Below are 57,671 nucleotides of genomic sequence, written 5' to 3' on the forward strand. Positions count from 1 at the left end.
CATGTGTCCGGCGGTCTCCAGGAAGAACCTCCTGGCCTCGACGAAGCGGGCACCGCTCAACGCCTGCGCCGAGGACTCGCTCAGGGCATGGCGGCGGTAGCTGAAGCAGACTTCGTCCGCAACGGCCAACCGCTCCCCCGCGGCCACGAGTTCGAGCACCAGGGCCAGGTCCTGGATGACCGCGAGGTCCGCCCGGAACGCCCGGCCGGACAGCGCGTCGGTACGCCAGCAGATCGACGGGAAGTAGAGCCAGTTGCCCCGCAGCAGGCTCACCGCCAGTTCCTCGCCGCCCAGCGGCCGGTGCCCCGAGCGGAGCGGCGCGTGGATCCGCCGCTTCACCGCGTCGGCCAGCGACGCGGCCGGGCGGCCGTCACTTCCGATCACCCGGACCCCCGGCTGCACCATGGCCGCTCCGGGAACGGCCCGAAGGGCCTGTTCGACCACCCGCAGATAGCCGGGGTGCATCAGGTCGTCGCAGCCCATCAGCACCACGTACTCGGCGTCCGCCAGCTGGAGGCAGCGGTTGAAGTTGCCCGAGACGCCCAGGTTGCGGGGATTGCGGAAGTACCGCACCCGGGCGTCGCCCAGGCCGGCGAACCACTCGCCGACCCCGGGCTCGGCACCGTCGTCCACCACCGTCAGCCGCCAGCCGCCGGTGTCCAGCGCCAGCACGCTGCGGACGGCGGCCTGCAGCAGCACGGTGTCCCCGTAGTGGGGCACCAGGATGTCGAAGCGCGGCGCCGCGGTGACCACGCTCAGCGGGCCGCCGGCGACGGCGCGGGGTGAAGTGCCGGACGGTCCGGCATCCGCCGGATCATCGCGAGCAGCAGCACGAAGCCGGCCCGCCCCAGGTAGACCATCGCCTTCACCGGCGACGCGCTCGGGGTGCCGGTGGTGCGCTCGCGCATGGCCACCGGGACCTGCCGCACGGTGAAACCGCAGCGGACGGCCCCGACCATGCTCTCGACGGTGTCCCCGAGGTACTCCACCGGGTACCAGTGGGCGAAGAACGCGATCAGGTGCTTGTTGCAGGCCCGGAATCCCGAGGTGGTGTCGGTGAGCCGGGTGCGGGCCACCCGGGAGAGCACCAGGGACAGCAGGCGCATGGCCCACTTGCGCGGACCGCGGACCGAGTACTCGCCGGCGCCGGCGAACCGTGCGCCGATCGCGAGGTCGCAGGTCTCCAGCGCCTTCAGCAGGTCGGGCACGTAGGAGGGGTCGTGCTGGCCGTCCGCGTCCACCTGGACGGCGATGTCGTAGTCGTGCTCGTAGGCGTAGCGGTAGCCGAGCCGCATCGCGCCGCCGACCCCGAGGTTGTAGGGCAGCCGCACCACGCTGGCGCCCGCCGCGGCGGCGACCCTGGCCGTGTCGTCCAGCGAGCCGTCGTCCACCACCAGGGCGTCGACGCCGGGGAGCTTGGTCTGGATCTCCTTGAGGACCATCGGCAGGCCCTCGGACTCGTTCCAGGCCGGCAGGATGATCAGGACGCGCTGCTCCGGGTTCATGCCTGGACCTCGTGCTCTTCCTTGTAGTCCGCCGCGGTGCCGGGGTTGGTCGGGCGCAGGGAATCGAGCAGGACGGAGTGTTCGATGACCTTGCTGCGCACCAGGGCGACCTCTTCGGACAGTATCCGGGTCTCCGCCTCCAGCCGACTGGCCTCCCAGCTCAGGTGCAGGCAGACGAGCAGCAGCAGGATGATGCCCGCGAAGAGCACCAGGCTCACGCCGTTGGCCACACCGAGCCGGTGGGCCACACCGTCGAGCAGGCTGGGGAAGAAACCGAGCGCGGCGACGACGACACCGATCGTCAGCCAGATGACCGCGTACTTCTCCCGGAGCTGTTGACGGCGCAGCAGTTCCAGGATGCATCCCAGCACCACCACGGCGGTGATGGAGGTGAGCACGGAGAGTTGCACGGGAGTCGCGCCTTTCGAATGGGCTTCGCTAGAGGGATTCGGTGGCCCGAGGCATCGCCGGCGGGCCGAGTTCCTGTGCGTCGGCCGGCGCTCCCGGACGCGGCGTCCGCCTGGACTCGCGCCAGATGAGCCCGAGCAGCAGCAGCGCTGTGCCGAGCGACCCCACGAAGTATGACACCTCGACCCTTGTGGCAACCGGGCCGGGGATGCAGCTCACCCCCACCAGGACCGCGGTGCCGAACGCCCAGCCCGCCAGCTGCAGCACATGGCGCCCCATGGCCACCAGCGCCTGTCCCAGGACCATGGCGAGCATGTAGAACATGGTCCCCACGGAGAACCAGAAGAGGTCCATGGAGCCGAGCACCGGCGGCGCTCCCATGAAGGTCTCCAGCAGCCAGGGGCCGATGACCACCGCGGGAACCGCGCCGAGCACGCCGAGCCCGCCGACCACCGCGCAGGTCTGCACCAGCATCTTCCGGAAGCCAGGGCCGTCCCCCGAGGTGGCGGCGGTGGAGAGGCCGGTCATCAGGGTCGGCTGGAGCGAGCCGAAGACGAACAGCGGGACCCGGCAGACCACCCCGGCGTTCAGGATCGCCACCTGGAGGTCGGTGTCCAGCGGCGCCAGCAGTCCGGTGGTGAGCACGGCCGCGTTCACCACGACCTGGGCCAGCAGCGAGGAGGAGATCAGCAGCCCGGTGTTCTGGAACAGCTCCGACCAGCGCATCTGCGGCCCCGGACGGCAGCCCCTGAGCATGGCCGGCAAGGTGCACAGCACCGCGCCGAGCGGCGCCGCCACCAGCACCAGGGCGTACGCCAGGGCCGAGTGCACACCCGCCGCCAGCAGGCCGAGGGCCAGCAGGATCCGCAGTCCGCCGTCGATGCCGAGCGAGACGCCGTAGGCGTTGAAGCGCCCGAGGCCGGCCAGCACGCCCCGGCTGGCGAAGGCCAGCCCCATCCCCGCCATGGCCGCGGCGAAGGCCCACAGCAACTGGCTCTGCCCGTGCAGGAAGAGCCGGGCGACCGGGCCGGAGAACACGGCGATGGCGAGGGAGAAGAAGGCGATGATCCCGAAGGTGACCGCGGCGGCCCTGCGCACCACCGGCAGGACTCCGTCGCCCCGTACCGCGCGGGCCGCGACGACCCGGGTCAGCTCCTGCTCGACCGGGAAGAACAGGCCGAGGGTGAGCATCATGATCAGCGACCAGAGGGCGGCCACGGCGGCCCGGGAGTCGCCGGTCAGGGCGTGGTTCGCGGCGGCGATCTGGATGTACGAGGCCGCGCCGAGGACCAGGGTCCCGCCGATGACCAGATGGGTGCCCGGCGGGACGACGCTCAGGACGCGGGCGATCTTCTTGTTCATTGCCGTTCGTCTCTTATCGCTGGCCGGCCGGTTGCAGCTGCTGGAAGGCGGGGCGCCGGAGCGCCTCCTCCAGGCCGGACCGCCAGTCGGGAAGCGGCTCAAGGCCGGCCCTGGCCCAGCCGTCGTGTCCCAGCACACCGTAGCGGGGCCGGTGGGCCGGTCGGATGTAGGCCGTGGAGGTGGTCGGCCGGATCCGCTCGGGGTCCAGGCCGGAGAGCCCGAACACGGCCCGGGCGAGCCCGAACCAGGTGGTGGCCCCGGCCGCGGTGCCGTGGTAGATCCCCGCGGGCGCCCGGCCGTCGAGCGCGGCGAGGCCCAGCGCGGCCAGCTGCCCGGCCAGCTGGTACGACCAGGTCGGCTGTCCGCGCTGGTCCTGGACCACGTCGATGGTCGGCCGCTGGGCGGCCAGCTTGAGCATGGTGGCCACGAAGTTGCGGCCGTGCTCCCCGTAGAGCCAGGCCGTACGGACCACGTAGCCCTGTTCGGGCAGCAGGTCGATGACCGCCCGCTCGCCCAGCAGCTTGGTACGGCCGTAGGCGTTCAGCGGACCGGTGCGCGCGTGCTCCGGGTACGGCATGGTCGCGGAGCCGTCGAACACGTAGTCGCTGGAGACATGGAGCAGTACGGTTCCCCCGGCCGCACAGGCAGCCGCGAGGTTGGCCACGCCGTCGGCGTTGACCGCCCTGGCCGTGGCCTCCTGGGTCTCGGCGCCGTCCACGTCGGTCCAGCCCGCGGCGTTGACGACGATGTCGTGGTCCGCGACGGCCGCGGTGACCGCCTCGGGATCGGTGATGTCCAGGTCATTCCGGGACGCCGCGGTGACCCGGGCACCCGGTACCGCAGCGAGTACGGCCAGCATGTCCTGGCCGAGCATCCCCCCCGCGCCGGCGACCAACCAGCTGCTGTGCTCGGACCGGCTCACGGTTCCAGTGCTGCCTTCCGCTTGAGCGGCTCCCACCAGGCGCGGTTGTCGCGGTACCAGGCGATGGTGGCTGCCAGGCCGTCCTCGAACCGGACCTGCGGCGCGTAGCCGAGTTCTTCGCTGATCTTGCCGATGTCGATCGAGTAGCGCAGGTCGTGCCCCTTGCGGTCGGCGACCGGCACGACCATGTCCCAGTCGGCTCCGGCCGCGTCCAGCAGCAGGCCGGTGAGCTCCTTGTTGGTGACCTCGGTGCCGCCGCCGATGTTGTAGACCTCGCCGGCCCGGCCCTTGTTCAGCACCAGTTGGATGCCCCGGCAGTGGTCCGAGACATGCAGCCAGTCCCGGATGTTGCCGCCGTCGCCGTAGAGCGGGACCTGCTTGCCGTCCAGCAGGTTGGTGGTGAACAGCGGGACGACCTTCTCCGGGAACTGGTAGTGCCCGTAGTTGTTGGAGCAACGGGTCACCACCACGTCCATGCCGTGGGTCCGGTGGTAGGCCAGCGCCAGCAGGTCCGAGGCGGCCTTGGAGGCCGAGTACGGGGAGTTGGGCTGCAGCGGCCACTCCTCGGTCCAGGAGCCCTCGCTGATCGAGCCGTACACCTCGTCGGTGGAGACATGGACGAAGCGGCCGACCCCGTGCTTGCGGGCGGAGTCGAGCAGCACCTGGGTGCCGAGCACATTGGTGGTCACGAAGGGGCCGGCGCCGGCGATCGAACGGTCGACGTGGGACTCGGCCGCGAAGTGCACCACCGCGTCGTGGCCCGGCATCACCTGGTCGACGATGTCGGCGTCGCAGATGTCGCCGCGGACGAAGCTGTAACCGGCGTGGCCCGCCACGGGCGCGAGGTTCTCCTCGACGCCGGAGTAGGTGAGCTTGTCGAGGACAGTGATCCGGGCGGAGTCGTCAGCGCCGAACAACTGGCGTACGAACTCCGAACCGATGAAGCCGGCGCCGCCGGTCACGAGAATACGCATAGTAGGGGCATCATACGGGCCCGTGCGCTCCCCTGCGGGGGGACCGGTCAGCCCGCAGCCCATAAGCTTCCCCCATGCGTGGAATCCTCTTGGCCGGCGGCACCGGCTCCCGACTCTGGCCCCTCACCCGGGCCGTGTCCAAGCAGCTCATGCCCGTCTTCGACAAACCGATGATCTACTACCCGCTGACCACCCTGATGATGGCGGGGGTCAGGGAGATCCTGATCATCACCACCCCGCAGGACCAGGACCAGTTCCAGCGGCTGCTCGGCGACGGGTCCCAGTGGGGCCTGCGTCTGGAGTACACGGTCCAGGAGCGCCCCGAGGGCATCGCCCAGGCGTTCGTCCTCGGCGCCGACTTCATCGGTGACGAGTCGGTGGCCCTGGTCCTCGGCGACAACATCTTCCACGGCAGCGGTCTCGGTATCCGGCTCTCCACCCACGGCCCGCTGGTCGGCGGGCGCATCTTCGCGTACCCGGTGGCCGACCCCACCGCGCTCGGCGTCGTCGAGTTCGACAGCGAGGGCACGGTGATCTCCATTGAGGAGAAGCCGGAGAAGCCGAAGTCCCGCTACGCCGTCCCCGGGCTCTACTTCTACGACAACCGCGTGGTCGCGATAGCGCGCGAGCTCAAGCCGAGCGCGCGCGGCGAGCTGGAGATCACCGCCGTCAATGAGACCTACCTCCGGCAGGGTGAACTCCATGTGACCGTGCTGGACCGCGGCACCGCCTGGCTGGACACCGGCACCTTCGACTCCCTGGTCCAGGCCTCGGAGTACGTCAGGGTGGTCGAGCAGCGGCAGGGCCTCAAGGTGGGATGCGTCGAGGAGGTGGCCTGGCGGATGGGCCTGGTCGACACCGAGCAGCTGCTCGAACTGGCCCAGCCGCTGCTGAAGAGCGGCTACGGGCAGTACCTGGTGGATTTGGTGAACGAGGAGAGGAACAAGGTGTGAAGATCAGCCCGCTGAGCATCGAGGGCGCCTGGGAGATCACCCCCCAGCAGCACGGCGACCCCCGGGGCATGTTCATGGAGTGGTACCGGTTCGACCTGCTGGCCGAGGCGGTCGGGCATCCGCTCCGGCTCGCCCAGGCGAACATGTCGGTCTCGGCGAAGGACGTGGTCCGCGGGATCCACTTCGCCGACGTCCCCGAGGGCCAGGCCAAGTACGTGACCTGTGTCCGCGGCTCGGTGCTCGACGTGATCGTGGACCTGCGGGTCGGCTCCCCGACCTTCGGGCGCTGGGAGGGCGTCGTGCTGGACGCGACCGAGCGCCGCGCCGTCTACATCTCCGAGGGCCTGGGGCACGGCTTCTGCGCGCTGGAGGACGATGCCACCCTGTCGTACCTCTGCTCGACGACCTACAACCCCACCGGCGAGCACACCGTGCATCCGCTGGACCCGGACCTGGGCATCGAGTGGCCCGCCGGTGCCCCGCAGCTGTCCGCCCGTGACACCGAGGCCCCTTCGCTGGCGGAGGCCGTCGCCTCAGGACTGCTGCCGGACTACGCGGTCTGCACGGCCTACACCGGGGGCCTCGGCCGCTCCTGAGGAAGGACCGGCCGGGGCCCGTGCGATTCAGGCGCCCTGGCCGACCGCCACATTGCTCGGCGGGTCCGCCGCCGGAAGCCCGCCCTGGGTTTCGTCCCGGGTTCCGTTCCGGGCCTCGGCCCGGCGGCGCGACCGCCCCGGCGTCCAGCCGGGCCGGTTCGGGCTCCAGTCCTTCAGCCGCATCGCCTGCTTCTCGACCAGGTGCCAGGACAGGAAGGCCACGGCCGCCGTCAGGGCCAGCGAGACGCCGAAGTAGCGCGGCGCCCCCCAGTGGCTGGCGCCGTACATGCACAGCACCTGCTCCACCACGAATCCGTAGATGTAGATGCCGTAGGAGTAGTCGTTCTTCCGCCCCACCCAGTGCACCTGCTTGGGCAGCCGCAGCCCCAGCCAGATCAGCATGTAGGCGAAGGCCGGGTAGCCGACCACGGTGAACATGCCCCAGCGGAACGTCGCCAGCACCACCAGCGCGGACAGCACCCCCAGCACGTCGTTCACCGGGATCTTGTCGCGGAACAGCTGGAAGCAGCCGCCGAGCAGGAAGGCGAAGGTCAGGTAGATGATGTAGTGGCTGCTCGCCTGGCCGAGGATCGGCACCCGGAGGTAGACCGCGGGCTCGTTCGAGGGGCCGCGGAGGGTGGAGGCGTGCCAGGTGTTGGCCCACATGCTGGCGTACAGCCCCAGGGTGGCCAGCAGCACCGTCCTCGGAGCGCGCTTGAGCGCGCCGCCCGCCGCGAAGATGCCCACGATGACGTAGCAGAGCAGTTCGTACTTCAGTGACCACAGCGCCCCGTCGAAGGCGGCGTTGTGCAGCAGGCCGCGCTGGACCCCGGTCCGCATCACCCCGGAGATGTCGTAGCCGGAGGCGATGGCGGTGGTGGCCATCCCCTTGATGTAGGCGAAGGGGCCGTCCGGGTGGTGGTGCCAGTAGCCGCTGGTGGTGCCGTGCAGGTGCATGAACAGGAGCGGGCCGACCACCAGCGCCGTGACCAGCACGCAGACCCACAGCCCGGGGAGGATCCGCAGGGCCCGGTGCCAGGAGTAGCGGCCGATGCCCAGGCGCCGGCCGCTGGAAGTGATCATGAAGCCGGAGAGCACGAAGAAACCGACCACGGCCATCTTGCCGACATCCGTCTGGTGGCCGCTGATCCCCCAGAGCGGGTCCTCGGAGTTGTAGCCCAGCGGGTAGACGTGCGCGTAGACCACAGAGGTCGCCAGCACCAGCCTGAGCAGCCCGAACGCATTGGCCCTGCCGGACAGCAGCGCCCCCACTGTTCCCCGGGACCTCAGCCAGGCCCGGCGCGGGTTACTCTCAGCAGTAGCTGTGGACATCGTGGGTTTCGTCCTCGTGTCTCGCTGCGGGGTATCGTGTCGCCGCCGTCACCGCAGGCGGTGGCGGACAGCCTAGCCGCCCCCCGGAGGCAGCGCGGCATCGAGTCGGACCGGCCGACGCGTGCCGCTGTTCGACTGCCCCTAGCATAGGGCGGGAATCTCCCTCTCCAGCTATTGAGGAATCCGTTGACAAGCGCACCTGGTACGCCCGTCACCGAGGGCGGCAACCGTCGGGCTCCAGGCACCGGCCCCGCCACGGACACCGGTACCGCGCCCCCTGCGGGCTCACCGGTCCGAAAGCTGCTCGGGGCGGTCTGGCTCTGGCCGGCCCTGGTGGCAGCGGCGCTGACGCTCTACAACCTCGGCGGCCCGGTGATGTGGCACGACGAGTTGGCCACCATCAGCGTGGTCAACCGATCGACCGGTCAGATCCTGGCCACGCTGCACAACGTGGACGCGGTGCACGGCGCCTACTACCTCTCCCTGCACTTCTGGGTCTCCCTGGTCGGGGACTCCCCCTTCGCCATCCGCTTCCCCTCGGCGATGGCGATGGTGGCCGCCACCGTCTGCACCGCCGTGGTCGGTAAGAAGCTGTTCGGAGACCGGTCGGGAATCGCGGCCGGGCTGGTCTTCGCCCTGCTCCCCACCGTCGCCAGGTACGGGCAGGAGACCCGCTCCTACGCCCTGGTCGTGATGAGCTCCGCGCTGGCCCTGCTGCTGCTGGTGCGGGCGCTGGAGCGCCCCGGGCCGCTCCGCTGGGTGGTCTACACGCTCTCGGTGGGGCTGGTGGGCTACTTCAACCTGGTGGCACTCACCTTCCTGGCCGGGCACGCGCTGCTGGTGCTGGTGCGGTTCAGGGAGACCAGGGCCCGGCGGCTGCTGGTCGGCTTCACCGCCTCCGCCGTCGGCGCCGTCGTGCTGGTGTACCCGGTCCTGCACCTGGGCGGGGAGCAGTCGAAACGCCAGATCGGCTGGGTCCCCAAGCCCACCGTCCACGGCCTGGCCACCATCTGGCCGCAGATATTCGGCTCGCTGCTGCTGGTGCTGCTGCTCCTGCTGCTGGCCCTGCCCGCGCTGCTGCGCAAGCCGCGCGGCGAGGTCCTCGCCGTGGTCGGCATGGTCTTCATCCCCTGGCTGCTGGTCTGGGGGGTCTCGCACGGCAGCAGCTCGTACTACCTGTCCAAGTACCTGTTCTTCCTGCTGCCCCCCTCCGCACTGCTGGTCGGGGCCGGCCTCGGCAGCCTGCGCACCCGGTACCTGGTACCGCTGACCCTGGCGGTGGCCGCGGTGGCCGCCCCGGCCCAGCGCGACATGCACGCGCCGCTGTCCCACGCCGAGTACACCTATCCCGACCCGCTGTGGTTCACCCCGCTGGACTACCGCGCCGCCGCCGGCATCGTGGCCGCCGGCTACCGGCCGGGCGACGGCATGGTCTACGGGCAGAAGTACTCGGTGTGGTGGGAGGAGAGCGTGGGGATCCCCTACTACCTGCCCTCCGACGTCCAGCCGCCGACCCTGTTCGTCGGCGAGACCGCGACCCGGCGCAACGACCTCTGGTTCACCTTCTGCAAGGACCCGGCGGCCTGCCTGGGCGACCACCCGAGGCTCTGGCTGGTGGCGGTGGGCGACGTCAAGGACGCCTTCTCCTCGGTGCCCGCCAACCAGTCGGCCGTGCTGCGCCCGCACTACACCGTGCAGGAGCGCAGGACCGTCTCCGGGATCACGGTCTTCCTACTCGTCCGCAAGGCCTGAACGGGAGGGGCGGTCCGCCCGGACGACGGACCGCCCTCAGTCCCGCCGCTGACCCGCCTGCTCAGCCCTGCTCGCTCGCAACGGCCTGCCACAGGCCCTTCACCGCGGCGGACAGCGGCTCCAGCGGCTCCCAGCCCAGGGTCCGCCGGGCCAACCCGGCGTCCAGGCACTGCCAGTCCGTCTCAGGACCCGCGCCGACCGGGCCCGGGTCCTCGGTGACGACCGTGGGCACCCCGCTGACCTCGATCAGCAGTTCCACCATGGTGCGGGCGGAGACGCCCTCGCCCCGGCCGACATTGACCACCGGAGCGGGTGCGGCGGCGCGGATCGCGGCCGAGACGGCGAGCACCGCGTCGGCCAGCCCGAGGAAGTCCCGCCGGGCGGTGAGCGGGGCGAGCGTGAGCTCCGCCGGAACGCCGGCCGCCGACGCCTCGGCCAGCTTGCGGGCCATCACACCCAGCAGGCTGTGGCCCGGCTGCCCGGCCCCCACCACATTGCCCACCCGCAGCACCACCGCGTCCAGTTCGCCCGCGGACACGGCCTCCGCGATCAACCGGGTGGACTCCAACTTGAGCTCGCCGTAGACCATCTGCGGGCGGGGCTCGAAGTCCTCGGACTGGACCGTTCCGACCGGGGCCAGGCCGTACTCGTGCACCGAGCCCAACTGGACCAGCCTGACCGGTCCCTGAAGCAGCGTCAGCGCCTCCATGATCCGGCGGACCATACCCACGTTGGCGTCGACCATCTGCTCGTCGGTCAGCCCCCACATGCCGCCGGCCGCGTTGACGACCGTGTCGACCCCGTCGGCGCGCAGGATCTCGGCGAGCTCGGCCGGGGTACCGGTACCGAGGTCGAAGCGGCGGAACGAGCCCGCGGGCAGGACGGCCGGCTCGTTCCTGGCGAAGGCGAAGACCTCGTCGCCGGCGCCGCTGAGGGCCTCGCAGAGGGCCCGTCCGATGAAGCCGGTCCCGCCCAGCACCGCGATCCGACGGCGTTCCTGGTCAATCATGCGCTCAACTCCTGCACTTGCACGCTCGTGGCGTTGGTCCTAGATACGTCGGGCCGGGCCCGCGGCGTACCTGAACAGGGTACGGGCACCGTCGCGCCGACCCGCCCGCAGCGCACCCGGTACCAGGGTCATCGCATGGATGCGGGAGGAGAGGTGCAGCCTGGACGCCTTGGCCGCCCGGGTCCAGCCCATCTCCTCCATCCGCTGCGCCTCGTCCAGGAAGTAGCGGCGCGACTCGGTGAAACGGCTGCCGGAGAACGCGGTGGCGGAGGAGATGCTGACGGCATGACGGCGGTACTGGAAGCACAGGGTGTCGTCGACGATCATCTGCTCGCCGTCCCGCAGCAGGTCGATGACCAGGGCGAGGTCCTGGATGATCTCCAGGCCGGGCCTGAAGCCCATCTTCCGCACCGCTTCGGTGCGCCAGCAGATCGAGGGGAAGTACAGCCAGTTGCCGCGCAGCAGGCTGACCGCCAACTGCTCCCCGCCCATGAGCTTCCGGCCGCTGAACCGAGGGGCGTACAGCCGACGCTTGGACTCGTCGGCCAGGGTGGTGCTGGGCTTGCCCTGGCCGTCGATCACCTGGACGCCGGGCTGCACCATCGCGCTGCCGGGGAACTCCGCCAGCGCCGCGCGCACCGCGGCGACATAACCGGGCAGCATGATGTCGTCCGTGCCCATCATGACGAAGTGCTCGGCGTCCACCAGGCCGAGGCACTTGTCGTAGTTTCCGGTGACGCCCAGGTTCTGCTCGTTGCGCTGGTAGGTCACCCGCTCGTCGCCGAGGGCGGCGAACCACTCGGGCACGCCCGGCTCCTTGCCGTCGTCGACCACCTGCAGGCGCCAGTCCGGATCGGTCTGCGCCTGGATGCTGCGAACGGCAGCCTGCATCAGGGCGACATCGCCGTAGTACGGCAACATGATGTCAATGGTCGTCATGCCGGGGTATCCAGTCGGAGAGGGTGACAACTACGGGGCGTGGCCCAGGCAGTTTAGCCGTTGGGCCGCGGGCTTCATGAGGCGGCGTGGGGCGCCTCCGGCAACAGCGAAGGGGCCCAGCCGCATCCCTGGGATGTGGCTGGGCCCCTCACGCTGTGCTGCTACCGCAGCCAGGTCAGAGCATCAATTACTTGATGATCTTGGTGACCTGGCCAGCGCCGACGGTCCGGCCACCCTCACGGATGGCGAACTTCAGGCCCTCCTCCATGGCGATCGGCTGGATCAGCGCGACCGTCATGGCGGTGTTGTCGCCGGGCATGACCATCTCGGTGCCCTCGGGGAGGGTCACGACGCCGGTCACGTCCGTGGTGCGGAAGTAGAACTGCGGACGGTAGTTGTTGAAGAAGGGGGTGTGACGACCACCCTCGTCCTTCGACAGGATGTACGACTGGGCCTCGAAGTCGGTGTGCGGCGTGACCGTACCCGGCTTGATGATGACCTGGCCGCGCTCGACGTCCTCGCGCTTGATGCCACGGAGCAGCAGGCCGACGTTCTCGCCCGCCTGGCCCTCGTCGAGCAGCTTGCGGAACATCTCGATGCCGGTGACCGTGGTGGTGGTCTTCTGCTCCTTGATGCCGATGATGTCAACGGTCTCGTTGACCTTCAGCACGCCACGCTCGATACGACCGGTGACGACGGTGCCACGACCGGTGATCGTGAAGACGTCCTCGATCGGCATCAGGAACGGCTTCTCGACGTCACGGGCCGGGGTGGGGATGAACTCGTCCACCGCGTCCATGAGGCCGATCAGCTTCGCGCCCCACTCGGCGTCGCCCTCGAGCGCCTTCAGCGCCGAGACGCGCACGACCGGAAGGTCGTCGCCCGGGAACTCGTACTCCGAGAGCAGCTCGCGGACCTCGAGCTCGACGAGCTCCAGGATCTCCTCGTCGTCCACCATGTCGGCCTTGTTCAGGGCGACGACGATGGAGGGGACGCCGACCTGGCGGGCCAGGAGCACGTGCTCCTTGGTCTGCGGCATCGGGCCGTCGGTGGCGGCGACGACGAGGATCGCGCCGTCCATCTGCGCGGCACCGGTGATCATGTTCTTGATGTAGTCCGCGTGACCGGGGCAGTCGACGTGGGCGTAGTGACGCGCCTCGGTCTGGTACTCGACGTGCGCGATGGAGATGGTGATACCGCGCTGACGCTCTTCCGGCGCCTTGTCGATCTGGTCGAAGGCCGACGCCGCGTTCAGGGTCGGGTACTTGTCGTGCAGCACCTTGGTGATCGCCGCGGTAAGGGTCGTCTTACCGTGGTCGATGTGACCGATGGTGCCGATGTTGACGTGGGGCTTCGTCCGCTCGAACTTCGCCTTCGCCACTGGGGTCCTCCTGAGGACTGGTTCTGTACGCCGTACGACGTCAGGTGGTCTGGATTCGCGCCGGTCCCGGCAGCGGGGCTGCCGCTCGGTTCCGGCCCTGGGGGTGGGGGCCGGAGGAGGTCCGGAGGCCGCCGTCGAGACGGCGGACTCCGAACGTCCTCCTACAGCCTAAGGGGTGATAGATACCGGAATGTCCGGGACCTTATTCGCCCTTGGCCTTTGCGATGATCTCTTCCGCCACGTTCCGGGGAACCTCGGCGTACGAGTCGAAGGTCATCGAGTAGCTGGCGCGGCCCGACGTCTTGCTGCGCAGGTCGCCGACGTAGCCGAACATCTCGGACAGCGGGACCAGAGCCTTGACGATGCGAGCACCGCTGCGCTCCTCCATGGCCTGGATCTGGCCACGGCGGGAGTTGATGTCGCCGATGACATCGCCCATGTAGTCCTCGGGCGTGGTGACCTCGACGGCCATCATCGGCTCGAGCAGCACGGGGGACGCCTTGCGGACACCCTCCTTGAACGCCATCGAACCGGCGATCTTGAACGCCAGCTCCGAGGAGTCGACATCGTGCGAAGCACCGTCGAGCAGGATCACTCGGACACCCTGGAGCGCGTAGCCGGCAAGGGTGCCGAACTCCATCGCCTCCTGGGCGCCGGCGTCCACCGAGGGGATGTACTCCTTCGGCACACGGCCACCGGTGACCTTGTTGACGAACTCGTAGCCCTCGCCGGACTCCAGCGGCTCGATCGCGATCTGGATCTTCGCGAACTGGCCCGAACCACCGGTCTGCTTCTTGTGCGTGTAGTCGATGCGCTCGACGGCCTTGCGGATCGTCTCGCGGTAGGCCACCTGCGGCTTGCCGACGTTGGCCTCGACCCGGAACTCACGCTTCATACGGTCGACCAGCACCTCGAGGTGCAGCTCGCCCATACCCGCGATGATGGTCTGGCCGGTCTCCTCGTCGGTGTTGACCTGGAAGGACGGGTCCTCCTCGGCCAGCCGCTGGATCGCGACGCCCAGACGCTCCTGGTCGCCCTTCGACTTCGGCTCGATCGCGACGCGGATGACCGGGGCCGGGAAGTCCATGGACTCCAGGATCACCGGGTTCTTGTCGTCGCTGAGGGTCTCGCCGGTGGTGGTCTGCTTGAGACCCATGACGGCGACGATGTCACCGGCACCGACCGACTCGATCTCCTCACGCTTGTTCGCGTGCATGCGGTAGATCTTGCCGATGCGCTCCTTGCGGCCCTTCACCGAGTTGAGGACGGCGGTGCCGGCCTCGAGACGCCCGGAGTAGATCCGGATGAAGGTGAGCTTGCCCAGGTGCGGGTCGGACATGATCTTGAACGCCAGGGCCGCGAGCGGCTCGTCGTCCGAGGCCTTGCGGAAGATCTCCACCGTCTCGTCGCCGGGCTTGTGGCCCATGACGCCTTCGACGTCGATCGGCGACGGCAGGTAGTTGACCACCGCGTCGAGCAGGGGCTGGACGCCCTTGTTCTTGAACGCGGTACCGCAGAAGACCGGGGTGAAGTTGCCGGCGATGGTGCCGCGGCGAATGCCCGCGACCAGCTGCTCCTCGGTGGGCTCCTCGCCCTCCAGGAACAGCTCCATCAGCTCGTCGTCGCCCTCGGCGGAGGTCTCGAGGAGCTTCGCCCGCCACTCCTCGGCGATCTCGGTGTGCGTGGCCGGGATGTCGACGGTGTCGTACATCTCACCCTTGGCGGCCTCGGCCGACCAGAGCAGGGCCTTCATCCGGACCAGGTCGATGACGCCGACGAAGTCGGCCTCGGCACCCACCGGCAGCTGCATGACCAGCGGGACTGCGCCCAGCCGGTCGACGATCGAGTCGACGCAACGGAAGAACTCCGCGCCGGTACGGTCCAGCTTGTTGATGAAGCAGATACGCGGGACGTTGTAGCGGTCAGCCTGACGCCACACGGTCTCGGACTGGGGCTCGACGCCGGCGACACCGTCGAACACCGTCACGGCACCGTCCAGGACACGCAGCGAACGCTCCACCTCTACGGTGAAGTCCACGTGACCCGGGGTGTCGATGATGTTGATGGTGTTCTCAATGCCGTCCACCGACCAGTGACAGGTCGTCGCGGCCGACGTGATCGTGATGCCGCGCTCCTGCTCCTGCTCCATCCAGTCCATGGTGGCAGCGCCATCGTGGACCTCACCGATCTTGTACGAGACGCCGGTGTAGAAGAGGATCCGCTCGGTGGTGGTCGTCTTGCCCGCGTCGATGTGCGCCATGATCCCGATGTTGCGGACCCTGGCAAGGTCAAGGGAGGTTGCAGCCATGGTGGCTCGTCTCTCTCTTTCTTGTTTCTGACGGGGTTCGGACTACCAGCGGTAGTGGGCGAAGGCCTTGTTGGACTCGGCCATCTTGTGCGTGTCCTCGCGACGCTTCACCGAGGCGCCCAGACCGTTGCTCGCGTCCAGGATCTCGTTGAGCAGGCGCTCGGTCATCGTCTTCTCGCGACGGGCGCGGGAGTAGCCGACGAGCCAGCGCAGCGCGAGGGTGTTGGCACGGCCCGGCTTGACCTCGACCGGCACCTGGTAGGTCGCACCGCCGACGCGGCGGGACTTGACCTCCAGGGTCGGCTTCACGTTCTCCAGGGCGCGCTTGAGCGCGACCACCGGGTCGGCGTTGGTCTTCTCGCGGACGCCCTCGAGGGCGCCGTACACGATGCGCTCAGCGGTGGAGCGCTTGCCGTGCAGCAGGATCTTGTTGACGAGCGACGTCACCACAGGGGAGCCGTAAACCGGGTCGATGATGACCGGGCGCTTCGGGGCGGGGCCCTTACGAGGCATTGTTTACTTCTCCTTCTTGGCGCCGTAGCGGCTGCGGGCCTGCTTGCGGTTCTTGACACCCTGGGTGTCGAGGGAGCCGCGGATGATCTTGTAACGCACACCCGGCAGGTCCTTCACACGACCGCCACGCACGAGCACGATCGAGTGCTCCTGCAGGTTGTGACCCTCGCCCGGAATGTAGGCGGTGACCTCGATGCCACTGGTGAGGCGCACGCGGGCGACCTTGCGAAGCGCCGAGTTCGGCTTCTTCGGGGTGGTCGTGTACACACGCGTGCAGACGCCGCGGCGCTGCGGGGAACCCTTCAGTGCGGGCGTCTTGTTCTTCTCGACCTTGTCCTGCCGGCCCTTTCGGACCAGCTGCTGAATCGTAGGCACGCTATCTCCGTCTTCTTTGTGCCATCGCTGGTGTATCTACCCTGGTTGTGTCACGTCGACGTCCGACCCACGAGGTCGGGTGTGTCGAGCCGCTCCCGCTCCACTCGACTCCTTGCGGAGGAGCGGTGTGGAAGCGCGGTTCCCATGAACGCGGCGGCGAAAATGCACGCACGCACAAGAGACCCGGGGACACCCCAGGCACAAGGACAGAGCGTACCTAGCGCATCGGCGCGGGTCAAAACAAATAGAAATCGGCGGGCCCGCCCGCGCTCCGGCGGCAGATCACGATCCTGTCCGGGATCAGGACCTGGTGCGCAGGACTTCGCCGGCGTTGAGGCCGTTCGCCAGGTGGCGGCGCATGACCCTGCCGAACGGGTTCTCGACGAGGCGGTTCATCAGCCAGGACAGCCCCAGCATCGCGGCGAGCGCCAGGGTGACGGTGGGCCAGGGGGACAGGCCGGGTACGTGGGCGGTCAGTTCCTTGGCCAGCGGGACGCCGATGCTCTGGTGCACGAGGTAGAACGGGTAGGTCAGCGCTCCGGCGGTGACCAGCCAGCGCCAGCGCAGTCTGGCCAGCGGACCGATGGTGGAGAGCATCAGCAGCCCGAGGAAGCCGGTCAGCAGCAGGGCGCAGAAGCTCCAGGACACATGCTGGCTCGTGCCGTAGTCGAGACCATGGGTGAGCACCCGTCCGTTCATCATGGTGAGCTGGAAGGTCCAGGCCAGGCCCATCAGCATCCAGAGCATGAGGTTCTGTCCGAAGCGGTACATCAGGTAGAGGGTGATGCCCGCGACGAAGAGGCCCGCGTACGGGGTGAGAGCCACCTCGTCGAGCATGGTGTTCTTGATCTCACCGGCGATGACCGCCACGGCCAGCCAGATCGTGCAGAACGCCATCATCCTGCGGTAGGTGAAGCCGAACACCAGCACCGCGGCCATGATCAGGTAGAAGCGGCCCTCCACCCAGAGCGTCCAGGCCACTCCGTCGAGCAGACCGACGTGCATCGGGCCCGGGGCCATGCTGAGGTTCGCCACGACGGCGCGGGGCGCGAGGATCTCCCGGAGTTGGCCGCTGTCCCGCAGGGTCACGGCGGTGACCAGCACGATGAGGATGATGGCGCACCAGTACGCGGGAAACAGCCGCGAGAGCCGGGACACCGCGAACTGCCCGGGGGTGCGGCCCCAGGCGCTCATGCAGATCACGAACCCGCTGATCAGGAAGAACGCCTCGACCCCCAGCCACCCGTACATGCTGGCGCGGTGCACCTTGAAGGCGAAGTCGTGGGGCGTGACGCCCCAGAACGCGGGATTGTTGGTGCCCATGTAGTGGAACGACGCCACCGCCAGCGCGGCCACCAGTCGCAGCAGGTCCACCGCTGCCAGCCGCGGCGGCCGGGCGGACCCCTTGGCCGGCTCGGCCGACCCGGGCGGCTGGGCCGGCTCCGGCAGGGGTCGTATCGACGGTTGGTCGGTGGTGGTCAAGGTGTCCTCATCTTCAACCGCAGATCGTCGGGTGTGTACGAGCGGCACCACCTTGCCATACGAACGGTTGCTCTCCGCAAGCAAAAGTCCAACGATCTGCCGCTGAAGGGTCAGCCGCCCTGCGCGCCGGACGCCGCCGAAACGAAGATCACCAGGAACCAGAACGCCACCCCGAGCCAGCCCAGGACGATCCCGGCGGTGGCCATGCCGTCGCCCTCCTCGTCCCGCCGGCGCAGCTGCGACTTCGCCACGTGGCCGCAGATGAGGGCCGGGACCGCGGTGGCGCCCAGGGTCACGAACTCGGTCAGGGCCAGCACCAGCGAGGCGACCGCCAGGCCGTTCTTCGGACGCCGGTAGGCGACCGGCGGGGCGAAGGGGTTGCCGTAGCGGTCGTAGGGGCGGGTGTAGCCGTAACCGTAGGGCCCCGGCGCGGGCGTCGCATAGATGTACGGCTGCGGCCCCCCGTACACCTGCTGCTGGTACGGCGGCGGGTACGCGGCGAAGGGCACCGGGACGACCGGGCCCGGGGCCAGGTAGGGCGTCGGCATCGGGCCGCTGGGCAGGTCGTGGACGATCCCGGCCAGCTCGCCGTAGGTCTGTGCGCGGTAGACCTGGTCCACCCGCCCGTTGTACTCCTCCGAGGTCAGCCGGCCCTCGGCGAAGGCCGACTTGAGGACGTCGACGGTGCGCTCACGGTCGGCGTGGGAGGCCCGCATGGTCGCGACCTCGTCCACCGTCGGCTGCGCGGGCAGCGGATGCGCGGGCAGCGGGTCCGCGGCCTGCTTGGCCAGCGGCACACCGTCCTGCCACGGCTGGACCGGATGCCTCGGCGGCTGGTTCGTGGACAACGGCGACCTCCCCGAATGCGCCCCGCGCGCCGGCCAGCGGGCACGGGTTCTGGAACCCATAGTGCAAGACGATCGGGCTCCATGCATCGTGCCCGCGAGGCTGTCGACGAGTTGTGACACATCCTCAGCGGCACTGGCCTATTGCGCGACCTCGTCGTAGCGGGCCAGGAACCGCTGCTCCAGCTGCGGCCAGGCCCGGCGCAGGGTCTCGGCGCTGATCGGCCGGTCGCCGCCGGGGGCGGTCAGGCCCTGCACCTCGAACAGGTACTGGGCGAGCTGGGCCGGCGCGGGGTCGTGGTTGTACGCCTCGCGGTAGGCGACCAGGCCGTCGAAGTAGACATCCAGCGGGTCGGCGCCGGCGGCCGGGTCGGGGTCGGCCGGCAGTTCGGACGGCGGGACGAAGTCCGGGTGCGGGTCCGGCTCGGGGACGGTCTTGGGCGCGAACCAGGCCTCCGGTCCCTCCTCGGCGGCGGGGTCGGTGTCGCCGGGGTGCTGCTTGGGGATCCAGGCGACGCCCCGGAGCGAGCCGTTGACCGAGCCCTGGGACGGCTGCTGCTGCCCGGACTGCTCGTCGGCGGTGTGCCCGCCGGTGGTGTCCGGGTCGTGCAGCGGCCGGCGGTGGCGGTGCAGGGCGAGCTTGGTGAGCACGTCCACCGCGACCGGGTCCGGGCCCCCCTGCGGCTGCGGCTGGGGCTGGACGGCCGGCGGCTGCACCGGCTGCGGCTGCCCGGGCCGGGGCTGCTGCGGATGCACGGCCTGCGGCTGCTGGGCCGGGAAGGCCTGCTGTGGGAAAGCCTGCTGCGGGAATGCCTGGTGCGCGGCGAAGGGCTCCTCGGCGGCGGGCGCCACCGCGGCGGGGGCGGCCAGGGCCGGGGCCGGCTGCGGCCGGGCAGGGAGCCGGCGGATCACCTCCATGTCCAGCGGGACGCCGTACTTGGCCAGCTTCAGCGGCAGCAGGGTCTCGATCGGGGCCTGCCGGCGCCAGGAGCGGCCGTACTGGGCCCGCAGGTGGGTGCGGTAGACCAGCCGGTTCTGCTCCAGCCGGACCACCTCGTCGTAGGAGCGCAGCTCCCACAACTTCATCCGGCGCCAGAGCCGGAAGGTGGGGACCGGGGAGAGGAGCCAGCGCATCAGCCGGACCGACTCCATGTGCCGGTCCGCGGTGATGTCCGCCATCCGCCCGATGGCGTGCCTGGCCGCCTCGACCACGACCACGAAGAGCACCGGGATGATCGCGTGCATGCCCATCGCCAGCGGATCGCCCCAGGACGAGGCCGCGTTGAAGACCACGGTCGCGCCGGTGAGCAGCCAGGCGGTCTGCCGCAGCAGCGGGAACGGGATCCGCAGCCAGGTGAGCACCAGGTCCAGGGCGAGCAGGACGGCGATGCCGACGTCCACGCCGATCGGGAAGACGTACGAGAAGGTGCCGAAGCCCTTGTGCAGGGCCAGGGTGCGCACCGCAGCGTAGGAACCGGTGAAGCCGATACCGGCGATGATGAAGGCGCCGGCGGCGACCACGCCGATGAGCGCGCGGTGCGCGCGGGTTATCGCAGGGCCAGCCATGGCTCGTTCAACCCCTGGGTGTGACGGTCGATGGTTCCGCGATGGGACGTGAGTGGAGGACAGCTTGCCACAAGCGCGTGTCGTCCCGGCTCCGGGCGTACCCGGCCTGCGACTCCTGGACAATGGGGCGGAGGAACGGGGCCGTACGGGCAGGAAGAAGGAGGACTGTGATGGGCAGGCGCAACCAGGAGCACCGCCGGGGGCGGAAGCGGGAGCAGGCTGCCCATGAGCGTCCGCGGCAGTCGCCGCAGCAGCCGCGGCAGCAGGCGGCCCCGCCCGGCGGCGGGGCCGCCGAGCCGTCCCTGCGGGAGCTGGTGGAGGCCGCCTGCGGCGGTGTGCTGTACGCCCCGGAGGGGGGCTACGACCTGGCCCTGGACCAGGGCGCCAGCATGCTGTCGGAGCCGGCCGCGCGCTGGCCCGGGACCAGCAGGGCGGTGCTGCTGGTGACCGGCGCGCTGCTGGCCCGGCTGTGGCAGGCCGGCTGGCAGCCGGCCGACCTGGCCCGGGCGGTGCGCCGGGAACTGACCCTGCGTCACTCCCGGCTTGCGGTGGACCTGGTCGCGGCCGAGGTGCGCGGCTACGCGGCGGCGGCGCTGGATCCGCGCTGGTCGGACCAGCTGCGCGAGTTGGAGGCCGCGGTCTGGTGGGAGGACGACGAGGCCTTCCTGGCCGGGGTCGCCGAGCGGGAGCGGGCGGACCGGTTCGCGGTGGCGACGCTGCTGCTGGAGCTGTACCGGCTGGTCGGACGGCTGCCTCCGCTGACCCCGCTGGGCCCGCCGCCGGGGGCCGCCCCGCGCGGCGGCGGCTCGACCGTCTCCTTTGTGCAGAAGACCGGCAGCGAGCCGCGGATGCTGGGCCGGATCAGGGCGCTGCTGGCCAAGGCCGAGTCGACCGAGTTCCCGGACGAGGCCGAGGCGCTGACCGCCAAGGCCCAGCAGCTGATGGCGCAGCACAGCATCGACGAGGCGCTGCTGGCCGCGTCCTCGGGCAGCCGGGCCGAGCCGGGGGCCTGCCGGATCGGGGTGGACAACCCCTACGAGGCGCCCAAGGCGCTGCTGCTGGACGCCGTCGCCCAGGCCAACCGGGCCACCTCGCTGTGGACCAAGGAGCTGGGCTTCTGCACCGTGGTCGGCTTCCCGGCCGACCTGGAGGCGGTGGAGCTGCTCTACACCTCGCTGCTGGTGCAGGCGACGACCGCGATGAACAGTGCGGGAATACAGGGTGCCGCCGCCGGGGGCTCGCGGACCAAGTCGTTCCGGCAGTCGTTCCTGATCTCCTACGGCTCGCGGATCAGGGAGCGGCTGGCCGAGGCGACCGCGCAGGCCACCGAGGAGGCGCTGACCGGGCTGCGGGCCGAGGGCGGCGGCCCGGGCGAGGACGCCGGGCCCTCGCTGCTGCCGGTGCTGGCGGCACGGGAGGAGGCGGTGCGCGAGTCGACCGAGCGGATGTTCCCCAACGCCCGGGCCGGCCGGGCGATCCGGGCCAGCGACTACGAGGGCTGGACCCAGGGGCGGGCCGCCGCCGACCAGGCGCAGCTGCGCGGGCACGGCGCGGCGCTGCGGCGGTAGCGGGCCCCGGTCCGCGCTACGGTCGGGTGATCCGACGGTTCCGTCCCGGGAGAACGCCCGTGAAAACCCTCCACCTGCTGACCGAGCGGCTCGCCGGGCTCACCCGTGACGAGCTGGCCGAACTGCTGGACGCCCGCCGGGTGCGCTCCACCGTGCTGCGCCCGGGCTCGGGGCCGCAGTACCCGGGTTCGCAGCACGCGGGTTCGCCGCGGGCCGGCGCGGCGTCGGTCGGCCTGGAGCGGCTGGCCGCGGCACTGCTGGAGGACCGCTCGGTGGCCGAGGCGGTGGGCCGGCTGGACACACCGTCGCTGCAACTGCTGGGCGGGGCGGTGTGGCTGGCCGCCCGGCGGCACGGGGTGCTGCGGGAGCAGCCGTACTGGACCCAGCTGGAGCCGTCCGAGCGGCCGGTGGCGGTGCCGGCCCTGCTGGACTTCCTGGCCGGGGACGACCCCGGGCTGCGGCAGGCGGTGGAACGGACGCTGGCGGCCCTGCGGCGGCTGCTGCTGGTGCTGCCCGCCGACGGCGGGGAACTGGCGCTGCCGGCCTTTGTGCACCGGCACCTGGCCGAGGCGGTGGGGCTGAGCCGTCCGGCCGCACAGCTGATGAGCGAGTCCTTCAACGCCCCCGAGGTGCACCGGATCGCGGCCGGTCTAGACCTTCCCGCCGTCCGCAACCGCGACGCCGCGCAGGCCGCGGTGGCCGCCCTGCTGGCGGACCGGGAGCGGGTGCGGGCGCTGCTGGACGCCGCGCCGCCGGAGGTCCGCGGCCTGGTCGACCGGCTGGTGCGGGAGGCGCCGCGGCTGCGGGCCCGCTGCTTCGTCCCGCTCGGCGGCTTCCACTACGGCGCGGGCACCAAGTACCAGCTGCGGCCCGGTGGTTCGGGCTCCGCCGAGGCGGACTGGCTGGCCGAGCACGGCATGCTGGCGCCGGTCGGCCCGGAGCTGGTGGAGCTGGTCCACGAGGTGGTCGACGCGGTCGCGGACGGGAAGGTCACCGGGCGCTTCGACCCCGAGCCGCCGCGGCTCGCGGCCGGGGTGCGCCCGGTCCCGGACTCGCTGAGCGAGGCCCAGTCGGCCGCCGCCTCGGCCAGCCGCAAGGCGGAACTGCTGCTGGCCGCGTGCGCCGCCGCTCCCCCGGCGATCCGCAAGGTCGGCGGGCTGGCGGTGCGGGACACCAGGCGGCTGGCCAAGGCGATCGGGGCGGAGGAGGAGCAGACCCGGCTGTGGATCGACCTGGCCTACAACGCCGACCTGCTCGGCGAGTACCAGGAGCCCTCCGAGGCCCTCGCGCCGCGTGGCCGGGGCCGCCGCGCGGCGGTGCCGAGCGGGCCGCTGCGGCTGCTGCCGACCGGCCGCTACGACGCCTGGCTGGCCGGGCCGCCGGCCGAGCGGCTGGTCCCGCTGGCGGCGGTCTGGGCGGTGCTGCCGGAGGTGCTGACCTGGTGGCCGGAGCACCGGGAGGAGACCCCGGTGGCGCTGGTGGCCCCGCAGGATCCGGACGCGGTGCCGCTGCGGCGGCAGCTGCTGACCGCCCTGGCGACGCTGCCGCCCGGGCAGGGCCTCGGCCCCGCCGCCGGGCTCGGCAGCGCGGGCCTGGCCGAACTGGTGCGGCTGGTCGGCTGGCTCTGCCCGGCCGGCCTGGGCGGCGGCCCCGCGGCCGAGGGACGGACGCTGGCCACCCTGCGCGAGGCCGAACTGCTGGGAGCCGTCGCCCACGGCAGGCTGACCCCGCTCGGCACCGCCGTGCTGGAGCTGCTGGGCACCGACGCGGCCGAGTGGTTCCCGGCCGTGCCGGGGATCGCCGCGGGCGGCGAGGACTACCGGCCGGCCGTGGACGGGCTGCGGACGGCCGCGGCCGGGCTGCTGCCCCCGCCGCAGCGCACCGCGCGGTTCCAGGCCGACCTGACCGCCATCGCCTCGGGCGCGCCGTCCGCGGAGCTGGCCGAGCTGCTGGGCTCGGCCGCCGACCGGGAGTCGGAGGGGCATGCGGTGGTGTGGCGGTTCAGCGCCGCCTCGGTCCGCCGAGCCCTGGACGGCGGGCTGTCCGGGGAGGACCTGCTGGCCGGGCTGCGGGAGGTGGCCGAGGGCACGCTGCCGCAGCCGCTGGAGTACCTGGTCCGCGACACCGGGCGGACCCACGGCCGGGTCCGGGTGGTGCGCTCGGCCTGCTGCGTCCGCTCGGACGACGAGGCGCTGGTGCTGGAGCTGTCGAAGAGCCGGATGCTGGCCAAGGTGGGGCTGCGCCGGATCGCGCCGACGGTGCTGATCAGCACCCACTCCCCCGCCGCCACCCTGGAGGCACTGCGCGCGGCCGGTTACGCACCGGTACTTGAGGCGGAGACCGGGGTCACCGTGGTCGAACGCGCGCCCGAACGCCGGGCCGAGCAGCGCATGCCCGATCTGTCCCGACTGCGCCGGGGCGGCGCCCGGGGCGCGGAGACCGTATACGACCTGGCAGAGCGGCTGATGCGGGGAATCTGATTCGCCACCCCCCAACGGCGCCGAATCGCTGGCAGTCGGCTCCGAAACCCGAGTACGTTCGTTTCTTCCAGCCAACGTCCTTGGGGCGTAAGGCAATCGGGGGAATTCATGAGCATGGGTGATTTCTGGGGTGCCGAGAGCGACTCACCGACGACGCTCCGGAAACCGGTGTCCCGCCAGGACCGGAGCCTCGACGACCGGGTGCCTTTCCTCGCACGTCTGGAAAAGGGCGAACGGGAGTCCTTACTGAGCCTGGGCCGGACCATCCACTACCCCACCCGGTCCGTGGTGATCCGGCAGGAGGAGCCCTCGGCCCATGTCCTGCTGATCGTGCACGGCTGGTTGAAAGTGACCGTCTCCGCCGTCAACGGCTATGAGGCACTGCTCGCGCTGAGGGGTCCCGGCGACATCGTCGGGGAGTCCGCCGCCGTGAGCGGCCGTCCCAGGTCCGCGACGGTCACCTCACTGGAGACGGTCGAGGCGGTCGCGGTCGACCAGGACCACTTCACCGGCTATCTGGAGCGGACGCCCAGCGCCGCCATGCAGTTGCTCAGCCTGACCGTCGACCGGCTGCGCAGCGGGGACCGGCGCCGACTGGAGTTCGGCGCGCTCACCGTGAGCGAACGGCTGTCCGGACTGCTGCTCGAACTGGCCCGCACCCACGGGTTCAGCACCGACGAGGGCATCGAGGTGGCGGTCCCGCTGAGCCAGCAGGAACTGGCGGGCTCGGTCGGGGCCTCCCGGGAGGCGGTCACCCGGCTGCTCAAGGTGCTGCGGGAGCGCGGCATCATCGCCACCCACCGGCGCCGCCTGGTGATCCTCCGCCCGGACCTGCTGCGCAAGACCGATCAGCTCTACGACTAGTTGATCATGATTTTCATCTGAGCACTCTGTCACACACGGGGTGTGCCCTCCGCCCTCCCTGGTACGGCGGGTTCCCGCCAAGCTGCTTCCGAACCGGCGAACCGTCGAGAGGCAGCCATGCCAGAACCCACCAACCGAACCATCCTGCTGTTCGACATCGAGGGATTCGGAAAGCACGACGACGTCCAGCAGACCTTCATGCGGCGGGTGCTCTACGACGTGGTCAGGGAGACGCTGGAGCGGGCGGAGGTCGAGCAGACCGCGCTGCGGCTGGAGGACCGGGGCGACTCGGTACTGAGCCTGATCGACCCGGCCGTGCCCAAGACCCGGCTGCTGAAAGCCCTGCTCACCGAGACCCCGGCGATCCTGCACGGCTACAACCGGGTCGCCGCCAGCAGCACCCAGGTCAGGCTGCGGATCGTGCTCGCCTCCGGCGAGGTGGCCCTGCACGAGATCGCCGGAGTGATCGGCGGCGTCGTCGGCGGGGACCTCAACCAGGCGTTCCGGCTGCTGAATTCGGACGTGCTGCGGGTCGCGCTCCGGGACCGCACCGGGCAGAGCGTGCTGTGCGTGTCCGAGTCGGTGTACCGGGGCACCGTCCGGCACGGCTATCCCGGGGTGCGTCCCGAGGAGTTCCAGGAGGTCCTGATCACCGGGAAGGAGGGGCAGCTCTCCGCCTGGGTGCACGGGGCGCCACCCGTCGCAGGGACACCGCCGCAGCGTCCGTCGACCACAGGGGAGCCGACGGACGCGCACCAGCCGACCGGGCAGCAGGCCGACCAGCGTGCCGAACAGCCGCCCGGCGCGGGCAACAGCATCCAGTTCCTGGGCGGTTCACCGTCCTTCGGCGGCAGCCTGATCGCCGGCCCGCAGACCATGGTCTCGGGCGGCCAGGTCACCGGAGACGTCGTTTTCGGCAACAAGAGCACCGACAAGGGATCCGATGAGCAGCAATCCTGACGCCGAGGCCAACGCCGCCAAGGCCGCCGACGCCGCGGCGAGCCCCGGTCCGAATCCGAAGCCGGATGCCAAGGCGGGCCCGAAGGCGGGGGCCAAGGCCGAGGCCAAGGCGGGTGCCGAGCAGGAGCCCGAGGCCGCCGACCAGGCCGCGGGCCCGCCGCCGCAGGGTGCCTGGGAGGCCGCCCAGGAGCTGTTCGACCACCTGCCGCCCTCCTTCAACGGCACCCTCTTCGCCGGCGGCGCACCCGGCTTCGGCGGCCATCTGATCGGCGGCGACCAGCACACGGTCTCCGGCGGCCGGGTCCACGGCGACGTGTTCACCGGCAACAAGACCGAGGTGCACCACCACAACGCCCCCGGCGGGAGCGGCCCCCGCTACGCCGGCGAGGTCACCGCGGCCGAGATCGACCGGCTGATGGAGGTGTTCCAGCAGGGCGACGCCTTCGAGGCCGCCCTGGCCTGCCTGCGCGACTCACGGGTGCTGGTGCTGACCGGAAAGCAGTCGAGCGGGCGCAGCGCCGCCTCCAAGGCGCTGTTACGCGCCCTGGAGGTGCGCACCGTACGGGTGCTGGACACCAGCGTCGGCCCGGACGACATGCTGAACCAGGCCGAGCCCGCGCCCGGCTACGTGCTGTGGGACCTCCCGGTCAGCCGGAACCGGCGGCTGTCCGAGGACCGGCTGCGCACGCTGCGCACCAAGCTGGCCAAGGACGGCGGCTACCTGGTCATCACCACCGAGGACTCCCCGCTGCTGGCCGACCTCAGGCGGAACCGCTGGACCGCGGCCTGGACCCCGCCGACCGGTACCGCGATGCTCACCGCCCACGTCCGGCTGGAGCTCAGCTGGCTGCCCGGGGAGCCGGACGACCAGGCGCTGCCCGCACTGCGTCCCGAGCCGCTGGGCGTCGACGAACTGCTGGCGCTGCCGGCCACCCTCAGCTTCCTCAGCAGCACCCGCACCCCGCAGGAGATCAAGGAGTACGCCCAGGTCCTGGCCCGCTACTCGTTCGGGGAGGCCACCGAGGAGGAGCTCTCCGAGCTCGACCAGGGCGCCGTGGACGATCAGGTCGCGCAGTGGTTCGCCGACACCGACACCACGCTCCGCGAGCGGGCCTTCCTGGTCTCGCTGGCCGTCTTCGACGGGTCCGCCTACGCGCTCGCGGCCGAGCGCGGGGACGAACTGCACACCCGGCTGCAGCAGATCGAGAAGCCCGACAAGCCGGCCGAGACACCGGTGTTCGGGCTGACCGCGCGTCAGCGGCTGGAGTCGGCCAGGGCCACCCTGACCGAACGCAACGAACCCACCGTCTGGGGGCCGCTGCCGCAGCAGATCGCCACCTTCGACGACCAGCGGATCCGGGCCGCGCTGCTGCGCGAGGTCTGGCTCGGCCACCCCTCGGCCCGGCCCGCCCTGATCGACTGGATCAGCGACCTCGCCGGGAGCGCCGACCCGCTGGTGCGCACCCGCGCGGCCAGTGCCACCGCCGTGCTCGCCGCGGTGGACCTGCCCTCGGTGATGCCCCGGCTGCTGCAGCCCTGGGCCTCGTCGCCGCTGTTCACCCTGCGGCTGCAGGCCGCGAACACGCTCACCCTGCTGGCCTGGTCCACCGGTGCCGTCGCGGTGCCGCAGATCCTGCGCGGCTGGTGCCTCAGCAAGGACGAGCGGGTGCGTTGGACCGGGATCCGCGGCCACGGCCTGATCGGCTCGGTGGCGCCCGAGGAGGCCCTGCGCGACCTCGGCGACCTGGTCACCCAGCCGGACTCCGACCCGGGCGCGGAGGAGGTGGACGCCCTGGAGAGCGCCACCTCGCTGCTGCTGGTCACCACCAGCCGCTCGCTGGTGCTGGCCCGGCTGGTCTCCTGGCTGGAACCCCGCGGCCCCAGGCGCGGCCTGGCGCTGATCGCCTTCCTGCGGGCCGGCTGGTACTCGGAGGACGCCGTCAGCACCCCGCTGAGCTGGCCCTCGCTGCTGCGCTGGTACTCCCTGGGCGCGGCCACCGCGGGCGGGCCGCCCTCGGTGACCACGCTGGCCGAGGCCGAGGAGCCGCAGGACCGGCAGCACCTGGTCTGCCTCTGGTGGGCCGCCCTCGCCGAACCGCAGCACACCGACCAGGCCAGGGAACTGCTGCGGCACTGGATCCGCACCGCCGAGCGCGATCCGGAGGCCGAACAGGGCATCGCCTCGCTGCTCCGGGCGCTGGCGGTGAGCGAGGACGACCGGCTGCGGCTGAGCCACCTGGTCCGGACCCTCGCCGAGGCGAACAAGGACACCCCGCTGGCGCGGATCAGCCGACGTCTGCTGCTCGCCGCCGACCTGCCTGACCCCGACCCGAACCAGCAGTTCTGAGGGCGCTGTTCCGCAGAGCTGCCGCACCCACAGTTCCGTCCAGCACAGGAGGACCACCATGCCGGACTTCCGGCAGATTCCCGAGTGGAGCCAGTCCGCTCGCCGCAACAGCGCGATCGTCGACCCGGTCGCGGTCGTCCGCCAGGTGTCACGAATCGACCACCTCACCCGCCGTCCCACCGCCAACGCCGACCGGGCCCTCGTCTTCAGCGACGGCTCGGGCAAGCTCGACGCCTTCCTGCCGCCGCTCCGGCCCGGCCGGGCCGAACTCACCGCCCGGGGCTACCGCACCGTGTACGAGGTCGACATGGGCATCCACCACCTGGAACTGGTGCACTCGCTCCCCTCGCAGGGCGACGCCTTCTCGTTCCAGGCCGAGATCGACGTCACCTGGCAGGTCTCCTCCCCCGCACTGGTCGTCAGCAGCGGCATCAGGGACGTGCCGGCGATGATCTCGCCGCGGATCCAGAGCCTGATGCGCGCGGCCAGCCGGAAGTTCTCGGTCGAGGACAGCGCCGACGCCGAGTCCGCCGTCCAGGAGAGCCTGTACAGCCGGCCGATCGCCGAGGACGTCGGCCTGCGGATCACCTGCACCGCCCGGCTCGACCTGGACGCCGCGGCCCGCGAGCACCAGTCCCGGCTGCGCGGCATCAAGTACGACATGCAGGCCGCCACCCCCGAGTTCGAGTACCTGCAGCTGCGGGCCCAGCAGGAGCAGGCGCTGCTGGCCCAGAAGGCCGACTTCTACCGCTACTACCTGGAGCGGGGCGGCATCCAGCAGTGGGCGCTGCAGGTGGCCCAGCACCCGGACGACATGCGGCACGCCCTGGAGAGCCTGCGGCAGGACGAGCAGATCCAGGTCCAGAACCAGATGCACCTGATCGAGAACATGATCGAGAACGGCACCTTCGAGGACTTCCAACTGGAGGAGCCGGCCAAGGAGGCACTGCGGCAGCTGAAGCACATCCTCGCCCCGGCCTCGGCGCCGCCCCGGCCCTCGGATCCGCCGCCCAAGCCGCAGCTGCCCCCGGGCTACCCGACGGCTCCGGGGCCGTCCGCCGCCGACCAGCAGCCGTCCAGCTGACGGCGGGGAGAGCCGGCCATGTCCACCGACGTACCCCCGCAGCAGACCCGGGCACCGGGCACCGGCAGCGGCGTCAGTGCCGGCAGCGGCACGGCCGCCGGTACCCGGCTGCTGGCCGAGCTGCGCGACGAGATCGTCCGCGCGGACAACAAGGCGTCCGTGCTGGTGGCGACGCTCGGCATCGCCGCGGGGCTGGTGGGCGGACTGCTGACCGGGCACGACTGGTCCCCTGGCCGGCTCGGACCGGTCCCGGCCACGGCCTGGTGGCTGGGGACGGTGAGCCTGGGCGTGGCGCTGGTCGCGCTGCTGCTGGCGATCCGGCCCCGCTACCGGAAGAGCGGCTGGCGTCCCGGGCTCCCGCTCACCTACTTCCAGGACATCAACCAGGCGGCGGCGCTGGGACGGCTCGCGGACGCCCTCGCCGACACCGAACGGGACGCCTCGGCGGCCCTGCTCACCTCGCTCACCAGCAACAGCCTGATCGTCGCGCGGAAGCACCAGTGCGTACGCACCGGTCTCGCCGCGTTCGGCCTGAGCGCGGTGCTGCTGGCCTTCGCACTGATCGCCGGCTGACCTCCCACGACCCTCCGCAGCAGAACCCCGCACAGCACCGATCCTGAACCGAGAGGCCCATGATGGACCAACCACCGCAGTACCCGACGGAACCGGAGTACCCGGCCGCCCCCGAGTACCCGAAGGCCGCGCAGGCAGCACAGGACCTGACGCCGCCCCAGTACCCCACCGCCGCCCCGGAGTTCCCGGCCCCGCCGGCCTACCCGACCGCGCCCGAGTACCCGACCGCCACAGCGTTCCCGGCCGCCCCGGACTACCCGTCAGCGCCGGCGTACCCGCAGGCAGCACAGGCCGCGGCGCCGGCCCCGGCCGCGCCCCCGTACCCGACGGCGCCGTCCCCCGCGGCTCCGTACCCTTCGGCCCCGCCGGAGTACCCGCAGGGCGAGCCGGTCCTGCTGCTGCCCCCGCCGCAGCACGCGTTCCAGCCCCCCGCCGCCGCACCGCCCGCGCCCCCGGCGCCCGCACCCGCGCCCGCCGCCGAGGACTCGGGCCTGGAGACCGACCAGCTCACCTTCAGCACCGGCCGGACGCACATGGCCGCCCGCCAGCGCGGCGCGGACGCCGCCGCGATCAGCGGGCTGCTGCTGCACCTGCCCAACTTCATCTGCAGCTTCCTGGTCGTCTACATCCTGGCCAGCATCCTGCCCACGGTCCTCACCTATGTGGTGGTGATCGCCTGGCTGGCCTCCGGCGCGCTGGTCTTCCACCGCCCGACCGAGCGCTTCTTCGCCCGCTACCTGCTCAACCTGCGCTACCCGACCCGCAAGGAGCTCGACTGGCTCAACCCCATCTGGCGCGAGGTCACCACCAGAGCCGGCATCGAGGGCTCGAACTACGACCTGTGGATAGAGGACAGCGCCGACCTCAACGCCTATGCCGCGGCCGGCCATATCGTGGGAGTCACCCACTACTCGATGACCACGCTGCCACCGGCCGAGCTGGCCGGGGTGCTCGCCCATGAGCTCGGCCACCACACCGGCGGCCACGCCTGGTCCAACCTGCTGGGCCTGTGGTACTCGCTGCCCGGGCGGCTGGCCTGGCAGCTGCTGCGCAAGGTGACCTCGCTCGCGGTGCGGCTCGCGCAGTACTTCTTCTGCCTGGGCGCGGCGATCATCATCGTCGCGGCCGGCGCCCTGATCGGGCTGGCGCTGACCTTCTGGCCGCTGCTGCTGGTGCTGGTGGCCCCGTACCTGCTGGCGGCCGTCGGCCGGAAGGCGGAGATGCGGGCCGACCAGAAGGCCGCGGAGCTGGGCTTCGCCCAGGTCATGATCCAGGTGCTGACCAAGGTCCACGGCGAGGAGATCGAGGCCCAGCGGCAGCTCGGCGCGAGCGCGCTGCAGCGTCCCAGCCTCGCCTCCAAGCTGCTGTCCTCGCACCCGGACTACCACACTCGCCTGCGGCAGCTGGAGGCCTTCCTGCCGCAGGCTTCCTGAGGGGGAAACGCCGCAGGGCGGCCACCCCGGTGATCCGGAGTGGCCGCCCTGCGGCTCGAACGGTACTGCCGACCGGTCAGCCCGTGTAGGGGCCGTAGTCGTAGTCGTCCAGCGGCACTGCCTGGCCGGAGCCGGAGCCGAACGGCGAGTAGTCGATGTCGTCGTAGCCGACGGCCGAGTACATCGCGGCCTTCGCCTCCTCGGTGGGCTCGACCCGGATGTTGCGGTAGCGGGGAAGACCCGTACCGGCCGGGATGAGCTTGCCGAGGATGACGTTCTCCTTGAGGCCCAGCAGCGGGTCCGACTTGGCGTGGATCGCCGCGTCGGTGAGCACCCGGGTCGTCTCCTGGAAGGAGGCGGCGGACAGCCAGGACTCGGTCGCCAGCGAGGCCTTGGTGATACCCATCAGCTGCGGACGGCCGGAGGCGGGCTGGCCGCTCTCGGACACCACACGACGGTTCTCGGTCTCGAAGCGACCGCGCTCGACCAGCTCGCCGGGCAGCAGCTCGGCGTCGCCGGACTCGATGATCGTGACCCGGCGCAGCATCTGCCGGATGATGATCTCGATGTGCTTGTCGTGGATCGACACACCCTGCGAGTTGTAGACCTTCTGGACCTCGGCGACCAGGTGGATCTGCACCTGGCGCTGGCCCAGAATGCGCAGCACGTCGTGGGGGTTGACGGTACCCGCGGTGAGCTGCTGGCCGACCTCGACGTGCTCGCCCTCGCTGACCCGGAGCTTGATGCGCTTGGAGATCGGGTAGGGGATCTCCTCGCTGCCGTCGTCCGGGGTGATGACGAGCTTGCGGGTCTTGTCGGTGTCCTCGATCCGGACCCGGCCCTCGGCCTCGCTGATCGGGGCCACACCACGCGGGTTGCGGGCCTCGAACAGCTCGACCACACGGGGCAGACCCTGGGTGATGTCGTCACCGGCCACACCACCGGTGTGGAAGGTGCGCATGGTCAGCTGGGTGCCGGGCTCACCGATGGACTGGGCGGCGATGATGCCGACCGCCTCACCGATGTCGACCAGCTTGCCGGTGGCCAGCGAGCGGCCGTAGCACATGGCGCAGGTGCCGACGGAGGACTCGCAGGTCAGGATCGAGCGGGTCTTGACCTCGGAGATGCCCAGACGGATCAGCTCGTCGATCAGGACGTCGCCCAGGTCGGTGTTGACCGGGGCCAGCACCTGGCCGTCGACCACGATCTCCTCGGCCAGCGCACGTGCGTACACGCTGGTCTCGACGTCGTCCCGCTTGCGCAGCACGCCGTCGGCGCCGAGGTCGGCGATCGGCAGCTTGAGACCGCGCTCGGTGCCGCAGTCCTCCTCGCGAATGATGACGTCCTGGGAGACGTCGACCAGACGACGGGTGAGGTAGCCCGAGTCGGCGGTACGCAGGGCGGTGTCCGCGAGGCCCTTACGGGCACCGTGGGTGGAGATGAAGTACTCCAGCACGGAGAGGCCCTCACGGAACGACGCCTTGATGGGTCGCGCGATGGTCTCGTTCTTCGCGTTGGACACCAGACCACGCATACCGGCGATCTGACGCATCTGCATCATGTTTCCGCGAGCCCCGGAGTCCACCATCATGAAGATGGGGTTGGTCTTCGGGAAGTTCGCGTTCATCGCCTCGGCGACCTCGGCGGTGGCCTTGGTCCAGATCTCCACGAGCTCCTGCTGGCGCTCGTCCTTGGTGATCAGGCCGCGCTCGTACTGCTTCTGGACCTTCTCGGCCCGCTCCTCGTAGCCCTCGAGGATCTGGGGCTTGTTCGGCGGGACCACGACGTCCGAGATCGAGACGGTGACACCGGACCGGGTGGCCCAGTGGAAACCGGCCGCCTTGAGGTTGTCCAGCGTCGCCGCGACGACGACCTTGGGGTACCGCTCGGCGAGGTCGTTGACGATCGCCGAGAGGTGCTTCTTGTTGATCTCCTCCTCGACGAACGGGTAGTCCTCGGGCAGCAGCTCGTTGAAGAGCGCGCGGCCCAGGGTCGTCCGCAGCCGGAGCTGCTCCCCCTCGGTCCAGGTCGGCTTGCCGTCCTCGTCCACCGGGGCGACCCAGCCACGCGGCGGGACGGTGCCCAGCGGGAGGCGCAGGTCGATCTCGGCCTGGAGGTCCAGGTCCTTGGCGTCGAAGGCCATCACGGCCTCCGGCGTCGAACCGAAGGCGCGGCCGACACCGCGGAGGGTCTCCGGGTCGCGCTCCGAGGTGAGGAAGAACAGGCCCAGCACCATGTCCTGGGTCGGCATGGTGACGGGGCGACCGTCGGCCGGCTTCAGGATGTTGTTGGAGGACAGCATCAGGATGCGGGCCTCGGCCTGCGCCTCCGCGGAGAGCGGAAGGTGCACGGCCATCTGGTCGCCGTCGAAGTCCGCGTTGAACGCGGTGCAGACGAGCGGGTGGATCTGGATGGCCTTGCCCTCGACCAGCTGCGGTTCGAAGGCCTGGATGCCGAGGCGGTGCAGGGTGGGCGCACGGTTCAGCAGCACCGGGTGCTCGGCGATGACCTCTTCGAGGACGTCCCAGACCACCGGGCGGGCGCGCTCGACCATGCGCTTGGCCGACTTGATGTTCTGCGCGTGGTTCAGGTCCACCAGGCGCTTCATCACGAACGGCTTGAAGAGCTCCAGCGCCATGGCCTTCGGCAGACCGCACTGGTGCAGCTTGAGCTGCGGGCCGACGACGATGACCGAACGGGCCGAGTAGTCGACCCGCTTGCCGAGCAGGTTCTGGCGGAAACGGCCCTGCTTGCCCTTGAGCATGTCGCTCAGGGACTTCAGCGGCCGGTTGCCGGGACCGGTGACCGGGCGACCGCGGCGGCCGTTGTCGAACAGCGCGTCGACAGCCTCCTGCAGCATCCGCTTCTCGTTGTTCACGATGATCTCGGGGGCGCCGAGGTCGAGCAGACGCTTGAGCCGGTTGTTGCGGTTGATCACGCGGCGGTACAGGTCGTTCAGGTCGGAGGTCGCGAAGCGGCCACCGTCCAGCTGCACCATCGGGCGGAGGTCCGGCGGGATCACCGGGACGCAGTCCAGCACCATGCCCGAGGGCTTGTTGGTGGTCTGCAGGAACGCGGAGACGACCTTGAGGCGCTTGAGCGCCCGGGTCTTCTTCTGGCCCTTGCCGGTCTTGATGATCTCGCGGAGGCGCTCGGCCTCCTCCTCCAGGTCGAAGGTCTCCAGGCGCTTCTGCAGCGCCGCGGCACCCATCGAACCGGAGAAGTACGTGCCGAAGCGGTCGCGCAGCTCGCGGTAGAGCAGCTCGTCGCCCTCCAGGTCCTGGACCTTGAGGGTCTTGAAGCGGGCCCACACCTCGTCCAGCCGGTCCAGCTCGCGCTGGGCACGGTCACGGAGCTGCTTCATCTCGCGCTCGGCGCCTTCGCGCACCTTGCGGCGCACGTCCGCCTTGGCGCCCTCGGCCTCGAGCTCGGCGAGGTCGCCCTCGAGCTTCTTGGCGCGGGTCTCCAGGTCGGAGTCGCGGCGCTGCTCGATCTGCTGCCGCTCGACGGACACCTGGGCGTCCAGCGAGGACAGGTCACGGGTACGGCGCTCGTCGTCGACCCACGTGATCATGTAGGCGGCGAAGTAGATGACCTTCTCGAGGTCCTTGGGGGCAAGGTCCAGGAGGTAGCCGAGGCGTGAGGGCACGCCCTTGAAGTACCAGATGTGCGTGACAGGGGCGGCCAGCTCGATGTGGCCCATCCGCTCACGACGCACCTTGGCGCGAGTGACCTCGACGCCGCAGCGCTCGCAGATGATGCCCTTGAAGCGGACACGCTTGTACTTACCGCAGTAGCACTCCCAGTCCCGGGTGGGGCCGAAGATCTTCTCGCAGAAGAGTCCGTCCTTCTCGGGCTTGAGGGTGCGGTAGTTGATGGTCTCGGGCTTCTTAACCTCGCCGTGGGACCACTGACGGATGTCGTCAGCGGTCGCAAGGCCGATTCGCAGCTCATCGAAGAAGTTGACGTCGAGCACGGGTCGTCAGTCCCACCTTCGGGGTCGAAGTTTAACGCTGGTCTGAGGGGGTCCTGGGGGTGACGGGCCGGCGCTGGTTCTCAGCGCCGACCCGAGACCTCCGTCAGACCTCTTCGACGCTGCTCGGCTCTCGCCGGGACAGGTCGATACCGAGCTCCTCGGCGGCGCGGAACACGTCCTCGTCGGAGTCGCGCATCTCAATGGACATGCCGTCGGACGACAGCACCTCCACGTTCAGGCAGAGCGACTGCATCTCCTTGATGAGCACCTTGAAGGACTCGGGGATGCCGGGCTCGGGGATGTTCTCGCCCTTGACGATGGCCTCGTAGACCTTCACGCGGCCGAGCACGTCGTCGGACTTGATGGTGAGGAGTTCCTGGAGGGCGTAGGCGGCTCCGTATGCCTCGAGCGCCCACACCTCCATCTCACCGAAGCGCTGACCACCGAACTGCGCCTTACCACCCAGCGGCTGCTGGGTGATCATCGAGTACGGTCCGGTCGAACGGGCGTGGAGCTTGTCGTCGACCAGGTGGTGCAGCTTGAGGATGTACATGTAGCCGACCGAGACCGGCATCGGGAACGGCTCGCCGGAGCGGCCGTCGAACATCCGCGCCTTGCCCGAGGAGCCGACCAGGCGGTCGCCGTCCCGGGTGAGGGTGGTGTGGTCCAGCAGACCGGTGATCTCGTCCTCGCGGGCGCCGTCGAAGACCGGGGTGGCGAGGTTGGTGCCACCGACGGCCTTGTCGGCCCCGATCTTCTGGAGCCGGCGGGCCCACTCCTCGCTGAGGCCGGAGACGTCCCAGCCGGTCTTGGCGAGCCAGCCGAGGTGGGTCTCGAGCACCTGTCCCGGGTTCATTCGGGACGGGACACCCAGCGGGTTGAGGACGATGTCGACCGGGGTGCCGTCCTCGAGGAAGGGCATGTCCTCGACCGGAAGGATCTTGGAGATGACACCCTTGTTGCCGTGGCGGCCGGCCAGCTTGTCACCGTTGGTGATCTTGCGCTTCTGGGCCACGTAGACCCGGACCAGCTGGTTGACGCCGGGCGGCAGCTCGTCGCCCTCCTCGCGGTCGAAGACGCGGACGCCGATGATCTTGCCCTGCTCGCCGTGCGGCACCTTCAGCGAGGTGTCGCGGACCTCACGGGCCTTCTCGCCGAAGATGGCGCGCAGCAGGCGCTCCTCCGGGGTGAGCTCGGTCTCGCCCTTGGGCGTGACCTTGCCGACCAGGATGTCGCCGGTGGTGACATCGGCGCCGATCCGGATGATCCCGCGCTCGTCCAGGTCCGCGAGGACCTCCTCGGAGACGTTGGGGATGTCCCGGGTGATCTCCTCCGGGCCGAGCTTGGTGTCACGGGCGTCGACCTCGTGCTCCTCGATGTGGATCGAGGAGAGGACGTCGTCCTGCACGAGGCGCTGCGACAGGATGATCGCGTCCTCGTAGTTGTGGCCCTCCCACGGCATGAACGCCACGAGCAGGTTCTTGCCGAGCGCCATCTCGCCCTGGTCCGTGCAGGGACCGTCGGCGAGCACCTGGCCCACCTCGATCCGCGCGCCCTCGTCCACGATGACCTTCTGGTTGAAGGCCGTGCCCTGGTTGGAGCGGGTGAACTTGGCCACGCGGTACGTGGTGTAGGTGCCGTCGTCGTTGGCCACCGTGATGTAGTCCGCGGAGACCTCCTGGACCACACCGGACTTCTCGGCGGCGATGACATCGGCGGCGTCGACCGCGGCGCGGTACTCCATGCCGGTGCCGACCAGCGGCGACTCGCTCTTCAGCAGCGGGACGGCCTGGCGCATCATGTTGGATCCCATGAGGGCGCGGTTGGCGTCGTCGTGCTCGAGGAACGGGATCATCGCGGTGGCGACCGACACCATCTGCCGCGGCGAGACGTCCATGTAGTCGATCTCGATGCCGGGGATGTAGTCGATCTCCCCGCCACGGCGGCGGACCAGGACGCGGCCCTCCGCGAAGTGGTTGTCATCGGTCAGCGGCGCGTTGGCCTGGGCGATGACGAACCGGTCCTCCTCGTCCGCGGTGAGGTAGTCGAGGTCGTCGGTGACGATGCCCTCGACGACCTTGCGGTACGGGGTCTCCACGAAGCCGAAGGCGTTGACCCGGCCGTAGGAGGCGAGCGAACCGATCAGGCCGATGTTCGGGCCTTCCGGGGTCTCGATCGGACACATCCGGCCGTAGTGGGACGGGTGCACGTCACGGACCTCGAAGCCGGCCCGCTCACGGGACAGACCGCCGGGGCCCAGCGCGGACAGACGACGCTTGTGGGTCAGCCCCGACAGCGGGTTCGTCTGGTCCATGAACTGGGACAGCTGGCTGGTGCCGAAGAACTCCTTGATGGAGGCGACGACAGGCCGGATGTTGATCAGGGTCTGCGGCGTGATGGCCTCGACGTCCTGGGTCGTCATCCGCTCCCGGACCACGCGCTCCATACGGGCGAGGCCCGTACGCACCTGGTTCTGGATCAGCTCGCCGACGTTGCGGAGACGACGGTTGCCGAAGTGGTCGATGTCGTCGTCCTCGACGACGATCGTGTTGCCGTTGGGCGCGACCGTCTCGGTCTCGCCCGCGTGCAGCTGCACCAGGTACTTGATCGTGGCAAGGATGTCGTCCGTGGTGAGGACGCCGCCGTCGAGGGGCTGCTCCACGCCGAGCTTCTTGTTGATCTTGTACCGGCCGACCTTGGCGAGGTCGTAGCGCTTCGGGTTGAAGTAGAGGTTCTCCAGAAGCGTCTGCGCGGCCTCACGGGTCGGCGGCTCGCCCGGACGCAGCTTGCGGTAGATGTCGAGCAGTGCGTCGTCCTGGCCCTGGGTGTGGTCCTTCTCCAGGGTGGCGCGCATCGACTCGTACTGGCCGAACTCCTCCAGGATCTGCTCGGAGGTCCAGCCGAGGGCCTTCAGGAGCACGGTGACCGACTGCTTGCGCTTGCGGTCGATGCGGACACCGACCATGTCGCGCTTGTCGATCTCGAGCTCGAGCCAGGCACCGCGCGAGGGGATGACCTTGGCGGAGTAGATGTCCTTGTCGGACGTCTTGTCCAGGGTGGTGTCGAAGTAGACGCCCGGGGAGCGCACCAGCTGCGATACGACGACACGCTCGGTGCCGTTGATCACGAAGGTGCCCTTGTGGGTCATGAGCGGGAAGTCGCCCATGAAGACCGTCTGCGACTTGATCTCGCCGGTCTCGTTGTTGGTGAACTCGGCGGTGACGAAGAGCGGGGCCGCGAACGTGAAGTCGCGGTCCTTGCACTCGTCGATCGAGTTCTTGGGGGGCTCGAAGCGGTGGTCGCGGAAGGTCAGCGACATCGAACCGGAGAAGTCCTCGATCGGGGAGATCTCCTCGAAGATCTCCTCCAGACCTGACTTCTGCGGGACGTCGTGTCCTTCGGCGAGTGACGCCTCGACCCTGTCCTTCCACGCCTGATTGCCGAGGAGCCAGTCGAAGCTCTCGGTCTGCAGGGCGAGGAGGTTGGGAACCTCGAGGGGCTCACGAATCTTCGCGAAAGAAATACGGAGCGGTGCGGTGGATGCGGAGTTGTTCGAGGCGTTGCGCGAGGCGGCCAAGAGGGGGTCCTTCCGAGGGCTCGGACTCACTACGCGCGTACCGGGCCCACCCGTCGCACGGGTAGCATCCGCGCTTCCACACGAGCCGCTGGGCCAGAAGAATGGATCTCCTGGTCAGAGCCAGTGCGCAAACGGGGTGCCACCCCTGGTCGGGGCAGTGCTGTCACCGGGGGTCGAGTCACGGAGCAGCTAAAAGGCAGCGCAAAGGGACAGTGTAGCCACACGGCACACTGCTGTCCAGTCCGGATTCGGAGACCGAATCGTCGAACTCCCTACCTCGCGGGATCACCCTCTCCGAGGGCGCCCCCTGGGGCGGTCACTGCCTACCTGGTGTGTATTCCCCACCACACCCGGGTTCCATGCCTGCCATCCGCAGATTCTGCGGGGGACGGTCCGGAATCCCTCGTCCTGAGAATTGCGCGCCGCGTCCGGTTCGTCAAGGGCGAGCCTGCAACAGGGGCCCTGGGCCGGCGGCCGGGCCGGGCGACTGCCCTGGTGGGGTAGGCCGCTCGGCGACCGCTGCGCGGTGCCCGCCGCGGACAGGTCGTACCCGCAGCGACGACGATCACCATACTCGCCCCGGCGCTCCATGGGGAGCAGCCTGGCGACAGAAGTGGCGAATCGTCATAAATCATCCCAGCAGGCAGCTCGCCGGGAACGCAAAAAGCCGGGTCGGCCACCCGTGAGGGTGGCCGACCCGGCCGGAAAAGCAGTCAGGCAGCCGAGACTACTTGACGGTGACCGAAGCGCCGGCAGCCTCGAGAGCGGCCTTGGCCTTCTCCGCGGCGTCCTTGGCAACCTTCTCCAGGACGGTGGCGGGCACGCCGTCAACGAGGTCCTTGGCCTCCTTCAGGCCGAGGGAGGTGAGGGCGCGCACCTCCTTGATGACCTGGATCTTCTTGTCACCGGCAGCGGTGAGCACGACGTCGAACTCGTCCTGCTCCTCCTCGGCCTCGGCCGGGGCACCGGGGCCCGCGACACCGGCGACGGCGACCGGGGCGGCAGCCTTGACGTCGAACTTCTCCTCGAACGCCTTGACGAACTCGGAGAGCTCGATGAGGGTCAGGGTCGCGAACTGCTCGAGCAGCTCGTCCTGGGACAGCTTCGCCATGATGGCGTCCTTCCACTATTTCGGCAGGTGCCGGATGTACGGATAGGCGGGCGTACGGGCCCGCTGCGAGGCAGGAGGAAGGCGGAGGGCTACTCCGCCACCTCGTCCTCGGCGGCGGGAGCCGGCGTACCGGCACCGCCCTGCTCGACCTTGGCCCGGAGCGCCTCCGCAGTGCGGACGAACTCCGTGAGGGGGGCCTGGAAGGTGGCGGCGGCCTTGGCCATCGACGCCTTCAGGCCACCCGCCAGCTTGGCGAGCAGCACCTCGCGGGACTCGAGGTCCGCGAGCTTCTTGATGTCATCGGCGGACAGCGCCTTACCGTCAAGGACACCGCCCTTGATGATCAGTGCGGGGTTCTCCTTGGCGAAGTCACGCAGAGCCTTCGCCGACTCCACCGGGTCACCGGCGACGAAGGCGACAGCCGTCGGACCCGTGAACAGGTCGTCGAGCTCAGAGATCCCGGCCTCATTGGCCGCAATCTTGGTCAGCGTGTTCTTCACCACGGCGTAATTGGCGTTGTCGCCGAGCGAGCGACGCAGCGTCTTCAGCTGCGCCACGGTCAGACCGCGGTACTCGGTCAGCACGGCCGCGCTGGAACCGCGGAACTTGTCCGTCAGCTCTGCGACGTCGGCAGCCTTGTCGGGCCTTGCCATAGGCTTACGCCTCCTTCCGTGATGTCGATGCGTGGCCGACCGTTGAGTCGACCTGCTACGCCCGTCCCGCCGGAAGAAAGTGCTCGGAGAAATACGACAGCCCCGGCGCAGGCGCACGGGGCTTCAACATGCTCGACGTGTGACATGCCTTGCGGCACGCACGCGGAGCGCGATTGTCCTCATCCATCCTGCGCGGGTCGTCCGCATCCTTCGCGGATCCTTCGGTCACCACGCCACCCCTCGCAGGGCACGCGGCAACAACCAGCGGTCTTTGGCATTCACCAACGTACGGGATGAGGGGCCCGGTGGGCAAATCGCCCACCGGGCCGTCGCTCAGCTGGTCTTGGCATCCTTGAGCATGGTGGCGAAGTCCACCGTGTCACTGGCCGGCGGCGGGGTGATCTTCACCGGGGTGGTGCCGAAGTCGGAGTACTCGACGGTGATGTCGACATTCCCCTGCGTGGTGCTTGCGGTCTCGTGCACCTTGACCGGGAGGCTGCGGGAGTCGATCCAGATGTCCACCTTCTCGGTGCTCATCCCCAACTGCCCGGCCTGGTCGATGATGTTCTTCAGGCCGCTGTCCGCGCCCGCCTCCTGGTCGGCCAGCTTCTTCATGTCGACCGTGCCCGCGTAGTGGGTGGTCGGCACGCCGTCCACGGTCTCCTGGCCGACCTTCTTGATGTCGCCGGAAGAGGTCAGCAGCTTGACCGCGTCGCTGGGGTCCTGGCCGTTGCTCTTGTTCATCGCGTCGGAGAGGGCCTTGCCCTGGGCCCCGAGCGAGGCGAAGTCCATCTTCATCCAGTGCTTGCCGTCGAGCTGCTTGGCACCGGAGCTGCCCAGGTTCATGTACATGGTGCTGCCGCTCATCATCATCTGGATGGAGGCGGCGCCCAGCGCGCTGGTCAACTGCGGGTTGGACATGGTCATCCGCATGGCGAGCGGGTCGCGCGACATCTCGCCGGAGGCCGTGATCGTGCCGACCTTCGGCACCACCTCGGTCATCTTCATCTTCATCGAGGTGTACTTGGCGGTCTGCTTGCTGGTCAGCGACATCGCGTCGGCCACCGAGGCCACCGCGCCCTTGGCGCTCCCGGTCGCCTTGTCAGTGGCCTTCGAGGCGGCGGAGCAGGATGTGAGGGCCGCCAGGCCCAGGGTTGCCGTGGCGACCAGACAGAGTGCTCGGGCAGTGCGCATGTGGATTCCCCCTGTGGTTCGTGTGAGACCTCTTCCACGAAGCTACACCGGGGGTGTGACACGCGGACGGGCCGGTCGCCCTTCCGTTACGGAAGAGGGACCGGCCCGTCGAAAACGCGACTGCGTTCCGATCGCGAGGATCAGACCGCCGCCGGGTCCTCCTCGACGAGGAGGTTCCGGGTGCGGGACGGGTCGACCTGGATGCCGGGGCCGATCGTCGTGCTGAGCGCGATCTTCTTGATGTACCGGCCCTTGGAGGCGGACGGCTTGGCGCGGAGCACCTCGTCCAGGGCGGCGGCGTAGTTCTCGACCAGCTTCTCGGTGTCGAAGGACACCTTGCCGATGATCAGGTGCAGGTTCGAGTGCTTGTCGACGCGGAACTCGATCTTGCCGCCCTTGATCTCGGTCACGGCCTTGGCCACGTCCGGGGTCACGGTGCCGGTCTTCGGGTTCGGCATCAGGCCACGCGGGCCGAGCACGCGGCCCAGACGGCCGACCTTGCCCATGAGGTCCGGGGTGGACACGACGGCGTCGAAGTCGAGGAAGCCCTTCGCGACACGGTCGATCAGTTCGTCGGAGCCGACGATGTCGGCGCCCGCAGCCTCCGCAGCCGCGGCACGGTCACCGGTCGCGAAGACCAGGACCCGGGCAGTCTTGCCGGTGCCGTGCGGGAGGTTGACGGTGCTGCGGACCATCTGGTCGGCCTTGCGCGGGTCGACACCCAGACGCATGGCGACCTCGACGGTGCCGTCGAACTTGGAGGTGGACGTCTCCTTGGCGAGGCGGATGGCCTCGAGGGGGGCGTACAGACGCGCGGGGTCGATCTTCTCCGCCGCGGCGTTCAGAGCCTTGCTGCGCTTCACTGCTGCTCCTGTGGATATCAAGTGGAGTTGTGGTGGCTGCGGACCGCGCTCGGCCCTACCACTTTTCATGCACTGCCGTACCTGGGGCTGAGGGGTACTCAGCCCTCGACGGTGATGCCCATCGACCGGGCGGTGCCGGCGATGATCCTGTCGGCCTGCTCCAGGGAGTTGGCGTTCAGGTCGGGCAGCTTGGTCGTGGCGATCTCGCGGACCTGGGCAGCCGTGATCTTGGCGACCTTGGTCTTGTGCGGCTCGCCGGAGCCCTTCTCCACGCCCGCGGCCTTGAGGATCAGGCGAGCGGCCGGCGGAGTCTTGGTGATGAAGGTGAAGGAACGGTCTTCGTAGACCGTGATCTCCACCGGCACGACCATGCCGCGCTGCGACTCGGTCTGCGCGTTGTAGGCCTTGCAGAACTCCATGATGTTGACGCCGTGCTGGCCCAGCGCGGGGCCGACGGGCGGCGCGGGGTTGGCCGCGCCCGCCTTGATCTGGAGCTTGATCAGCCCTGTGATCTTCTTCTTCTTGGGAGGCATGCTCTCTCCGGGTCCTTACGAGAGGTGTTCCCGACCGGCACGCTGAAGCGCGGCGGCGGGGCCTGGGATTTCTGTGTGGCTCGCCGACCGGATGGCCTGGCTCCACGCACACATCGAACCAGGATAGCCCGAAAGGGTCGGCGATCCTAAATCACGCCTCGGGGGCAGGCGGGACACGGGGTTCGGGCCGCGGGCCCGGCTGCGACTGCGGCTCCGGCTGCGGCTCTGGTTCCGGCTGCGGGCGCTTGCGGCCGAGCAGGCCCGCCAGCATGACCGCCCCGCCGGCCAGGGTCCCGGCCGCACCGACCGCCGCCTTCAGCGGGGACGGCAGGGTCGAGTCGCCGAACGGTCCGCCGCTGCTCCGGTGGGTGGAGCCGCCGGGCGGCGCGGTGAGGGTGAACACCTCGTCCGCCGCTTCGGGGAGCTCGCCCGGGGCGGCGGAAGCGACCACCAGGTTCCGGAGCTCGCACCGGGCGACCGCGCTGCCGTCCTGGTGGGCGGTGAGCCGCAGCCCCACCCCCAGTTCGACGTCGACCAGGACCTCCAGCCTTTCGAACAGCAGGTAGGGGGCGCCTCCGCTGTCACCTGCGGCGCCGGTGACCGCCACCCGGAGCGCCGTACGGCCGCCGGACTCCACCAGGCCCTCGGCGGCCACCTCGTGGCGCAGCAGCCAGGACAGGTCGAGCGCCTGGGCGAGGTCGAACTCGGGAGGCGCCGGCGGCAGCGTCATCAGCCGGTCCGGGAACAGGCGGTAGCCCGCGGCGCCGTCGCAGGCCAGGGCGACCGGCTGCTTCTCCACGTCGAGCAGGGTGTCCAGCCGGTAGTGCAGCAGGTCGGCGAAGACCAGCCGGTGGGCCAGGTGCCGACGCCGGGGTGTGGCCTCGCCGAAGGCCGACCAGAACGGCTCGGGGCCGAAGAGGCCGCCGATGGCCGGCTCCGACTCACGCAGGGCCCGGAAGGTGTCCAGCAGCGCACCGACGTCGAGCCAGCTGTGCAGTTCGGCGGTGAAGCGCGGGGTGCCGCGACCACTGCGGTGCAGCAGCCAGGCCATCGCGTCCTGGTCCCGGTCCCGGTCCTGGTCCCGATAAGCCTCTTGCGCATCGGCGGCGGGCTCGAACGAAGGGTCGAACCAGGGCTCCTCGTCCTCCGGCTCGGCCACCGGGCGCAGCCTGGCGCCGATCCGGACCGCCTCGCCGAGGGCCGAGCCCAGACCTCGGGCGACCAGGCGGACCGGGGCGGGGATGCCGTCCTCCAGGCCGGCGAAGGGGTCCTCCGGTGTCACCACCGGTATCTCCTCCGCTCCGCCCTCGGCCTCCGGCTCCGCTGCCGGCGGATCGAGGACCAGGTCGGAGAGTTCGACGGTGCGGCAGAGCTCGCCCTCGAAGAACTCCTCGGTGCGCAGCAGGATGCCCAGCTCACGGTCCATCAGCAGGTCGATCCGGCTGAGCAGGAGCTTGCTGTCCTCGGCCCGGCCGTCCGGCAGCGCTGCCGGGCGGGGCGTCGCGGTGGCCAGGACCCCGCGCCCGACGCCGCGTTCGACCCCGCGCCCGGGCGGCTGCTCGGCCGCGACGGACAGCTCGAATCCGGTGAGCAGCCAACCGGGGCGCAGGAGGTCGTCCAGCCCCGGAACGTCCTGCCCGGGTTCGAACGGGATGCTGCGGTCCGGCCGGTCGGTCAGGTCGACGTCGATGCCGCCGCCGAGGAAGCGGGTCAGCCGGGAGGCGCCGCCGAAGGCCCGGTCCGCGATCCGGTCCAGGACCCGGCGCTGCAGCCGCTGCTGGACCTCAGCCACCTCGCGGACGTTCAGCGTTCCGGCGATGCGCTGCTCGGTGTGCGACGCCCGGTGGAGCAGGGCCACGACCGCTGCGGGATTCATGGCCGGGGCCTACCCACGCACAGGGGCCCCGTACCGTCGCGGTACGGGGCCCCTGGAAGGACTACGGGACTGAATCGGTCCGAATCAGTCGTTCTTGGCGATCTGGTCGAAGGAGAGCTCGACCGGGGTCTCCCGGCCGAAGATCTCGACCAGGCCCTTGACCTTCTTGGAGTCCGGGTTGATCTCGTTGATCGTCGCCTGCAGGGTGGCGAAGGGGCCGTCGGTGACGGTGACCGAGTCGCCGACCTCGAAGTCCAGCACCTGGATGTCGGAGGGGCGGACCTGCGAGGGCCGGCCGGCCTCCTTGGCCGCGGCGCGCTCGACGTCCGGGGCGAGCATCTTGACGACCTCGTCCAGCGTCAGCGGGTAGGGGTCGTAGGCGTTGCCGACGAAGCCGGTGACACCGGGGGTGTTGCGGACGACGCCCCAGGACTCGTTCGTCAGGTCCATGCGCACCAGCACGTAGCCGGGGAGCTTGTTCTGGCGGATGGTCTTGCGGTCGCCGTTCTTGATCTGGACGACCTCTTCCTGAGGCACCTCGGCCGCGTAGATGTAGTCCTCGACGTTGAGCGAGACGGCGCGCTGCTCAAGGTTGGACTTCACCCGGTTCTCGTAACCCGCGTAGGTGTGGATCACGTACCACTCGCCGGGCGCGACGCGCAGTTCCTCACGGAACGCGACGATCGGGTCGATCTCGACCTCGTCCTCGGCGGTGACCTCGGCGTCGGCCTCTTCCTCGGCCTCGAGGGCCTCGGACTCCTCGGCGGTGACGACGGTCAGCGCGGACTCCTCGGCGGAGTACCCGGCGACGTCGTCGGCAGCCTCGACCTCGTCCTCGTCACCATCGGCGTTGTCGATGATCTGGTCGGCGGAGTCGTCGGCCTCGGCCCACGTGTCCTGCTCCGCAGCGCCGGCCGACTCGACGGCCTCGTCAGCCTCGGGGGCCTGCGCGGCGTCATACGGGTGGGACTCAGACACGTTGGCTGCTTCTTCCTGGAGATGAAGGGTGGGACGGTTCCGGAACCGTCCACAGGGAGAAGCAGGGCTTGGCTGCGGACGGCTCGGAGACTCAACGATACCGACACAACGGTAGCGGAGCGCCCGGACATCGCTGTCCCACGAGGGTCAGGCAGGGGTTGGACAGGGATTCGGGCGAACCCGGCTCAGGCGAAGACCAGCTGAGCCAGCTTGGCGAAGCCGGTGTCCAGTCCGTAGACCACTGCCATGATCACCACGACGAAGACGATGACAACCGTCGTGTAGGTGGTGAGGTCGCTCCGGCTGGGCCAGACGACCTTGCGAAGCTCGGCGATGATCTGGCGGTAGAAGAGGGCAGTACGGGCGAAGATGTTCGGGCGGTCGCCACGCTTCTTCTTGCCGTCCTTGCCAGCGGCCTTGTTGGCACGCTTGCGGTCACGACGGGACAGGGTCTCGCCCTGTTCGTCCTCCGCGCTACCACGATCAGGTGTCGCGGTGGAGCCCACGGTCTCCGTCACTCGTCCCTCACCTGAAATCGGGTACCTGTCGAGTTTCGCAATGATTGCGAGCTCGTAAACGCTTGCTGAGGGTACCGCCTGTTGCCCTTCGGCAACAGAGCGGACAGCAGGGCCGGAGGGACTTGAACCCCCAACCGCCGGTTTTGGAGACCGGTGCTCTACCAATTGAGCTACGACCCTTTGAATCCGGGCGAGCCGGATTCGCGTGCACCAACCTACCGCATCGGGGCGGATACGCGACGTGCGCTCCGTCCTCAGCCTTCGGCCGGGTCCGTCGAGGCTTGAGTGTAGGGGGTGGATGCCTGATTGGTCGAATGACTTGCCTGGCCGGGACACCGCGGGGTCGGCTGGTGAAACCTCGATGCCCCGCCGGGGCGGCTTCTGGGACCATGCTGCTATGACCGCTGCCACTCCCCACCCAGACCCCAGCATCCGTCCGGCCGACCGTCGGGTCTCGGCCCGCATCGGCGCGATCGCGGAGTCCGCCACCCTCGCCGTGGACGCCAAGGCCAAGGCCCTGAAGGCCGCCGGACGTCCGGTGATCGGCTTCGGCGCCGGCGAGCCCGACTTCCCGACCCCCGGCTACATCGTGGACGCGGCCGTCGCCGCCTGCCGCGACCCGAAGAACCACCGCTACACCCCCGCGGGCGGGCTGCCCGAGCTGAAGTCGGCCATCGCGGCGAAGACGCTGCGCGACTCCGGCTGGGCCGTCGACGCCTCGCAGGTGCTGGTGACCAACGGCGGCAAGCAGGCCATCTACGAGGCCTTCGCCGCGATCCTCGACCCGGGCGACGAGGTCGTCGTGCCGGCCCCGTACTGGACCACCTACCCGGAGTCGATCCAGCTCGCGGGCGGTGTCGCGGTCGAGGTCGTGGCGGACGAGACCACCGGCTACAAGGTGTCGGTGGAGCAGCTCGAGGCGGCCCGCACCGAGAACACCAAGGTGCTGCTGTTCGTGTCCCCGTCCAACCCGACCGGCGCGGTCTACAGCCGGGCCGAGGTCGAGGCGGTGGGCCGCTGGGCGGCGGGGCACGGGCTGTGGGTGCTGACCGACGAGATCTACGAGCACCTGGTGTACGGCGACGCGGAGTTCGTGTCGCTGCCGGTGGCCGTGCCGGAGCTGGCCGACAAGTGCATCGTGGTCAACGGCGTCGCCAAGACCTACGCGATGACCGGCTGGCGGGTCGGCTGGGTGATCGGCCCGCAGGACGTGATCAAGGCCGCGACCAACCTGCAGTCGCACGCCACCTCGAACGTGAGCAATGTCGCGCAGGTGGCGGCGCTGGCAGCGGTCTCCGGCGACCTCTCCGCCGTGGACGAGATGCGGACCGCGTTCGACCGCCGCCGGCAGACCATCGTGCGGATGCTGAACGAGATCCCCGGCGTGGTCTGCCCGGTGCCCGAGGGCGCGTTCTACGCGTACCCGTCGGTGAAGGGGGTGCTCGGCAAGGAGCTACGCGGGCAGCGTCCGCAGACCTCCGCGGAGCTGGCCTCACTGATCCTGGACGAGGTCGAGGTCGCGGTGGTGCCCGGCGAGGCCTTCGGGACCCCCGGCTACCTGCGGCTCTCCTACGCGCTGGGTGACGAGGACCTGGTCGAGGGCGTCTCCCGGCTGCAGAAGCTGCTCAGCGAGGCGCAGGACTGACCTCCTGCGCTCCTCCTGCGATCCGCGTACTGCCTGCACCACCTGCACTACCTGCACTGCCTGCATGGCGAAGGGCCCGCCTGCTCCGGATTTCGGTCGGAGCGGCGGGCCCTTCGCTGTGCACGACATCAACACACAAGCTGTTCTTTCACCCGATCGAGCGTCTTGACCTCGTTGTTTTCCGCCGTCAGGCTTAATACGCGAAGATCTGCGAATGGAACAGGTACCCGCTCCCCCGGCCGTCACCCCTTCCATCCGAGATGTCCGCCTCCTGCCCAAAGCGCATCTGCATCTGCACTTCACCGGCTCCATGCGTCCGTCCACGCTGCTGGAGCTCGCCGACAGGCACGGGGTGCACCTGCCGGAGGCGCTGAGCTCCGGCGAGCCGCCGAAGCTCCGGGCGACGGACGAACGCGGATGGTTCCGCTTCCAGCGGCTGTACGACATGGCGCGATCAGTACTGCGCGACGAGGAAGACATCCGGCGGCTGGTGCTCGAGGCCGCGGAGGACGAGCGGGCCGACGGCAGCGGCTGGCTGGAGATCCAGGTCGACCCGACCTCCTACGCACCCAGGCTGGGCGGCCTGATCCCGGCGCTGGAGCTGATCCTCGGCACGGTCCAGGACGCCTCCAAGGCCACCGGCGTGGGCATGCGGGTACTGGTCGCCGCGAACCGGATGAAGCACCCGCTGGACGCCCGTACGCTGGCCCGGCTCGCGGTCCGCTACCGGGACCAGGGCGTGGTCGGCTTCGGGCTCTCCAACGACGAACGGCGAGGAATGGCGCGGGACTTCGACCGGGCCTTCGCCATCGCGAGGGAGGGCGGACTGCTCGCCGCCCCGCACGGCGGTGAGCTGGCCGGTCCGAGCAGCGTCAGGGACTGCGTGGACGACCTGGGCGCGGGCCGGGTCGGCCACGGGGTGCGGGCCGCCGAGGACCCGCGGCTGATGCAGCGGCTGGCGGACCGTCAGATCACCTGCGAGGTCTGCCCGGCGTCGAATGTGGCGCTCGGCGTCTACGAGAAGCCCGAGGACGTACCGCTGCGGGCCCTGTTCGAGGCAGGGGTACCGCTGGCGCTGGGCGCGGACGACCCGCTGCTGTTCGGCTCCCGGCTGGCCGAGCAGTACCGGTCGGCCCGGGAGGTGCACGGCTTCAGCGACGCCGAACTCGCGGAACTGGCACGGCAGTCGGTGCGGGGGTCGTGCGCGCCGAAGGAGGAGAAGGAACGGCTGCTGGCCGGGATCGACAGCTGGCTGGTGAGCTGACACCGGCTGCGGCTTGCAGCTTGCGACTTGGCAGTGTCAGAGGTCGACGCCGACCAGGACCGGTTCGTTGACCAGGGTGACCCCGAACGCCGCGTGGACGCCGTCCCGCACCTCGCGGGCGAGGGCGAGCAGGTCCTCGGTGGTGGCCCGGCCCCGGTTGGTGAGGGCGAGGGTGTGCTTGCCGGAGAGGCGGGCCGGGCCGCTGCCGTAGCCCTTGCCGAAGCCCGCACGGTCGATCAGCCAGGCGGCGGAGGTCTTGGTGCTGCCGTCCGCCGCCGGGAAGGCGGGGAAGGCCGCGTCCGGGCCGAGCCGGTCGCGGACCCGGGCGGTGAAGGCGGCGAACTGCTCGGGGTCCAGCACCGGATTGGTGAAGAACGAGCCGGCCGACCAGGTGTCGTGGTCCTCGGGGTCCAGCAGCATGCCCTTGCCCCGGCGCAGCAGCAGGACCTGGTTCCAGGCCGCCTCGACCGGCACCCGCTCCCCCTGCTCGACATCGAGGCCGCGTGCCACCTCGGCGTAGCGGACGGGGGTGGACCGCCCGCCCGCGTCCTCCAGGGCGAAGCGGGCCCGGAGCACGACATAGCGGTCGGGCTGCGCCTTGAAGATGCTGTGGCGGTAGGAGAAGCCGCAGGCGGCGTTGGGGAGGGTCACCGTCTCGCCGCTGCTCCGGTCGTAGGCGACCACCTCGGTGAGGGTGTTGGCGACCTCCTCCCCGTAGGCGCCGACGTTCTGCACCGGGGTCGCGCCGACCGAGCCGGGGATGCCGGCCAGGAACTCGATACCGGCGAGGCCGTGCTCCAGCACCGTGTCGGCGACCAGGTCGGACCAGACCGCTCCGGCCGCGACGTCGAGGGCGGTGCCGTCCAGGGTGCTGCCGGTGGTGGCGATGTGGAGGGCGGTGCCCTCGAAGCCCTTGTCGGCGATCACCAGGTTGCTGCCGCCGCCGATGATCAGCAACGGCTCGCCGTCCCGGTCGGCACGCCGGACGGTCTCGACGACCTCGGCGTCGGTACGGGCCGTCACCAGCCGTCGGGCCGGGCCGCCGAGGCGGAAGGTGGTCAGCGGAGCGAGGGGGGCGTCCTGGATTTCCTGCACGCGACCAGCCTAAGGGGCGGAATGACGGTGCCCTGCCCGTCCCGGGGAGGGGAGGGGCAGGGCACCTTGAGAGGCTCGGCAGCCGTGGCGGGCTTGGAAGCCTGGGGAACCTTGGGGCCTGGGGTCAGTTGACCGGTGAGAGGGCAGGCGTCCCGGCGTCCTGCGGCTCGGCTGCCCGGGCCTCGGCCGCGGCAGCGGCCCTGCGGCGGGGGACGAGCAGGGCGGCGACGGTCGCGGCAGCGATCGCGGCGGCGCCGACCCAGATGGCCGGGGTCAGGCCGTCGGCGTAGCGGACCGGGCTGCTGAAGTCGCCATTGGCGGTGAAGACCGAGGCCAGGACGGCGATGCCGAGGGCGCCGCCGATCTCACGCAGGGCGTTGTTGGCGCCGGAGGCGATCCCCTGCTCCTCGGGCTTCACCGAGCCCATCAGCACCGTGGTGACCGGGGCGAAGAACAGGGCCATGCCGGTGCCGGAGAGGACCAGGGCCGGGATCTGGGTGCTGTAGTCGACATGGGCGGCGACGATCAGGGCGAACCAGACCAGCCCGGCGGCCTGCAGTGCCAGCCCGGCGGCGATGATGATGCGTCCGCCGATCCGGTCCGCCAGCATTCCGGCGAGCGGGGCGACCACCATCGGCATCGCGGTCCAGGGCAGCATCCTGACCCCGGCCTCCATCGGGCTGTAGCCCTGGGCCGTCTGCAGCCACTGGCTCAGCAGGAAGATCGAGCCGAACATGCCCATCGACATCAGCAGCGAGGCGCTGTTCACTGCGGCGAAGGCACGGTTGCGGAACAGCCGCATCGGCAGCAGCGGGGCGTCCGTACGCAGTTCCCAGGCCACAAAGGCGACCAGCAGCGCCGCTCCTGCGATCAGTCCGGTGAGCACGGTCGGGCTGGACCAGCCGTCGGAGTTGCCGCGGATCAGGGCGAAGACGATGCCGAAGAGGCCGGCGCTGGCGAGGGCGGTGCCGGGGATGTCCAGGCGGCCGTTGGGCCCCCGGCTCTCGGTCAGCCGCAGCCGGGCGAGGGGCAGCAGGGCCAGGCCTATCGGCACGTTCAGGGCGAAGATCCACTGCCAGGAGAGGTGCTCGACGATGGTGCCGCCGATCAGCGGGCCCATCGCGATGGCCATGCCGTTGACCGCGCCCCAGGCGCCGAAGGCCAGTCCGCGCTTGGCCGGCGGCACGGCTGAGGTGAGCAGGGTGAGGCTGACCGGGGTGAGCAGGGCGGCACCGACGCCTTGGGCGGCGCGGGCGGCGATCAGCGCGCCGATCCCCGGCGCGAGGGCCGCTCCGAGCGAGGAGAGGGTGAACAGCGAGAGGCCGATGATGAAGAGCCTGCGGCGGCCGAAGCGGTCGCCGAGGGCGGCGCCGAGCATCAGCAGCACCGCGAAGGTGAGGGTGTAGGCGTTGACGGTCCACTCGAGGTCGGAGATCCCACCGCCGAGGTGGGTCCGGATGGAGGGGAGCGCGGTGGTGACGACGAGGTTGTCCAGCGCGGCCATGAAACCGGCTGTGCTGGTGATGACGAAGGCCCAGACTGCTGGGTTGCCCTTGCGCATGACGGTTCACCTTTATTAGTGATTGATCAATTACTTTTGTGGGCAGACGTCCACGCCTGCCTTGCCACGGGACGAGCCGGGCTCGCGAAACCGTTGTTCGCAGGACCCGCGTTCGCAGGACCTGCCTTCGTGAGACCTACGTTCGTGAGGCCTCAGGCCTTGGGGCCGAAGCCCTCCCAGAGGCGGTGCTCGGGCGGGAAGCCCAGCGCGACCAGTACGTTGATCAGCATTCCCCGCGAAAAGAAGTCGGTGGCTGCCTCCACGGACATGCCCCCGGCCACCGCGACCGCGTCCCAGAGTTCCAGCCACATCGCCCTGACCGTCTCGCCCACCTCGGCGTCGCCGTTGGACTCGGCGGCGGCCACGGAGACGTACAGCTGCAACTGCAACAGCAGACGGCTGCGGTCGGCGATCAGTTCCAAGTAGGCGAGCCCCATGGCATCGCAGGCAGCCTCGCCCTCGAGGCCTTCGGCAGCCTCGATGAAGCCGGTGCGGAGCTCGTCGATGCAGCGGCGCACTGCGGCCTCGAAGAGCGCACGCTTGGTCGGGAAGAGTCGGAAGAGGTAGGGCTGGGAGACGCCGACCCTCGTGGCGATGGCCTGGGTGGAGGTGCCGTTGTAGCCGCGCTCGGCAAACTCGATCATTGAGGCGCGGATGACGCTCTCGCGTCGCTCCTCCGCCGACATTCGCACACTGGTCTTCGCCATGAGTAGAAAGTTAGTGGTTGATTACTAACTTCGCAAGAGCAGACCGGAAAGTGAGTGTTGCCCCTCCGGATACCGCTGGACATCGCCGCAGGGGGGTCCGCCGGGTTCGTCGGGGCAACACGCTGTCGTACCTGGTCAGGACAGCTGCACCACGGCTCGGGACATCCCGAGGACCTTCTCGCCGGCGCTGGTGGCCAGCAGGTCGACCCGGACCCGGCGGTCGTCCAGCTTCGCGGCCACCTTCGCGGAGACCTCGATCAGCGCCCCGACCCCGTCGTTGGGGACCACCACCGGCTTGGTGAAGCGAACGCCGTACTCGACCACCGAACCCGGGTCGCCGACCCAGTCGGTGACCACACGGATCGCCTCGGCCATGGTGAACATGCCGTGTCCGATCACATTGGGGAGGCCCACAGCGGTGGCGACCGCCTCGTTCCAGTGGATCGGGTTGAAGTCGCCGGAGGCCCCCGCGTACTGGACCAGCGTCGCCCGGGTCACCGGGAAGGACTGCGCCGGGAGCGCGGTGCCGACCTCGACCTCGTCGTAGTTCACAAGCGCGGACATGGTCACTCCCCCTCGGCGGCGCGGGCCACCAGCATCATGTGGGCGGTCACGACGTGCTCGCCACTGTCGTCGTTGACCTCGCCGCGGACCGAGATCACGTCATTGCCGGCCAGGGACTTGATCGACTCGATCACCGAGGTCACCCCGAGGCGGTCACCGGCACGCACCGGGCGCGAGTAGACGAAACGCTGATCGCCGTGGACCACCCGGGAGAAGTCCAGCCCGAGTTCGGGGTCGCCCACCACCTGGGCGGCGGCACGGTAGGTGAGCACAAAGGGAAAGGTCGGCGGGGCGATCACATCAGGATGACCGAGCGCCTTGGCCGCCTCCGTGTCCACATAGGCCGGATTGGCATCGCCGAGGGCCTCCGCGAACTCGCGGATCTTCTCGCGGCCGACCTCGTAGAACGTGGTGGGCGGGTAGGTCCGCCCGATGAACGAGGGATCGAGCGGCATGGGCAGCTCCTCACTGGTCAGGAAAAGGTCAGGAAAAACCGTTCAGGGAACGCAATGGCACACGCGGCACAGGGGTCAAGGAAATCAGACAAACGGCCGCACCGATCGCAGGCGCCCGGAACCGGCAGACCGCGGGAGCAGGCGGCGGGCGGCGGGAGCAGGCGGTGAGGTGGGCGGTCAGGTCGGCGGGCCGGTGAGCGTCCAGGCAGGCGGTGCGATCAGGTCGGAGAACGCAGCGAAGGCCGCCCCCACGAATGGGGACGGCCTACGCCGACAGCCTGGACGACTCCGGCGGCCCTACGTCGAAACGACGGAGGGTCAGCGGGTCTCGCGGTGCGCGGTGTGCGCGTTGCAGCGGGGGCAGTGCTTCTTCATCTCAAGACGGTCCGGGTCGTTACGCCGGTTCTTCTTGGTGATGTAGTTCCGCTCCTTGCACTCCACGCAGGCCAGCGTGATCTTCGGGCGGACATCAGTGGCGGCCACAGGAGTGCCTTCCTCGGACGGACAACGTTATGAACACAGACAAGAGTAGCCGACTTGAGCGGATGATCCGACAATCGGCCACAGGGCGTGGTAGCGGTGACCGGACTTGAACCGGTGACACAGCGATTATGAGCCGCTTGCTCTACCAACTGAGCTACACCGCCACGACGATCGAGCGCCCCGCCGAAGCGGGGCACCCTCTCATCCGAGCCCCCATGCGGAATCGAACCGCAGACCTTCTCCTTACCATGGAGACGCTCTACCGACTGAGCTATAGGGGCTGGCCGAGAGAGACATTACACGGTCCGCCGCCCATCCGTGAAATCCGTTTCGCCCCCTGCCGCGGACCGGGCTCACCCCGTCGGCGCATAGGGCTCGCCCCGCTGCCGCACCGGCCACGGGGCGCTGGTGGGACTGGTCCTGAGGACGCTCGCGCGCTGGTCGTCCGCCGTCTCGGGTCACCTTGGGGCGGTTGTACGTCGCTCGTACACCGGTCCGCGCGGGCGCCGCGTCGGCCCTGTGTCGGCCTCGCACGAACCTCACGCCGACCCCGTGCCGACCTCGTGCCGACCCGGGCGGTGGCACCGTTGCGGGCCGGTACGACTTATCCGGCCCGCTCCCGTTCCCGCACGCGCCTACCCAGGTGCGGCTGTGGCTTCGCCCTAGGCTCCCCTCATCGATCTTGACCCGAGCACGGTGGGAAGGAGCAGCGAATGCCCGCTGACATGCCCACAGGGGAGCAGGTCGTTCCGAGCGGCCCCGCCCTGCTGCTCTCCGGCGCACGACTGCTGGACGGGCGCACCGTCGACGTACGCATCACCGGGGACCGGATCGAGGCGGTGGGGGCAGCCGGAAGCCTGAGCGCAGCCGAGCGGCTCGATCTGACCGGATACCTGCTGCTCCCGGCCCCGGTGGAGCCGCACGCACACCTGGACGAAGCCTTCAGCGGGACGCCCGCGCCCGGCTCGACCGTCCCTGCGGTTGCCTCGGGCACGGCCCCTACCGTCGTCGGCACGGGGATGGGTGCCGGTTCGGGCTCGGGAGTCGGAACTGGAATCGGAACTGGGGTCGGCGCCGGGGCCGGTGCCGGGGCTGTCGTGTGGGGCGCGGACCGGGAGGCGCGGGTGGAGGACCTCCAGCGTCGGATCACCGAGGCCGCACTCACCGGACTCGGCTACGGCGCGACGGTGCAACGCACACACGTACGCATTGGAGGAGCCCAGGGGCTGGTCGGGATGACGGCGGCGCTCCAAGCAGCACGGGCACTGCACGGGCTGATGGAGCTTCAGGTGGTCCCGCTACCTGGTCTGCTCACCGGACTTGCCGGGGCAGAGGGGCGCTCGATGCTCAGGGAGGCGCTCGGCATGGGCGCGCACGCCGTCGGCGGCTGCCCCGACCGGGACGCCGATCCCGACGCGCATCTGGATGCCGTCGTCGCCCTCGCCGAGGACTGCGGACTCTCCGTCGACCTGCACACCGACGCGGCCGATCCACGGCGGCTGGCCAGGCTGACGGCGGTCCTGGGGGCGCTGCGTTCGCGGGCGGTAATCGGTCCGTGCTCGGCGCTCGGGCTACTGGCCCCCGAGGTGGCGGCACGATGCATGGCACAACTGGCAGCGGCACGGGTATCGGTGGTCACCCTGCCGCAGTGCGCACGCTGCGTCGGCTCGTGCCCGGTCGGCCTCCGGGGGCTTGACGGCCGGGCCGGACTGCCCGCGCCGGCGCGGCTGCTGCGGGCGGCGGGGGTCTCCGTGGCCGCAGGGAGCGGCGCACTGCGGGACACCGCCAACCCGGTCGGACGGGTCGACCCGCTGGAGGCCGCATTCCTGCTCACCGCCTCCGGCGAACTGGACGAGAACGCCGCCTACGAGACGGTGAGCGGCGCGGCCAGACACGCCCTGGGACTAGCGCCGATGCGGGTGGCGGCCGGGTTCCCCGCGGATGTGCTCGCGGTGCGCGGTGAGAGCCTGCGCGGGGTGCTCTCCGGTGGACACAGCCGAGTCGTAGTCCATGGCGGACGCGTCGTCAGCAGGACCAGCGCGGTACGGGAGTTCGCTGAGATCAGCACCCCGGCCGTCCCCCGCCAGGGCCGCAGCGGGGCCACCTGACGAGACCCGCGACGCGACAGGGAAGCCGATCGGCGAGGCCCGGTGCGGCCTGGCCGGTGCGGGCCGGTCGGTGCGGGGTCAGTCGGTCGGTACGGCCCGTTCGGTACAGGTCGGTCGGTGAGACGTCAGTCGGTAAGGCTGCGGCGGTAGTGGACCAGCAACTCGCCCCAGTCGTCGACGCGAACCCGCCCGCTGCGGCGGAAGCCCATCGCCTTGTAGAGCCGATTGGCCCTCAGATTGTCCGCGTGCGTCCATAGTTGGGCCTCGCGGAAGCTGCCGGCCCGGGCCCGGGTGAGCACCGCCTCGACCAGAAGCCGGCCGACATGCTGGCCCCAGCGGTCAGGGGCCACGCTGAGCAGGGATATGTGCAGCAGCCCGGGCACGGGCGCACCCACGCCGTCCTGGTCCAGCCCCTGGATACCGAGGATCGTCCCGATCAGGCTGGAGGCTCCCGCCCCACCGGCCCCACTGGTCCCATCAGCACCGCCAGCACCACCGCCGTGGGAGCCGTTGCCAGAGCCGTTGCCGGAGCCGTCGTCGACCGAACCGTGAGCGAGCAGCAGTAAGGCCTCGGGCGCGGCCATCCGCTGCTGGGCCAGGGTTATATGGGCCTCCGGCAGTGGCCTGCCGTTGCGCCTTGCGACATGCGACGCCGTCCACAGCGCCACTGCCGTCTCGATGTCCGCGCTCGCAGCTTCGCGCACCACCACGGTTGCGCCCATACGCGTCCCCTGCCCCTCCGTTGTGCTCTGGCGCTCTCCCCCACCACTGAACCCGCTTTCTACCACGCCCTGATGGCGTCGGACGCGGACGAGCAACGGAAAAAGCGCCGACCTACGCGTTCCGCGCAGCTGAGGCCTCCTCCGGATCCCCGGCTTCCCCCGCTGCCCCTGCCGCCGCGCAGAGCCGGCAGCGACCGACACTGCCCGACACCGGACCGGCACTGCCCGGCACCGACCTGGGAACGGCCGCTGCTGCG

General features: G+C 70.2%; 47 protein-coding genes and 3 tRNA genes (1 of these 50 running past the window's edge). 14 read left to right on the plus strand and 36 right to left on the minus strand.

Annotated elements, in window-relative coordinates; all coding sequences use genetic code 11:
- The 6 genes in view from ACEZDG_RS07555 to rfbB are tightly spaced (at most 28 nt apart) and all read right to left on the minus strand, a layout consistent with a single transcriptional unit that may run on beyond the window.
- A protein-coding gene (locus ACEZDG_RS07555; RefSeq protein WP_380504306.1) for a glycosyltransferase family 2 protein crosses the window boundary here: on the minus strand, positions 1-753 show its 5' portion. The gene continues 156 nt to the left of window position 1, outside the view; the window shows 753 of its 909 coding nt (coding positions 1-753); its start codon is at positions 751-753; its stop codon lies off the left edge, out of view.
- A 2-nt stretch (positions 754-755) separates the two neighbouring features.
- Positions 756-1,505, minus strand: coding sequence for a glycosyltransferase family 2 protein (locus tag ACEZDG_RS07560; protein WP_380504309.1), 750 nt, complete (start codon positions 1,503-1,505; stop codon positions 756-758).
- Entirely contained in the window at positions 1,502-1,915 is a 414-nt protein-coding gene (locus ACEZDG_RS07565; protein ID WP_380504311.1) for a DUF2304 family protein, read from the minus strand. Before ACEZDG_RS07565 ends, ACEZDG_RS07560 begins: the two co-directional genes overlap by 4 nt.
- Before the next feature lie 28 nt (positions 1,916-1,943).
- Positions 1,944-3,275: a hypothetical protein gene (locus ACEZDG_RS07570; protein ID WP_380504313.1), complete on the minus strand. Its 1,332-nt coding sequence runs from the start codon at positions 3,273-3,275 to the stop codon at positions 1,944-1,946.
- Positions 3,276-3,288: 13 nt separating this feature from the next.
- Complete coding sequence (gene rfbD, locus ACEZDG_RS07575) at positions 3,289-4,197, minus strand: dTDP-4-dehydrorhamnose reductase (protein ID WP_380504316.1); 909 nt, start codon at positions 4,195-4,197, stop codon at positions 3,289-3,291.
- Positions 4,194-5,171, minus strand: a complete 978-nt coding sequence (rfbB, locus tag ACEZDG_RS07580; protein WP_380504319.1) for a dTDP-glucose 4,6-dehydratase — start codon at positions 5,169-5,171, stop codon at positions 4,194-4,196. Before rfbB ends, rfbD begins: the two co-directional genes overlap by 4 nt.
- A gap of 74 nt (positions 5,172-5,245) precedes the next feature.
- Here rfbB and rfbA point away from each other — a divergent pair, with 74 nt between their 5' ends.
- Positions 5,246-6,124 (plus strand): glucose-1-phosphate thymidylyltransferase RfbA, encoded by an 879-nt coding sequence (rfbA, locus tag ACEZDG_RS07585; protein ID WP_380504322.1) that lies wholly within the window; start codon positions 5,246-5,248, stop codon positions 6,122-6,124.
- Positions 6,125-6,126: 2 nt separating this feature from the next.
- Positions 6,127-6,720, plus strand: coding sequence for a dTDP-4-dehydrorhamnose 3,5-epimerase (gene rfbC / locus ACEZDG_RS07590; RefSeq protein ID WP_380505444.1), 594 nt, complete (start codon positions 6,127-6,129; stop codon positions 6,718-6,720).
- A gap of 27 nt (positions 6,721-6,747) precedes the next feature.
- Here the strand turns inward: rfbC and ACEZDG_RS07595 are convergent, their stop codons facing one another.
- Positions 6,748-7,992, minus strand: coding sequence for an acyltransferase family protein (locus ACEZDG_RS07595; protein ID WP_380504325.1), 1,245 nt, complete (start codon positions 7,990-7,992; stop codon positions 6,748-6,750).
- 246 nt (positions 7,993-8,238) lie between these two features.
- On the opposite strand from ACEZDG_RS07595, the gene ACEZDG_RS07600 reads away from it, so the two are divergent.
- Positions 8,239-9,804 (plus strand): glycosyltransferase family 39 protein, encoded by a 1,566-nt coding sequence (locus tag ACEZDG_RS07600; protein ID WP_380504328.1) that lies wholly within the window; start codon positions 8,239-8,241, stop codon positions 9,802-9,804.
- 61 nt (positions 9,805-9,865) lie between these two features.
- Here the strand turns inward: ACEZDG_RS07600 and ACEZDG_RS07605 are convergent, their stop codons facing one another.
- The 9 genes from ACEZDG_RS07605 to ACEZDG_RS07645 form a co-directional block, all read right to left on the minus strand.
- A complete protein-coding gene (locus tag ACEZDG_RS07605; protein WP_380504331.1) occupies positions 9,866-10,813 on the minus strand; it encodes an NAD-dependent epimerase/dehydratase family protein in 948 nt (315 codons plus the stop codon).
- Positions 10,814-10,852: 39 nt separating this feature from the next.
- A complete protein-coding gene (locus ACEZDG_RS07610; RefSeq protein WP_380504334.1) occupies positions 10,853-11,752 on the minus strand; it encodes a glycosyltransferase family 2 protein in 900 nt (299 codons plus the stop codon).
- Between the two features lie 187 nt (positions 11,753-11,939).
- Positions 11,940-13,133, minus strand: a complete 1,194-nt coding sequence (gene tuf, locus ACEZDG_RS07615) for an elongation factor Tu (protein ID WP_380504337.1) — start codon at positions 13,131-13,133, stop codon at positions 11,940-11,942.
- 202 nt (positions 13,134-13,335) lie between these two features.
- Positions 13,336-15,441 (minus strand): elongation factor G, encoded by a 2,106-nt coding sequence (gene fusA / locus ACEZDG_RS07620; protein WP_380504340.1) that lies wholly within the window; start codon positions 15,439-15,441, stop codon positions 13,336-13,338.
- 42 nt (positions 15,442-15,483) lie between these two features.
- On the minus strand, positions 15,484-15,954 hold the full coding sequence (gene rpsG / locus ACEZDG_RS07625) for a 30S ribosomal protein S7 (protein ID WP_123497064.1): 471 nt from the start codon (positions 15,952-15,954) through the stop codon (positions 15,484-15,486).
- Positions 15,955-15,957: 3 nt separating this feature from the next.
- Positions 15,958-16,329, minus strand: coding sequence for a 30S ribosomal protein S12 (rpsL, locus tag ACEZDG_RS07630; RefSeq protein ID WP_014144289.1), 372 nt, complete (start codon positions 16,327-16,329; stop codon positions 15,958-15,960).
- Positions 16,330-16,629: 300 nt separating this feature from the next.
- A complete protein-coding gene (locus tag ACEZDG_RS07635) occupies positions 16,630-17,811 on the minus strand; it encodes an acyltransferase family protein (RefSeq protein ID WP_380504344.1) in 1,182 nt (393 codons plus the stop codon).
- Between the two features lie 110 nt (positions 17,812-17,921).
- Positions 17,922-18,659, minus strand: a complete 738-nt coding sequence (locus ACEZDG_RS07640) for a DUF1707 and DUF4190 domain-containing protein (RefSeq protein WP_380504347.1) — start codon at positions 18,657-18,659, stop codon at positions 17,922-17,924.
- Between the two features lie 138 nt (positions 18,660-18,797).
- The gene (locus ACEZDG_RS07645) at positions 18,798-20,222 is read right to left on the minus strand and encodes a DUF2637 domain-containing protein (RefSeq protein ID WP_380504350.1); all 1,425 of its coding nucleotides are present in this window, start codon (positions 20,220-20,222) and stop codon (positions 18,798-18,800) included.
- Positions 20,223-20,392: 170 nt separating this feature from the next.
- Between ACEZDG_RS07645 and ACEZDG_RS07650 the strand changes: the two genes are divergently transcribed.
- The 8 genes from ACEZDG_RS07650 (at position 20,393) to ACEZDG_RS07685 (ending at position 31,531) form a co-directional block, all read left to right on the plus strand.
- Positions 20,393-21,790 (plus strand): DUF2786 domain-containing protein, encoded by a 1,398-nt coding sequence (locus tag ACEZDG_RS07650; RefSeq protein ID WP_380504353.1) that lies wholly within the window; start codon positions 20,393-20,395, stop codon positions 21,788-21,790.
- A 59-nt stretch (positions 21,791-21,849) separates the two neighbouring features.
- The gene (locus ACEZDG_RS07655) at positions 21,850-24,270 is read left to right on the plus strand and encodes a helicase-associated domain-containing protein (protein ID WP_380504356.1); all 2,421 of its coding nucleotides are present in this window, start codon (positions 21,850-21,852) and stop codon (positions 24,268-24,270) included.
- Between the two features lie 114 nt (positions 24,271-24,384).
- Entirely contained in the window at positions 24,385-25,134 is a 750-nt protein-coding gene (locus tag ACEZDG_RS07660; protein WP_380504359.1) for a Crp/Fnr family transcriptional regulator, read from the plus strand.
- 117 nt (positions 25,135-25,251) lie between these two features.
- Positions 25,252-26,094, plus strand: a complete 843-nt coding sequence (locus tag ACEZDG_RS07665) for a hypothetical protein (RefSeq protein WP_380504362.1) — start codon at positions 25,252-25,254, stop codon at positions 26,092-26,094.
- The gene (locus ACEZDG_RS07670; protein WP_380504364.1) at positions 26,078-28,441 is read left to right on the plus strand and encodes a hypothetical protein; all 2,364 of its coding nucleotides are present in this window, start codon (positions 26,078-26,080) and stop codon (positions 28,439-28,441) included. Before ACEZDG_RS07665 ends, ACEZDG_RS07670 begins: the two co-directional genes overlap by 17 nt.
- Before the next feature lie 58 nt (positions 28,442-28,499).
- The gene (locus tag ACEZDG_RS07675; RefSeq protein WP_380504367.1) at positions 28,500-29,525 is read left to right on the plus strand and encodes a PE-PGRS family protein; all 1,026 of its coding nucleotides are present in this window, start codon (positions 28,500-28,502) and stop codon (positions 29,523-29,525) included.
- Between the two features lie 18 nt (positions 29,526-29,543).
- On the plus strand, positions 29,544-30,098 hold the full coding sequence (locus ACEZDG_RS07680; protein ID WP_380504370.1) for a Pycsar system effector family protein: 555 nt from the start codon (positions 29,544-29,546) through the stop codon (positions 30,096-30,098).
- 59 nt (positions 30,099-30,157) lie between these two features.
- Positions 30,158-31,531 (plus strand): M48 family metalloprotease, encoded by a 1,374-nt coding sequence (locus ACEZDG_RS07685; RefSeq protein WP_380504373.1) that lies wholly within the window; start codon positions 30,158-30,160, stop codon positions 31,529-31,531.
- A gap of 76 nt (positions 31,532-31,607) precedes the next feature.
- On the opposite strand, the gene ACEZDG_RS07690 is transcribed toward ACEZDG_RS07685, so the two are convergent.
- The 11 genes from ACEZDG_RS07690 to ACEZDG_RS07740 form a co-directional block, all read right to left on the minus strand.
- Positions 31,608-35,507, minus strand: coding sequence for a DNA-directed RNA polymerase subunit beta' (locus tag ACEZDG_RS07690; RefSeq protein WP_380504376.1), 3,900 nt, complete (start codon positions 35,505-35,507; stop codon positions 31,608-31,610).
- Positions 35,508-35,610: 103 nt separating this feature from the next.
- The gene (gene rpoB / locus ACEZDG_RS07695) at positions 35,611-39,084 is read right to left on the minus strand and encodes a DNA-directed RNA polymerase subunit beta (protein WP_380504379.1); all 3,474 of its coding nucleotides are present in this window, start codon (positions 39,082-39,084) and stop codon (positions 35,611-35,613) included.
- Between the two features lie 727 nt (positions 39,085-39,811).
- Positions 39,812-40,195, minus strand: coding sequence for a 50S ribosomal protein L7/L12 (gene rplL, locus ACEZDG_RS07700; RefSeq protein WP_380504382.1), 384 nt, complete (start codon positions 40,193-40,195; stop codon positions 39,812-39,814).
- Positions 40,196-40,284: 89 nt separating this feature from the next.
- A complete protein-coding gene (gene rplJ, locus ACEZDG_RS07705; protein WP_380504384.1) occupies positions 40,285-40,848 on the minus strand; it encodes a 50S ribosomal protein L10 in 564 nt (187 codons plus the stop codon).
- A gap of 333 nt (positions 40,849-41,181) precedes the next feature.
- Entirely contained in the window at positions 41,182-42,042 is an 861-nt protein-coding gene (locus ACEZDG_RS07710) for a hypothetical protein (RefSeq protein WP_380504387.1), read from the minus strand.
- A 140-nt stretch (positions 42,043-42,182) separates the two neighbouring features.
- Positions 42,183-42,905, minus strand: coding sequence for a 50S ribosomal protein L1 (rplA, locus tag ACEZDG_RS07715; RefSeq protein WP_380504390.1), 723 nt, complete (start codon positions 42,903-42,905; stop codon positions 42,183-42,185).
- Between the two features lie 98 nt (positions 42,906-43,003).
- Positions 43,004-43,438 carry a 50S ribosomal protein L11 gene (gene rplK, locus ACEZDG_RS07720; RefSeq protein ID WP_380504393.1) on the minus strand — a complete coding sequence of 145 codons (435 nt, stop codon included), beginning with the start codon at positions 43,436-43,438 and terminating at the stop codon, positions 43,004-43,006.
- A 151-nt stretch (positions 43,439-43,589) separates the two neighbouring features.
- Positions 43,590-45,314 carry a hypothetical protein gene (locus ACEZDG_RS07725; RefSeq protein ID WP_380504397.1) on the minus strand — a complete coding sequence of 575 codons (1,725 nt, stop codon included), beginning with the start codon at positions 45,312-45,314 and terminating at the stop codon, positions 43,590-43,592.
- An 84-nt stretch (positions 45,315-45,398) separates the two neighbouring features.
- The gene (nusG, locus tag ACEZDG_RS07730; RefSeq protein ID WP_415860277.1) at positions 45,399-46,175 is read right to left on the minus strand and encodes a transcription termination/antitermination protein NusG; all 777 of its coding nucleotides are present in this window, start codon (positions 46,173-46,175) and stop codon (positions 45,399-45,401) included.
- Between the two features lie 302 nt (positions 46,176-46,477).
- Positions 46,478-46,810, minus strand: a complete 333-nt coding sequence (gene secE, locus ACEZDG_RS07735) for a preprotein translocase subunit SecE (RefSeq protein WP_380504403.1) — start codon at positions 46,808-46,810, stop codon at positions 46,478-46,480.
- A gap of 107 nt (positions 46,811-46,917) precedes the next feature.
- A tRNA-Trp gene (locus tag ACEZDG_RS07740) sits at positions 46,918-46,990 on the minus strand.
- 217 nt (positions 46,991-47,207) lie between these two features.
- Here ACEZDG_RS07740 and ACEZDG_RS07745 point away from each other — a divergent pair.
- Complete coding sequence (locus ACEZDG_RS07745) at positions 47,208-48,455, plus strand: pyridoxal phosphate-dependent aminotransferase (protein ID WP_380504406.1); 1,248 nt, start codon at positions 47,208-47,210, stop codon at positions 48,453-48,455.
- 214 nt (positions 48,456-48,669) lie between these two features.
- Complete coding sequence (locus tag ACEZDG_RS07750) at positions 48,670-49,719, plus strand: adenosine deaminase (RefSeq protein WP_380504409.1); 1,050 nt, start codon at positions 48,670-48,672, stop codon at positions 49,717-49,719.
- 36 nt (positions 49,720-49,755) lie between these two features.
- Here ACEZDG_RS07750 and ACEZDG_RS07755 read toward each other — a convergent pair whose 3' ends face one another.
- From ACEZDG_RS07755 to ACEZDG_RS07790, 8 genes are all read right to left on the minus strand, one after another.
- Entirely contained in the window at positions 49,756-50,814 is a 1,059-nt protein-coding gene (locus ACEZDG_RS07755) for a UDP-N-acetylmuramate dehydrogenase (protein WP_380504412.1), read from the minus strand.
- Between the two features lie 124 nt (positions 50,815-50,938).
- On the minus strand, positions 50,939-52,375 hold the full coding sequence (locus tag ACEZDG_RS07760; protein ID WP_380504415.1) for a DHA2 family efflux MFS transporter permease subunit: 1,437 nt from the start codon (positions 52,373-52,375) through the stop codon (positions 50,939-50,941).
- Positions 52,376-52,527: 152 nt separating this feature from the next.
- On the minus strand, positions 52,528-53,082 hold the full coding sequence (locus ACEZDG_RS07765) for a TetR/AcrR family transcriptional regulator (protein WP_380504418.1): 555 nt from the start codon (positions 53,080-53,082) through the stop codon (positions 52,528-52,530).
- Between the two features lie 135 nt (positions 53,083-53,217).
- Positions 53,218-53,646 carry a MaoC family dehydratase gene (locus ACEZDG_RS07770; RefSeq protein ID WP_380504421.1) on the minus strand — a complete coding sequence of 143 codons (429 nt, stop codon included), beginning with the start codon at positions 53,644-53,646 and terminating at the stop codon, positions 53,218-53,220.
- Between the two features lie 2 nt (positions 53,647-53,648).
- Positions 53,649-54,101, minus strand: a complete 453-nt coding sequence (locus ACEZDG_RS07775; RefSeq protein WP_380504424.1) for an FAS1-like dehydratase domain-containing protein — start codon at positions 54,099-54,101, stop codon at positions 53,649-53,651.
- A 318-nt stretch (positions 54,102-54,419) separates the two neighbouring features.
- Positions 54,420-54,584 carry a 50S ribosomal protein L33 gene (rpmG, locus tag ACEZDG_RS07780; protein ID WP_004571794.1) on the minus strand — a complete coding sequence of 55 codons (165 nt, stop codon included), beginning with the start codon at positions 54,582-54,584 and terminating at the stop codon, positions 54,420-54,422.
- 88 nt (positions 54,585-54,672) lie between these two features.
- Positions 54,673-54,748, minus strand: a tRNA-Met gene (locus ACEZDG_RS07785).
- A 44-nt stretch (positions 54,749-54,792) separates the two neighbouring features.
- Positions 54,793-54,865 (minus strand) — tRNA-Thr (locus ACEZDG_RS07790).
- Positions 54,866-55,297: 432 nt separating this feature from the next.
- On the opposite strand from ACEZDG_RS07790, the gene ACEZDG_RS07795 reads away from it, so the two are divergent.
- A complete protein-coding gene (locus ACEZDG_RS07795) occupies positions 55,298-56,692 on the plus strand; it encodes a hydrolase (protein WP_380504429.1) in 1,395 nt (464 codons plus the stop codon).
- Positions 56,693-56,817: 125 nt separating this feature from the next.
- Here ACEZDG_RS07795 and ACEZDG_RS07800 read toward each other — a convergent pair whose 3' ends face one another.
- Complete coding sequence (locus ACEZDG_RS07800) at positions 56,818-57,414, minus strand: GNAT family N-acetyltransferase (protein WP_380504432.1); 597 nt, start codon at positions 57,412-57,414, stop codon at positions 56,818-56,820.
- Positions 57,415-57,671 lie beyond the last annotated feature (257 nt).

Origin of the sequence: Streptacidiphilus alkalitolerans, from assembly GCF_042511045.1 — a bacterium.
GTDB lineage: Bacteria > Actinomycetota > Actinomycetes > Streptomycetales > Streptomycetaceae > Streptacidiphilus > Streptacidiphilus alkalitolerans.

Excerpts from the sequence above, each read along its gene's own strand:
- ACEZDG_RS07560 (WP_380504309.1), bottom strand. The coding sequence starts at position 1,505 with ATGAACCCGGAGCAGCGCGTCCTGATCATCCTGCCGGCCTGGAACGAG.
- ACEZDG_RS07570 (WP_380504313.1), bottom strand. The coding sequence starts at position 3,275 with ATGAACAAGAAGATCGCCCGCGTCCTGAGCGTCGTCCCGCCGGGCACC.
- rfbB (WP_380504319.1), bottom strand. The coding sequence starts at position 5,171 with ATGCGTATTCTCGTGACCGGCGGCGCCGGCTTCATCGGTTCGGAGTTC.
- rfbA (WP_380504322.1), top strand. The coding sequence starts at position 5,246 with ATGCGTGGAATCCTCTTGGCCGGCGGCACCGGCTCCCGACTCTGGCCC.
- ACEZDG_RS07605 (WP_380504331.1), bottom strand. The coding sequence starts at position 10,813 with ATGATTGACCAGGAACGCCGTCGGATCGCGGTGCTGGGCGGGACCGGC.
- ACEZDG_RS07610 (WP_380504334.1), bottom strand. The coding sequence starts at position 11,752 with ATGACGACCATTGACATCATGTTGCCGTACTACGGCGATGTCGCCCTG.
- fusA (WP_380504340.1), bottom strand. The coding sequence starts at position 15,441 with ATGGCTGCAACCTCCCTTGACCTTGCCAGGGTCCGCAACATCGGGATC.
- rpsG (WP_123497064.1), bottom strand. The coding sequence starts at position 15,954 with ATGCCTCGTAAGGGCCCCGCCCCGAAGCGCCCGGTCATCATCGACCCG.
- ACEZDG_RS07645 (WP_380504350.1), bottom strand. The coding sequence starts at position 20,222 with ATGGCTGGCCCTGCGATAACCCGCGCGCACCGCGCGCTCATCGGCGTG.
- ACEZDG_RS07650 (WP_380504353.1), top strand. The coding sequence starts at position 20,393 with ATGGGCAGGCGCAACCAGGAGCACCGCCGGGGGCGGAAGCGGGAGCAG.
- ACEZDG_RS07660 (WP_380504359.1), top strand. The coding sequence starts at position 24,385 with ATGGGTGATTTCTGGGGTGCCGAGAGCGACTCACCGACGACGCTCCGG.
- ACEZDG_RS07665 (WP_380504362.1), top strand. The coding sequence starts at position 25,252 with ATGCCAGAACCCACCAACCGAACCATCCTGCTGTTCGACATCGAGGGA.
- ACEZDG_RS07670 (WP_380504364.1), top strand. The coding sequence starts at position 26,078 with ATGAGCAGCAATCCTGACGCCGAGGCCAACGCCGCCAAGGCCGCCGAC.
- ACEZDG_RS07675 (WP_380504367.1), top strand. The coding sequence starts at position 28,500 with ATGCCGGACTTCCGGCAGATTCCCGAGTGGAGCCAGTCCGCTCGCCGC.
- ACEZDG_RS07680 (WP_380504370.1), top strand. The coding sequence starts at position 29,544 with ATGTCCACCGACGTACCCCCGCAGCAGACCCGGGCACCGGGCACCGGC.
- ACEZDG_RS07685 (WP_380504373.1), top strand. The coding sequence starts at position 30,158 with ATGATGGACCAACCACCGCAGTACCCGACGGAACCGGAGTACCCGGCC.
- rplL (WP_380504382.1), bottom strand. The coding sequence starts at position 40,195 with ATGGCGAAGCTGTCCCAGGACGAGCTGCTCGAGCAGTTCGCGACCCTG.
- rplJ (WP_380504384.1), bottom strand. The coding sequence starts at position 40,848 with ATGGCAAGGCCCGACAAGGCTGCCGACGTCGCAGAGCTGACGGACAAG.
- ACEZDG_RS07710 (WP_380504387.1), bottom strand. The coding sequence starts at position 42,042 with ATGCGCACTGCCCGAGCACTCTGTCTGGTCGCCACGGCAACCCTGGGC.
- rplK (WP_380504393.1), bottom strand. The coding sequence starts at position 43,438 with ATGCCTCCCAAGAAGAAGAAGATCACAGGGCTGATCAAGCTCCAGATC.
- ACEZDG_RS07725 (WP_380504397.1), bottom strand. The coding sequence starts at position 45,314 with ATGAATCCCGCAGCGGTCGTGGCCCTGCTCCACCGGGCGTCGCACACC.
- ACEZDG_RS07745 (WP_380504406.1), top strand. The coding sequence starts at position 47,208 with ATGACCGCTGCCACTCCCCACCCAGACCCCAGCATCCGTCCGGCCGAC.
- ACEZDG_RS07750 (WP_380504409.1), top strand. The coding sequence starts at position 48,670 with ATGGAACAGGTACCCGCTCCCCCGGCCGTCACCCCTTCCATCCGAGAT.
- ACEZDG_RS07760 (WP_380504415.1), bottom strand. The coding sequence starts at position 52,375 with ATGCGCAAGGGCAACCCAGCAGTCTGGGCCTTCGTCATCACCAGCACA.
- ACEZDG_RS07765 (WP_380504418.1), bottom strand. The coding sequence starts at position 53,082 with ATGGCGAAGACCAGTGTGCGAATGTCGGCGGAGGAGCGACGCGAGAGC.
- ACEZDG_RS07770 (WP_380504421.1), bottom strand. The coding sequence starts at position 53,646 with ATGTCCGCGCTTGTGAACTACGACGAGGTCGAGGTCGGCACCGCGCTC.
- ACEZDG_RS07775 (WP_380504424.1), bottom strand. The coding sequence starts at position 54,101 with ATGCCGCTCGATCCCTCGTTCATCGGGCGGACCTACCCGCCCACCACG.
- ACEZDG_RS07795 (WP_380504429.1), top strand. The coding sequence starts at position 55,298 with ATGCCCGCTGACATGCCCACAGGGGAGCAGGTCGTTCCGAGCGGCCCC.
- ACEZDG_RS07800 (WP_380504432.1), bottom strand. The coding sequence starts at position 57,414 with ATGGGCGCAACCGTGGTGGTGCGCGAAGCTGCGAGCGCGGACATCGAG.